The sequence below is a fragment of the Pseudoalteromonas umbrosa genome (assembly GCF_030125375.1).
Classification (GTDB): domain Bacteria; phylum Pseudomonadota; class Gammaproteobacteria; order Enterobacterales; family Alteromonadaceae; genus Pseudoalteromonas; species Pseudoalteromonas umbrosa.
This window is the reverse complement of record NZ_JASJUU010000001.1, coordinates 1616314-1673984: the sequence shown is the minus strand read 5'-3', so window position 1 is coordinate 1673984 and position 57671 is coordinate 1616314. Positions and strand designations below refer to the sequence as shown.

The window sequence follows — 57671 nt, the reverse complement described above, 5'->3', positions numbered from 1 at the left end:
TTCAGTTTTGGCGTATATAACAAATACATCGGCATCAGGACCATTGGTGATCCACATTTTGTTGCCGTTCAATACGTATTTATCGCCTTTTTTCTCGGCTTTGAGTTTCATTGAAACCACATCAGAACCTGAGTTGGGCTCACTCATTGCCAATGCGCCTATGTGCTCGCCGCTGATTAGCTTAGGTAAATACTTTTCTTTCTGTGCTTGGTTACCGTTGCGGTTGATTTGGTTTACACACAGGTTAGAGTGTGCACCATAGCTTAAACCAATAGACGCGCTTGCACGGCTAATTTCTTCCATCGCGATTACGTGTTCCAAATAGCCCATATTCGCACCGCCAAATTCCTCTGGCACAGTGATGCCGAGTAAGCCCATTTCGCCAAACTTTGGCCATAGCTCATTTGGAAAGTTATTTTCTTGGTCGGTCTTTTCTGCCAATGATGCGATTTCGCTGGTGGCAAAGTTATTGACATGATCACGGATCATATCTGCGGTTTCACCAAGTCCAAAATTGAGTTCTTTATATAGTGATACTGTGCTCATCTTGTTGTCATCCTGTGTGAGAATTTGTGTTATACCCTAGCGGGCGGCTGAGGTTGCTTTTGGTATACGCCTCAGCGAACAAATACTGTGTACTGATTAGTCTTGTAATTCTTTTAATGTATCGAGACAGCGTCTTTCTGCTGTCACCAGCTCCATCAGCACGACTTTTATGTCATCCATTTGCTGACTTAAATCTGCTTTTTTTTCTTCTATTAATTGCAGCATAGTATGGAGCTGTTTTTCGCTGGATTTGTCTGCATCATAAAGCTCAAACAATCTGCCAGTTTCGGCAAGCGTAAAACCAAGTCGCTTTCCGCGCAGAATAAGTTTAAGACGCACTTTGTCTCGTTTTGAATAAATACGGGTCTGACCATTACGTTCTGGCGAAAGTAATCCTTGATCTTCATAAAAACGAATACTTCGTGTGGTAATGTCAAATTCCTTAGCGAGTTCGCTTATTGAGTAGGTTGGTTCTTTATTGGTGTCTTGCATTATTTACACACTTACTTCGAAACTGATTAGACCAATATAAGTGAAGTTTACGTAAAGGTAAAGTGTCGTTTTTGCATCATGCTTTAGTCGCATATGCAAAATCTGGATCTTGAACTACTTTTAGCTCGCATAAGGCACTATATGCTTTGTTAATTTGCTCTTAAACATGGGATATAGCAAGGGAATGTGCAGTAAAATGCCAACTTGGCAAGACAGCTGTGCAAGTAAACTTTACATTTTTGAAAATCGCAAAGCGCTTGTTTTTAGATTTACGTTGGCGTAAACGTAAATTTTAGGTATGCTCGACGTAAGAGATTACTAAAAGCAAGCAATTTGCTTGTTAACAGGAGTTTTAAATGAGTAACGAAGCCGTAGTCATCGTAGCAGCAAAACGTACCCCTATGGGTGGTTTTATGGGAAGCCTATCTGGTGCAGCTGCAACAGATTTAGGTGCAACTGCAATTAAAGCTGTCATGAATGATACTGGTTTATCGGATGCCAGCATCGATGAAGTTATTATGGGATGTGTACTGCCTGCGGGCCTTGGCCAAGCGCCAGCGCGCCAAGCAGTTTTGCATGCCGGCCTTGCACGTTCAACTGGTGCAACAACTATCAATAAAGTATGTGGATCAGGTCTTAAAGCAGCCATGTTCGCTCATGATTTAATTAAATCAGGAAGCATCAAAACTGCGATTGCAGGTGGTATGGAAAGCATGACAAATGCACCATATTTCATGCCAAATGCGCGTGGTGGTATGCGTATGGGTCACAATCAAGTTATCGATCACATGATGGCTGATGGCCTTGAAGATGCGTATGATAAAAAAGCAATGGGCTGTTTTGCTCAAGATACTGCAGATCAATATGGCATTACTCGCGAAAATATGGATGAGTTTGCACTTAATTCACTAAGTAAAGCAAACGCAGCAATTGAAAGCGGCAACTTCGACAATGAAGTTATCCCGCATGTTATTTCTACTCGCAAAGGCGACATTGAAGTAACGACAGACGAGCAGCCAGGTAACGCACGTCCAGATAAAATTCCTTCACTACGTCCAGCTTTCAAAAAAGACGGCACCATCACAGCGGCTAACTCGTCATCTATTTCAGATGGTGCAGCAGCACTTATTCTGATGAGTGAGTCAGAAGCAAAGGCACATGGCTTAACACCACTATGTAAAATTGTGGCGCACGCCACACATTCTCAAGCGCCAGCTGAGTTTACAATTGCGCCTGTCGGTGCAATGAATTCACTGCTTGATAAAGCGGGTTGGTCAAAAGAAGACGTGGACCTTTGGGAAATCAATGAAGCATTTGCCATGGTAACTATGCTTGCTATCAGTGAAATGCAACTTGATAGTGCAAAAGTTAACGTCAATGGCGGTGCATGTGCTCTAGGTCATCCAATTGGCGCAAGTGGTGCGCGCATTTTGGTGACACTTATCCATGCACTTCGCAATCGTGGCCTGTCAAAAGGCATCGCATCACTGTGTATCGGTGGTGGTGAGGCGGTTGCGCTAGCAGTAGAAGTTTAAAATCGTCAAAGCGCCGCACTTATACTAATTTCTAACGCGGCGCTACTTTCAGTTTTTTTGGGGAGGAGTGCAAAATGCACCAGGTACCATTATACATCAACGGTGAATTCACACAGTCGCAGTCTGACAAATGGTTAGACGTTGTTAATCCAGCAAATCAAGAAGTCCTTGCACAGGTACCTTGCGCTACGTCACAAGAAGTACAAGCAGCTATTAATTCAGCACAAGAGGCGTTCCAAACTTGGAAGAATGTCCCTGTACCTGAGCGTGCACGTATCATGATGCGCTACGCTGCATTATTAAAAGAGCACCAAGAAGAAATCGCAACCATCATTTGTCATGAACTTGGCAAAACATTCGAAGATGCAAAGGGCGATGTTTGGCGCGGTATTGAAGTTGTTGAGCAAGCAGCTAATGCGCCAGCTATGATGATGGGTGAAACTGTCGAAAACGTAGCTCGTAACATTGATACATACTCATACATTCAACCGCTTGGTGTATGTGCGGGTATCACGCCATTTAACTTTCCTGCAATGATCCCACTTTGGATGTTCCCAATGGCGATTGTATGCGGAAATACATTTGTACTAAAACCATCAGAGCAAGATCCACTCACACCAATGCGCCTAGTAGAGCTATTCGAAGAAGCCGGTGCGCCAAAAGGGGTGTTACAGGTTGTGCACGGTGGCAAAGATCAAGTTGACCAGATTTTAGAAGCTCCAGAGATCCGCGCGGTCTCATTTGTTGGTTCGTGTGGTGTTGGTCAATACATTTATAGTAAAGGCACGGAAAACCTTAAACGCGTCCAAGCTTGTGTAGGTGCTAAGAATCACATGGTAATTATGCCTGATGCGAGCAAAGAGCAAACAATTAATAACCTTGTTGGTGCATCAGTGGGTGCTGCTGGCCAGCGTTGTATGGGTATTTCAGTTGCTGTATTTGTCGGCAAATCACAAGAATGGGTTGATGACTTAAAAGCGGGCCTTGAAAAAGTGCGTCCGGGTGTGTGGAATGACCCTGAAGCTGCGTATGGCCCACAAACGTCAGCAGCAGCAAAAGCGCGCATTCTGTCTTTGATTGAATCGGGCAAAGAGCAAGGTGCAACTTGTTTACTTGATGGCTCTAACTTTACCGTTGAAGGTTATGAAAACGGTAACTGGGTAGGCCCAACATTATTTACCAATGTGACAACAGACATGGACATTTACAAAGAAGAGATCTTTGGTCCAGTATTAAATTGTGTATTTGTTGATACGCTTGAAGAAGCAATCACGCTGGTTAATAACAGCCCATATGGTAACGGTGTATCGTTATTCACAGCAAGCGGCGCTGCTGCTCGTAAATTCCAACAAGAAATTCAAGTAGGTCAGGTTGGTATTAATATCCCTATCCCTGTGCCACTTCCTTTCTTCTCGTTCACGGGTTGGAAAAACTCTTTCTACGGTGATGTGCACACGTATGGTAAACAAGGTGTTCGTTTCTACACAGAGACGAAGACTATCACATCTCGCTGGTTTGCTGATGAGGCGGTAACCGGCCCTAATATGAGCATTAACTTACGTTAATCCAATATATTTCCAAAGCCCAGTACCTATGCTGGGCTTTTAGTAGTACCGCCTGACGCAGATCAGGTGCAACAAGAATAAAAACAAGTGATGAAAATCGCTTGATACGACAACAAGAGAGGTCTTTTATGGACTTTAATCTGAATGAAGATCAACAGGCATTCGCCGAAACCGCTTACCAATTTGCTATGACTGAACTTGCGCCAAATGCTGCGCGCTGGGATCAGGAGCATATTTTTCCTAAAGATGTAATTAAACAGGCCGGTGAATTGGGTTTTTGCGGCTTATACACACCAGAAGAAGCGGGTGGTTTAGGGCTATCTCGCCTAGATTCAAGCATCATCTTCGAGCAGCTTTCTATGGGTTGTACTGCGACGACAGCGATGTTGACTATCCATAACATGGCAACTTGGATGATCGCCAGTTTTGGTACCGATGCGGTAAAGAGCCAATATATGGACCAGCTGGTAATGGGTGAATTATTAGCATCTTACTGCTTAACTGAGCCAGGTTCAGGTTCTGATGCGGCGTCACTAAAAACCAAAGCTGTGCTTGAAGGTGATGAATATGTCTTAAATGGCTCAAAAATGTTTATCTCTGGTGCAGGTGAGACGGACGTGTTAGTTGTTATGGCACGTACTGGCGAAGAAGGTCCTAAAGGGATCTCTGCATTTGTTGTCCCAGCGGATGCGGCTGGCGTTATTTATGGTAAAGCTGAAGAGAAAATGGGCTGGAATGCGCAGCCAACACGTTTAATTACCTTTGAAGATGTAAGAATTCCAGCTGCCAACCTGATGGGTAAAGAGGGCGAAGGCTTTAAATTTGCAATGCAAGGCCTTGATGGTGGTCGTATCAATATTGCGACGTGCTCTATTGGTACTGCTCAGCAAGCACTGAATACAGCAAAAGAGTATATGCAAGAACGTCAGCAGTTTGGAAAACCTTTGGCTGCATTCCAAGCACTGCAGTTTAAAATTGCTGACATGAACACTGAACTGGTTGCTGCGCGCCAAATGGTTCGCTTGGCAGCGTTTAAATTAGATAGCAATGACCCTGAAAAAACCACTTACTGTGCGATGGCAAAACGTTTTGCGACAGATGTAGGCACAAAGGTATGTGATGATGCACTGCAGATCCATGGTGGTTATGGTTATATCAAAGAATACCCACTTGAGCGCCATTTACGTGATGTGCGTGTTCACCAAATCTTAGAGGGCACAAACGAGATCATGCGTGTGATCATTGCCCGTCGAATTTTAGCCGAAGGCGCTGCAAGCGTTTTATAAGGAGCAAATAAATGTCTGCACAATTAAAACTTGAAAAACGTGGTCACATTGCAATTGTTACTATGTCTAATCCACCTGCAAACACGTGGACACGTGACACGCTGGTTGGCTTAAAAGAGCTGGTAAACGAATTAAACGCGGATAAAGAAATCTACTCGTTGGTCATTACCGGCGAAGGTGAGAAGTTCTTCTCAGCGGGTGCTGATTTAAATGTATTCGCAGATGGTGACAAAGGCGTTGCTGCTGATATGTCACGTGTCTTTGGTGAAGCATTCGAAACGCTGAGCAACTTCTGTGGTGTATCAATTGCGGCCATCAATGGCTTTGCAATGGGCGGTGGTTTAGAGGTGGCGTTGGCGTGTGATATTCGTATTGCTGAAGCACAAGCTCAAATGGCCCTACCTGAAGCCAAGGTTGGTCTGCTTCCTTGTGCGGGTGGCACACAAAACCTATCTTGGCTGGTTGGTGAAGGCTGGGCGAAGCGTATGATTTTATGCGGTGAGCGTCTTAAAGCTGACAAAGCAGAGAAGATTGGCTTAGTTGAAGAAGTGGTAGAGCAGGGTCAAGCTTTAGAAGCTGCGCTGGCACTTGCTACAAAAGTGGAAGATCAAAGCCCTGTTGCTGTAACAGCATGTAAGTCACTTATTCAAAAAGGCCGTACAGGCACAATTGACAGCGCCCTGCCGCTTGAGCGTGAATTGTTCGTGACACTATTTGATACACAAGATCAAAAAGAAGGCGTAAACGCATTCTTAGAAAAACGAAAAGCAAATTGGGTGAATGGCTAATGGTTGAATTACAGTTACTAAACCAAGAAGACGCGCCAGTCGTGTTCGAATTGGCGCACTGTAATAACGATATGAAGGTCGCAGTTGCGACCTTAAATGCGCCAAAAGCGTTGAATGCGCTTAACTTAGATATGATTCGTTTACTTGCGCCGCAGTTAAGCGAGTGGTCGGCAGATGACAGCATCGCCATGGTCGTGCTTAAAGGCGCTGGCGAGAAGGCGTTTTGTGCAGGTGGTGACGTTGTAAGTCTGTACAAAGCGATGGCTGCTGACGACGATAATAATTACTTGGAAACCTTCTTTAGCGAAGAGTACCGCCTAGATTATCAAATCCATAATTATGACAAACCTATCCTTTTATGGGGTAACGGTATCATTATGGGTGGCGGCCTTGGTCTAATGGCAGGTGCAAGTCACCGTGTGGTTACTGAGACATCTCGTATTGCGATGCCTGAAATTACCATAGGTTTATATCCTGATGTAGGTGGCTCGTATTTCCTCAATAAAATGCCAGAAGGCGTTGGTCTATTTTTAGGTTTAACAGGCGCCTCTGTGAATGCCAATGATGCAAAGTTTGTCGGATTAGCTGATCATTTCATCAATGCGGACCATTTTGATATTTTGCTTCATAACTTAAGTGAAGTGAACTGGGGCAAAACCAATGTGCTCAACCATGACAAGTTGACACAGCTTCTATTATCGATAGAAGAAGGCGCACATTCATTGCCTAATAGTGCAATCAAGCCACTTGCAAAAGACATTAAGAAGTTAGTGGAGCATGCTGATTTAGCCGCACAGGTTGACCATATATTGTCAATGGATAGCAGCGATAATAAATGGCTAAGTAAAGCACAAGCGGGTTTAAAACATGGCTCACCTTTAAGTGCTGTGCTAGTCAGTGAGCAACTTAAACGCCTTGCTGGTCAATCGTTAAAAGCCTGTTTTTCACATGAGCTTAGCATGTCCGTTCACTGTGGTGAGGTTGGTGAATTTCAAGAAGGTGTACGTGCACTGTTAATTGATAAAGACGGCAAGCCAAATTGGCGCTTCAAATCAATTGCTGAGGTTGATAGCAATGTGGTTGATGGCTTTTTTGTACCAAAGTGGGATGATGAAAACCACCCATTAGCAAGTATGTAAGGAAATAAAAATGGCAAAAGTTGGATTTATTGGCCTAGGCAATATGGGTGGCCCAATGGCCGCAAATTTAGTCAAGGCAGGTCACGATGTCACTGTATTTGATTTAAATGAACAAGTGGTAAATCAATTAGTTGAGCAAGGCGCAAGCGCTGCTAAGAAAGTATCTGATACCTGCACAGGTGCAGATTTTGTGATCAGTATGCTGCCTGCCGGCAAACATGTTCGCTCAATTTATACTGGCGAAGATGGATTAATCAACTACCTTAGTAAGTCGGCACTGGTTATTGACTGTTCGACAATAGATGCAGAGTCTGCTCAGTTTGTTGGTAAAACACTGGCAAATGCGGGCGTATCTTTTGTTGATGCACCAGTGTCTGGGGGTGTGGCAGGAGCCGCTGCTGGGACGTTGACTTTCATTGTTGGTGGACGCGACGAAGAATTTGCCAAAGCGCACACAGTGTTGAAAGATATGGGTAAAAATATCTACCACGCTGGGGACATAGGTGCCGGGCAGGTCGCAAAAATTTGTAATAATATGCTGCTGTCAATTTTAATGGCAGGGACCAGCGAAGCACTCCAAATGGGTGTAGATCACGGCTTAGATCCCAAAGTATTGAGTGAAATCATGCTCAATAGCTCTGGGCGCAATTGGACACTTGAAGTGTATAACCCATGCCCGAATGTACTGGACAATGTGCCTTCTTCAAATGAGTACAAACCGGGTTTCATGGTGGATTTGATGGCAAAAGACTTAGGACTTGCAATGCAGGCCGCTCAGCAGACAAATTCAGCCACCCCAATGGGCGCACTGGCGAAAAATCTGTATAACCTGATGCAAAATCAAGGCAAAGGGTCGGAAGATTTTAGTGCGATATTTAAACTTTTCTCTGAAAAGTCTTGAAACGTAAAGGTTTAAAATTTAATTATGAATGTAGAAAATAAAACGGTTGTTATTACTGGGGGCGCGCAAGGTTTAGGTCTTGCTATGGCACACAAAATGGCGAGCTTAGGCGCAAATCTTGCGCTTGTAGACATGCAAGAAGAAGTGTTGCATGCTGCAGTTGAGGAGCTTAGCCAATTTGATGTAACCGTTAGAACTTACGTTGCAAATGTCAGCATTGAAAGCAATGTAGAAGAAGTATTTGATAAAATTGTACAAGACTTTGGCTCGCTATCTGTGCTTATCAACAATGCGGGTATTTTACGTGATGGCTTATTTGTTAAAGTCAAAGAAGGTGAAGTGATTAATAAAATGTCGCTTGATCAGTTCCAATCACTAATGGATGTCAATCTTACAGGTGTGTTCCTATGTGGTCGTGAAGCGGCTGTAAAAATGATTGAGGCAGATCAAGGTGGCGTGATTATTAACATGTCTAGTGTGGCACGTGCTGGTAACATTGGCCAAACTAATTACTCAGCTGCAAAAGCAGGTGTTGTGGCAATGACGACAACATGGGCAAAAGAGCTAGGTCGTTATGGCATTCGTGTCGGCGCGATTGCGCCAGGTGTTATCCGCACTAAGATGACGGATGCGATGAAGCCTGAGGCAAAAGACCGCTTGGTTAAAATGAAGCCAGTTGGTCGTTTGGGTGAAGCGCAAGAAATTGCTCATACTGCACAATATATTATTGAAAATGAGTTCTTTACCGGTCGTGTCGTCGAAATTGACGGTGGTATTCGACTTTAAAATAATATCGGATATTTTCGTTGTTTTGTAATAAAATATCGTTAATATTCAAAGTATTCGCATACTTATGTTCCTTTATCTTCGAAAGAAGAGAGTGTGTTGAATAAAGCGGTGGGGGTGTGTCCCGCCGCTTTTTTAGTTTAAACCCCCTCAATTTTACAGCTTATTCCCTTTTGCGATTCCTAATCGCAGCAAGTTATCCTGCTTAAATTGTAAGTTTTATGGCCAAAGTTAGCTGAGTATTTATCATGATTCATAAGTTACTTCTTCTTGCTGTATTGATCTCGCTACTCCTTGCGTGTCAATCTAATCGAGCCATCATTAAAGACATTGATGCGATCCACAAGCAAGAGAAAAAGGGCATTAAACTCTATCATCAAAAAGCATATCCCGAGGCATTTGAGGCCCTTGGCGAACTCGCTACATGGGGCTACAAAGATGCCCAGTATTATTTGGCATTTATGTTTTTAAAAGGCCAACATGTTGAGCAGTCAACATTAATTGGTATGGGTTGGTTAGGTGTGGCCACCGAGTCAGGTATTAAAGAGTGGGTCAATTTTTATGATGCTCTTTATGCGAAAGCAACCCCTCAGATGCAACAGCAAATAGACAAAGTGGTTGCTGATTATAAACGTAAGTTTGGTATGAAGGCGCAATTCGTTACTTGTCGAAATTCCACGACTGTCGGGTCAAATAAGGTCGCTGTAAAATGTACCAAAGAAGATAAAATATCTACAGTTTATCCGATAGATTGGTATGAAGCACAACTTAACCTGGACTAAATAATTATAGCTTTGTACTGACCTCTGATTTTTATCCTATGTTTCCAAAGTATTGGTTTAATGGTAAGCCGTGGGAGAACACAGAGCATTATCTTAAGCACTCGCCCATTACGTATATGAATAACATCAAAACACCGAGCTTATTGATTACCGGAGAGGCAGACTATCGTACGCCCACCTCTGAAACAGAGCAGTTTTATCAAGCATTAAAGTTACAGAATGTTGATACTGCCATGGTGCGAATGCCACATATGAGCCACGCGCTAACAGCAAGACCTTCGTATCTGCAGCAAAAGTTAGAATATATCTTATGGTGGTTCGATAAGTACAAAGATAGGCTTGAAGATAAATAAATTGCCGCAATATTCACTTGGCGATGTACATTGCATCGCCAGTGTGAGTGTCCAAATCTATTAGGCATCATTGACTAACTGTGTTTTGACCTCGATGTGATTATGCAGCGTTTTATGCACGGGACATTTATCGGCAATGGCCAGCAGCTTTTGCTCTTGCTCTGGTGTTAAATTACCTTCAATCTCAACTTTGCGAGTGATAAGTTCCGCGAAACTGTCTTTTTGCTCACAGGTGTCACAATCTTGATGATGGTTTTTTTGATGCTGTAACGTCACTTTAATGTGTTTTAGTGGCAAGTTTTTATGGGTCGCATACATGCGCATTGTCATCACTGTGCACGCACCCAAAGCCGCAAGTAAATGCTCATAAGGATCGGGGCCGAGGTTTTTTCCGCCGACTTGGGTTGGTTCATCAGCAAGCCAGCTGTGACTGTCACTGATAACATTCAAGGTAAATTTATGGTCTTTTTCGCTGACAACAAGGTGGCCATTTTTAACTGCTTCAGTCGCGGTTTCTGGGTGTGGCTCAATGTATTTACTGGCCCAGCCAGAAATTGCCGTGGCAGCGTATTCAGCATCTTGTGCTTTGCTCAATAGATGATCTGCATTGTCTAAAGAAATAAAGCTTTTAGGGTGCTTAGCTGCCATATAAATCGCTTCTGCTTGCTTAATGCTAACTACATCATCAATTGGGCTGTGCATAACAAGGAGTGCCTTATTCTTTAACGTGTGTTGTGTCTCACTATGCGCCTCTAAATCGTCTAAAAACTGTTTTTTGATATTAAAAGTACGTCTACCGAGTTGAACCTGTGCTTCTCCAGTTTGCTTTATCTGCTCAATTTGAGCTGAAAAGTTGTGTGCGACATGTTTGGCGTTCGTAGGTGCGCCAATGGTAACGACCGCTTTAACCTCTTCAACTTGATCCGCCACCGCTAATACCGCAGCGCCGCCCAAGCTGTGCCCAATAACCAGTTGCGGTGCATGCAGGTTTTGGCGCAAATAGTCTGCTGCTGCATATAAATCCTCTAGATTTGATGAAAAATTACTATTGGCAAAATCCCCATCACTATTGCCAAGTCCTGTAAAATCAAAGCGCAGCACGGCGTAGCCATGTTTTACCAAGGCTCTTGAAATACGGGAAGCTGCAGCAATGTCTTTACCGCAAGTAAAGCAATGTGCAAATAGCGCGACTGCTTTGATATGCTGAGTCGGGCGCTCCAATAGCCCTGCAAGTGTGTTTCCATTACTGACGAATTCAATTTTTTCTCGCATTACTTTTCCTCAAATTAATCAAAGTTAAATTGTTAGCGCTGTGGCTGAGCTTTTGGTTTGTCCGTAGGTAGCGGAACATACTCCCGGTCATCATCGGGTATGGACGGAAAGTTGCCTTCACGCCAATCTTGCTTGGCTAGCTCTATACGCTCTTTACTAAAGGAGACAAAATTCCAGTGTATATAAGGCACATTTTCCCATTTATTGCCGCCTAATAAGATCATGCGCGTATCTCTGGTAGTCGTTATATATGTATCTTCATGATCTAAGAGTGCTAATTGTCCCGGCGAGTAGGAGGACCCAGAGATGGTTACTTCACCAAAGATCACATATAAAGCAGTCTCTTGGTCTGGGTTGGGCACTGTGATGGTACGTTGAATTGGTGCTATGATATCGACATAAAACATCTCTGAATAGGTTGTTATTGGGGAGTTAAGGCCATAAGCCTCGCCAGCTATAACTCGCGTCATGACGCCATTATGTGTGATCTGTGGCAGATCATGCCGGCCTATGTGTTCAAAGCTTGGGTCGATGTCAGAGTATTGTTTTGGCAGTGCAACCCATGATTGCAAGCCATTGATGGTATGCTCTCCCCCTCGTACTTCAAAACTCTCTCTTTCGGAGTGCACAATGCCGCTTCCTGCGGTCATCCAATTTATGTCACCTGGGGCTATCTCTAATTTATTACCTAGAGAGTCACGATGCAGAATACGTCCCTCAAATAAGTAAGTTAATGTGGATAATCCGATATGAGGGTGCGGTTGAACTTCAATCCCTTGGCCAGCTGGAAAGTGGGTCGGACCCATACGATCGAAAAAGATAAACGGGCCGACCATACGCTTTTTCATATGTGGCAGTAGTCGCTTGACTGTCAATCCGCCAATGTCGTGCGTGGTTGCTTTGAGTAATTGCGCCACAGAATGGAACTCCAATCATATTACATGCTTAGTTTGATACTAGTTTCAAAGCTCCATGACGTAAAACTTAAAAATTGGGATGAGTCATTCGGTTTTTTAGAGTGTTTTATTCAATAGTCTTTTAGGGCTTGCTGTACCTACTTGTGATACTTCTGCTAGAGCTTTGTTTGGGCAAGGTTTGCAATAAAGAATGCTGTACGGATATTTTATATGTCATTAATATGGCAGTGCCCTCAGGTGTGAATTTGGTGTGCAGGTTTATAATGCATGCATTGTGACTGAGATATTACTCAACTGATGCAGTCTATGTGCTTTTTGTCTGATTATTGAACGTAAATTGCTATGCCTGAAATAATTAGTGAAGAACCATTAAGAGAATATTCTGTTTTTTTTGTACGTCATTAAAACTTAATTGTTGATAAAAACGGCACTTTAGACGGAGTTTTCTTATTAGTACCCAATTTGGTTACTTGTAAAAATATAAATGTTTGCACAAAAAAGTACCAATTCATAAAAATATAAAATTATGTTTTGCCTTGTTTTCCACTCTTTTAATATTCAAGAGTATGTATTCATATAAATAACATAATAAATTAACCATTATAGGTACGGTGGTAGGGTTTTAATCTTGATTATATTTGAGTATATATTCTAAACGCCCCTTTATGAGTTTATTTATATGGCTCAATGAAATGTCAATCTTAATTTTATTAAATTGTTATTATCTAGTCGCTGACCTTTATTTTAAACTTTATTGTAATAATTAATCCATATAAGAAGTTTTTCGGACTTACTCGTTTTGGGAAACTACAGCTTAACCTTCCACTTTCATTCTTATTCTTAGTAAATCATTCCTTATTTTTCGTTGTATGTTTTTTGTTAAATGTGGCTGTTTTATCCACTATTTTGTAAAAGTTTATAGCAATAAATGTATTCGGTGTAATTCTTGTGGGTACTATTGATTGATTAAATGTAATGGTGTAAAAAATGACACACACACTTTTGGGTGGGTGGTTCAATCACTGAGTAACTTATTTTCTAGCTTAGTAGAGCCAGTGATGAACGATGTGAGTGATTGAAGTTTCGCATAAGCATTTTTTTAAATGCTAAGTGTTGCACGCGATGTTTATATTTATCTTGATTATAAGTTTTAAATATAAATTAAAAATGACCGTTTTTTTAATTGTTAAAGGAAGCAAGAAAAATGAGTAATGATCTCTCTTTTTCAGAATCAAAAGTTGAGTCTGAAAGTAAAGCAGTATCGACATTAGATATCGACTTAATAAGCCAGCTAACACTTGAGGATATTAAAAAGTTTATCAAGGATAATTATCCAAAAGTGCAGTTGAATGGAGAGGTTCACAAATCACTCATTGAGAATAATCGCAGATATATAGATCAGCGTATTTCTGATAGGGATGACATATATGGTGTAACAACAGGGTTCGGAAATTCGGCAAGTAATCGCATTTCGCCTGTTATGTCACAAGAATTACAAAAGAATCTAATGGCCTATCATGGTTGCGGTGTGGGTGAATATTTGAGTGAGCGCGATTGTGCAGTCACACTCTTGATCCGATTAAATTGTAATGCGAGAGGCTACTCAGGTGTGAGTTGGGAGCTGCTCAAGCAAATGGAATTGTTTTTACAACACAATATATTCCCAGCTATTCCAGCTAAAGGTTCTGTTGGAGCTAGTGGCGATTTAACACCACTTTCATATATTGGTGCTGCATTAAATGGCCAAAGAAATGTGTATTACCAAGGCGTAATTAGACCCACCTCTGAGGTTTTAGCAGAGCTTAATATCGAACCGTATGAATTAAAAGCCAAAGAAGGCTTAGCAATAATGAACGGCACTTCAGTTATGAGTGCTATCGCTGCGAATACCATCAATGAGATAGACACTGCGATAGATATTTCATGTAAGTTAATCGCGCTGTTTGTAGAGCTTATCGATGGCAGAGCATCACCATTCCACCCTAAAGTGCACGAATTAAAGCCACATCAAGGTCAAAGGTATTGTGCTGATTTAATCTACAAGCGTTTATCCAACCCTGAGCAAAGACTTGGGCGTCGACAAAGAACGGATGACCAAGTGATTGAGCATGGTCTAAAAGAGAAGTTCCGCTTGCAAGATAGCTACTCAATTCGTTGTTCTCCACAGGTGTTAGGTTCTTTGGTAGACACGCTTAATTGGGCAAAGTCAGTGCTTCAGGTAGAAATCAACTCAGTTAATGACAACCCATTAATTGACCATGAAAGTGATTTAATTCTCAACGCAGGTCACTTCTATGGTGGTCATGTTGCTGCAATTTGTGATGCGCTTAAGCCGCAAGTAGCCAACATGGGCGCACTGTTAGAAAGAGAGTTGGGCATTCTTGTGGATGATAGGTTAAACGGTGGCATTCCAAATAACCTCGTGGCTGTTGACGATTTGGGTGACAAAGCATGGATCAACCACGGCTTTAAAGCGATGCAGATAAGTGCGTCAGCATTGGTTGCAGAAGCGCTTAAGCAATCTGGTCCTATGTCGGTTTTCTCCCGTACAACTGAAGCCCTTAACCAAGACATTGTGAGTATGGGTACCATCGCAGCACGAGATTTGAAAACCATTTTATCACTTGTGAAATCAGTGATTGCAATTCAAGCGATGGCAATTCGTCAGGCGTACTATGTGCTTGATAAAGACCAATCTGCAGAGAAACTTAACGCTTTGTCTCGCCCATTCTTTGATTCACTTGTAGAAACCTTCTCTCCGGTTATTCAGGATAGAGCATTGGATGGCGAAATCGAAGAAATGGTTGCCTTTTTATTCGATTAAACACTGATTAAATTCACTTTTTATAAGCTAAGGAAGAACAATGAATAGTACACAAGACATCATTACCTTTATTAAAACTGACATCTTAATTGAAGAGCTTGAAGTAGCTGACTCACTGGAAGAAATTGATGAGCATGCGGAGCTAGTTGGTGCCGGTTTAGACTTAGATAGTATCGAACTTTTAGACTTGGTTTCAGCGGTCGAGAAAAAATATGGACTGAAGTTTAAAGAATTTCCAAGTGAACTGGTACAGCAAAAAATGTCTTCAATTCATACGCTAAGCGAATTTATTTCTGAGCAATTAGCAGCATAGAAATTGAGGTGATTATGACTCTTTACACGGCTGGAAAAACGTATAGGGAAATCAACGAAGGAGACAGTGCTGTACATTCTAAAACTATCTCCGAGGCAGATGTATATAGCTTTGCAGGGATCACTGGGGATTTTAACCCACTGCATGTCGACACCGTATTTGCCGAGCAAATGGGGTTAGAAGGTAGAATTGCCCATGCAGGGATAGCGCCAGCCATGATTGCGCAAGTTATTGGCATGAAGTTGCCTGGTGTAGGCTCTATGGTGACGAATATGACCGTAAGCCATCATGCACCTTTGTATATCGGTGACACCATTTATGCGCAGGTCAAAGTGTCTGAAAAATTGCCAAATCGGCATGTACGCTTGGCTATAACCATTGTAAATCAGAACAAAGCTCTGATTTGCAGTGGTGAGGTCGAGGTAGTACCACCTAAAGCATCGTTCAAAAAACGCGTTGCAGCAATTGAATTACAGGAATTGGTAACTGAATGAAGGATTTTGAGGACTTAGTCAATCAGGTACGCAAACAAATTGTGATCTCGGTTGAACTTGAAGAGTCAGAAATAGCGCAGCTATCAAATGATGATGATTTATTGGGCAATCCTTTATTTCTAGATTCAGTCGACTTATTACAAATTTACGCTGACTGCCAGCGTAAATTTGGTGTTGTGTTTAATAACGCGGACTATGAAGGTGCGCATACAGTGAACAGTATTGTTACTCGGGCTGTAAGGGGAAAAGAGACAAAAAGCGCAAACGCGGGCGATGCACTGTTTTACTCCTCAGATGGGAGTCGTTATAGCAATGCAGAGTTTAAGCAGCATATTACTCAGTTAATCGCGGTGCTTCAAAGTGAAGGCTTAGATAAAGCAAAGCCATTGAGAGTATTAGATACAGATCCCGTTAAGATGATGATGGTTGCTATTGCGGCGGTATTAAGTGGTTATAAACCGCTGATGAGTGCGCAGCCTCAAGGCGAAAATGCGGTGAGTTTTGCACATTTGATACCTAAGCAAGGTGAGGCACCGTCATTGTTGGACTCAAAGTCCATTTATCAGCAGTTAGCATCTTTGCAGCAAGAGGCTGTGATTTTCTTTGAAACCTCGGGTAGCACAGGTATCCCCGTACGGATTGAAAAGTCGCTAGCGAGCATGGTGCAAGAAGTTGAGGAGCTGACAGCATTATTTGATTTTGGTGCGCTTGATTTAATAGATGCATATGTGTCACCCGTACACATGTATGGGTTTATTTGGAGCTTTTTGCTGCCACTTAAGCTTGATGCACCTGTGATGTATCAATCAAATACATTTCTAAAGCCAGTGCCTGAGACAATGAGTCATGTCATGGCTGTGAGTGTACCTAGTATATGGCACAGTTTGTCAGGTGCTTTAACGGCTCAATATCGCTATATCGTTAACTCGGGTGGTAAGTTTGGTGAGCAAAGGGATACACAGTTTGCCGAACTAGTTCAAAACAAGCTACCTGATTTGCTAGGTATTGACGTGCTAGGCAGCACTGAAACAGGTGCTATTGCTTATCGCATGATAGGTCAAGACCACCTTCGAACATATCAGTTACTGCCTACTGTCCGTTTGCACCCATCGGATGGTGAGCATCTGATTTATTCTGACTTCCTGCCTTTGGGAGTCGAGAGTGCGCCGCTGGATGACAAGGTTGAGATACTCGCCAACAATAAGATTTTACATCTGGGCCGAAAGGACAGCGTATTTAAGTTCAAGGGCAAACGCTACTCGTTGAAGGAAATCGAAGACAAGTTATTTCAGTTGTTTGCAGGGCATGCCTTGCGGGTGTATTTCATCGAGCAAGAGCACAATGTGCGCGGCGGAGAGCTGATAGCTTTCGTTGTCAAAGAACTCTCACACTTTGACATCACAAGTGAAGTCAGAGCGATATTCCAAGATTTACCCATCCCCAAAATAGAATTCATTGATGAGTTACCTACCAATGCAATGGGCAAAGTGACATTGCAGGGTTTACAGGAGAAAGTAAGAAATGCCAGAGTGTAAATCACAAGTTGTGATAACCGGATACGGTGTAATTTCGTCGTGTGGAGACAATGCACAAGAGTTATATGACTCAATGCAATCACAGCGATCGGGAGTTGCGCCACTAAGCTGTTTTGACGTGACTGGCTTGCCTAGCGATATTGCTGGTATTGTTCGCTCAGTACGAGAAAAACATCAAGATAAAAAAGCCGATTTACCTGACTTTTCAACTTTATTTGCCATTACAGCGATAGAAGAAGCACTGAATGCAGCAAATATCTCACTTCAGACTTTGGCAAATAAACGTGTTGCATTGTGTGTCGGCAATGCAAATACGGGCATGGAAAAGCTTGAAAAAGGCATCATAGACAATCAGCATGATGGTCTTTTGGAATACCCTGCACACAAGCAAAGTGACAATATTGCCAAACACTTTGGTGTGCTAGGCCCTGTATTAACTTTTACCAGTGCATGTACATCGAGTAGTAGTGCGCTGGGCTTTGCAAAACAGCTGTTAGACAATGATATGGTTGATATTGTCATAGCTGGTGGCACCGACGCTTTGGCGAAAACGATATATGCTGGCTTTCATTCTTTACAGTCGGTTGCGCCGCAGGTTTGCTCTCCTTATGACGTAAAAATGGGCTTAAGCCTAGGTGAAGGCGCAGGCTTCCTCGTGCTAGAAAATCACAATCATGCAGAGGCTCGGAATCAACCGACTATCATGCAGTTAGCGGGCACAGCGTCAAGCCTAGATGCATATCATGCAACCGCACCCGAGCCGGAGGGGGCAGGTGTACGGCGCTCATTTGAAAGTGCTTTGCGCTCAAGTGATGTAAACCCAGAAGACCTAGATTACGTCAATACCCATGGAACTGGTACACCCGCCAATGATGGCGCTGAACTAAAGGGTATTTTTGCTGCGCTAAACCTACAAGATAAAGCATCTATCTCGGTATCAAGTTCAAAATCGTATTTTGGTCATACGCTGGGCGCAGCGGGAGCCATTGAGTTTATTTCTGCACTGGTTGCTATCGACAAAGGGCAGCTGCCTTCAACCTTAAATGGTGATGAAATTCGCGAAGACTGCCAAGGTCACCATATCGTTGTCAATGGACTGATAGATCACAAGGTTGAGTGCATCGGCGCAACCAATTCAGCGTTTGGCGGCCACAATACCACCATGCTGGCACGTAAATCTGTTTCAGCCATTCCTAAAGCTGAGGGTAAGAAGGTTTATATCCTTGGCCATGGCAGCATTGCTGAGCAAGTTGGTTTTAGCAATGGTGCGGATCAATCTTTGCTTAGCTATGAGGGAGAATTTGCTTTAAAGCCTTTTCAAGCAAAGCTGTATCGTCGTCGCATGAGTACCATAGGTCAATATGCCATTGGCGCGTCATACCTTGCGTTTAGTGGTGCGGATGTGGATTACAGTGATGCTGAAAAGCTGCCGATAGGGGCATATTTCGGCACGACTTTGGGAGCATCTCAAGTACAGCAACGTAATTTGTCCGATTTACAAGAGTATGGTCCAACAGGGGTTAAGAGTACTTTGTTCCCAGATACCGTGCTTAATGCTCCGCTTGGAAACCTTGCTTTGGCATTTGACTTAAAAGGCTGCTCTGCCAATTTTAGCGACTTGGGTAATGAAGGAATGCACGCACTATGGCATGCATTCATGGATTTAAGTGAAGACAAAATTGCCTGTGCTTTGGTGTGCAGTGCCGAAGACAAGAGCGATACATCCGATTTAGTTTGGCAGCAAATGCAAGTGGACGAGCACAGGTTGGCAAGTTCAGCGAATGCGCTGATCGCGGTCAATGAGAAAGACCCTCGCGCGAGCCGAGCACTTGCGCAAGTGAGTGAATTCAATGCAGCTCGTTGGGTATTTAATGAAGAAAACCAACAGTGGGACTGTGCAGCGCTTACACAACTTGCAGCAAAACCAGATTTGATAGTCCTTTCTATGGTTAACGCTGAACAATTTGAGGCGATTTCAAATGCGCTACAAACGCAGTTTTCAACTACTCAAGTGATTAATGGCAGAACGTATAAAGAATCGGGCATTGCGTGCCAAAGTCTTGATGCAATCAGCCTTGCCACCTGTGCACTAAACGGACGCAGGTTTATGGGCCGTGAAGTGACACTGCAAAATACCAGTAAACCAGAGTCCATATTGGTAATGAGCGTAAATACACAGCTCAGTGCGACGACATGTTTGGTGTCGAAAGTAAAAGGGAAATAGAGATGTCAGCGGTCATTGATGTAGCAGACTTAAAGAAGTCTTATAACAAGAATAATACGCTTGTTTTAAAGGGGTTGTCTTTCCAAGTTAAAAAGGGGCAATGCTTTGGTTTACTCGGTCCAAACGGGGCTGGTAAGTCAACCACATTGGAAATATTACAAGGTCTGAAAAAACCAACGTCTGGCAAAGTCAGCTTGTTTGGCATGGATTGGAAGGACAATGAAAAGCAGATCCGCATGAAAATCGGCGGACTGTTGCAGTCCAATAATTTGTACGGCAGAACCAAAGTGAAAGAAGCCGTCCGCTTATTTGCCAGCTTTTACAAAGATCCGATGGATGTCGATGAGCTGATAGAACGCTTTGGCTTAACTGACAAAGCCAATGCATGGCTAGACAGCCTCAGTGGTGGTCAAAAGCAGCGTGTTTTTTTAGCGATGACCATAGTTGGTAAACCTGAGCTGATTTTTTTAGATGAGCCCACCACGGGGCTTGATCCAACCAGCCGCCAGAGCTTTTGGGAGATCATCAAATCGCTCAAAGAAGAGGGCATGACGGTCATTCTCACCACGCATTATATGGATGAAGCGGATTACCTGTGTGATGAGCTTCTTATCATCGAGCAGGGCAAAATTATTGAGTCAGGTACGCCTGATGCCATTATCCACCGCACGTTTACCGATCCGGTTATCAGAGAGCCGCGCAAAGCCACGCTCAATGATGTGTTTTTAAAACTCACTGGCCACGATATTCTCAAGCAGGAAACAAGTCATGCCTAGTAATGTACTGACAAGAAAGCCATTTTGGCAGCTCATGCTGCTTAATATCCGACCGTTTTTCCGCGAGCCTGCCACCTTGTTTTGGACTTTTGGCTTCCCCATTTTTATGGCGTTGCTATTAGTACAAGCCTTCTCAGGTGAGAAGCCGATGGCAGAAGTGAATGTGGTTGTCATTGAACAGGAAAAAATAGATGCCGATTGGTATCAAGCCATCGAGAAAGATAACAAGGTCAGCATACTCAACATTGAAGATGCCGCGTTGATCGCGCGGATCAATGCGCATTTTGCTGAGCCAAATTCGGAAGTATCTCCGGGTGAGGGGTTATCTTCGATTCTTTCAAATCATGGTGATGTGCTGATTTTGACGCCTAGCGGTTTGTTTTCAACACGCAATAGTCATGAGCAAGCGATTGCCTTTAGCCATGTCATGGCACTTCAGGACCAAGCCCGCAAGCCTTATCTGGATGGGGTGATTGACCTTCAAGGGTTTAGGTACATCGACTGGCTGATCCCCGGCATCATCGTGCTGCAGATCATCGGTATTGGCATCACCTCTATCTCAAATGGATTGGTTTCAGACCGTCAGCAGGGCTTTTTTAAACGCTTGAAGTTATCTCCGTTTAGCCGCTTAGACTATGTGATTGGGATTGTCTTCGCCAGAGTGTTTTTATTGATATTCCAGCTAGTTGCCCTGTTTGCGACTTTCTATTTTTTGTTTGGCTATCAGCCCCTTGGCAATTGGTTGAGCATCTTAACCGTGCTGTTATTAGGCTCAATTGTCTTATGTTTAATCGGTGTGCTGGTTGGGGCGCGTAGCCAAAAAGTGGAAGTGGCAACGGGTATCTCTAACTTACTGTATTTCCCACTGATGTTTTTATCTGGGATTTATTTTGACACCTCTAACTTTCCGCAGACGATTCAAAACATTGTTCAGTGGTTACCTTCTACGGCATTTTTAGATGCATTTCGTTTAACTGCCAATCAAGGCGCGTCGCTTGCAGACGTCTCTGTGCAAGTGCAAACCCTAGCAGGGTTCACCGTGGTGCTTTTAGTGATGATTTACTTTTTATTCGACTGGGGAGATGAAAAATGATTTCACCGGATAATTTACCGCATAAACCGCCATTTAAGTTTGTTGATAAGGTCATCGAGGTACAGCCAAACGAGTCTATTATCGCGCAAAAGTTTATTGGCTATAACGAACCTTGTTTAGAAGGGCACTTCCCAGATGAACCTGTGTTTCCTGGTGTATTGATTGTCGAGGCGATGGCTCAAGCCAGTGGCTTATGCATTACCGGCAAATCTAAAGGCGTGATTGCAGGGATAGACAAGGTTAAGTTTTTAACACCTGTGTTACCAGGTCAGGTTTTAGAAATCCGAGCCATGGTAGAGATTGCTTTGGGTGAGCTGGTGAAGTTTAAGGTTGCGGCTTGGGTAAATGATCAAGAAGTTGCGAGTGCACGCATAGCCATCCGATATTTAGAGCAAATAGGAGAAAAGGATGTTTAAAGGGAAAGTCGCCATTGTGAGTGGCTGCTCCAAAGGTATCGGGTTGGAAATTTGCCGCCAGTATCTCATAGAGGGCGCAAAAGTCTACGGCATTGCCCGTTCGAGTGTACCTGAAGAGCTGCAATCTAACCCTAATTTTACGTGGTTACAGGGGTCAATATCTGACAGTGGTTTTGTGCTAGATAGCATTGAGACTATTAAAGCGCGAGATGAACGTATTGATATTTTGGTTAATAACGCAGGGATTAATCACGATAGCCTGATACAGCTGATGGCCCTAAAAGATTGGCAAAAAGTACTGACGACGAATTTAACAGGCACTTTTAATTTATGCCAACAGGTGCTGCCAATTTTTAAAGCGCAGCAATTTGGTCGCATTATCAATATGGTCTCAAAAAGTGGTGTAGTGGGGCGCGAAGGTCAAATTAACTATGCCACGTCTAAAGGCGCCATCATCGGTATGACCAGAACCATCGCGCGTGAGTATGGAAAAGACAATATTTTGTGTAATGCCGTCGCGCCGGGTTTGATCGAAACACAAATGGTTGACAGTGCAGAGCAGTCTATTGTTGCGCCTATTATCGACTGTACCAGTGTCAGACGCATGGGGCAGTGTAGTGAAGTTGCACGCACGGTATTGCACCTCACATCAGATGCGCCAAATTATCAAAATGGAGAAGTTATCCATTTGGACGGAGGGTTTTTAATATGAGTGCGGCGCAAACTTTATTATTGGTACAAGCAGAAAGTGAGTTTGATCAGGCGGTGGTTGATCACTACCTCAGTGCAAACGTCAATGTGATTTTGATAGCGCCCTCAGCGCAATTTCAATCGCAAAATGTGTCACTTCCGAGTTTGTCACTGGCTGAAATCAAAGCGCAAGATGAGCCTGATATTCAGTTGCTATTGACCGAAAAAGGCATGCTTGATAGTGGAAAGCCACTGGTTGTTATCCAAGGTGTGCAGTGTGCAAATGAGCAGGCACTGTTCACAGACGGGAGTTGCTTGGCGAAAATAACAACCTACTTAGATAATACTTTTTTAATTTATCAAAGTCTGGCGACGTTTGTGAAAGAAGTGGGAGCGAACATTGTTTTCCCTCTCTATTCAGACAGTTTGAGTTATCTCGGGCAAGAGGTGAATTCAGTGGCCAACCACGCTTTGAATGCATTTATGAAAACCTTAGCCAGAGAGCTAACGAGCGATACCGTATTCATCAACAGTGCCGTGATCCCTTATTTAGCAAAGGATGAAGCTGAGCGAAAGAAAATGCGCCGCGCACTAAAGCGTTCAGTATTCGGTATGCGACCAACTGTGTTTTTGCAGCAGGAGTTTATCGAGTTTATCGCGCACTTTTCACATTACAACAACATGATGACAGGGCAGTGTATGACCATGCGCCCAAGCACAGAAATATCCGTTTAACAATTCAACATTGAGTATACGCATATGAGCCAAAAGCACAGTCGTGCTTTTGGCGTGACGTGGCCTTTAAAGAGAAGAAGCATAGTAATGGAAACAATGAATATTGATGGGGCTCCATTAAGAGTTTTGGTGCTTGGTGCAACCTCAGATCTTGGGCAGAGAACCTGCCTTGATTTAGCAAATAAAGGTTACGAACTCCTATTGATAGGGCGAAATGAAAAAACCTTAGGCGAATTGGCCGAGTCTTTACCCGGACAGCATAAAACGGCGGTGGCTGATTTGAATATGCCAGACGAATTGACACCACTCATTATCGACAATGCCAAGCAATATGGTGCATTTAAGGGGGCTGTATTTTGTGCAGGTGTACACGCGATGACCACGCTACGCCAATCCAGTTATGCCGACTTTGAGCAGATTTACCGTGTTAACTGCGGCGGTGCGCTGGCAATGATTAAGGCATTTACCCGCAAAAGCGTGAGAAATACAGCGGGTACAACTTCTCTTGTTTTGCTGTCTTCAGTAAGTCAGTCAGCTGGTGAGGCGGGCATCTCCGGCTACGCGGCCAGTAAAGGGGCGCTAGGTAGTTTAAGCCGCTGTGCAGCGCTGGAATTGGCTAAAGATCGCGTACTGGTCAATTGCATTGCCGCAGGCATGATCCAAACCAAGCTCAATGATGGCTATCAAGGTATGGCGCAACCGGGTCACTTTGAAAAGCTAGCTAGCATGCACCCGCTAGGATTTGGTTCACCAGAGCATGTTTCAAAAGAAATCATTAATTTATTAGAAAGTGAATGGACTACAGGTAGCACTGTGTATGTCGATGGAGGCTATACATGTGCCTAATCACTGACAGCAATCAACTAAATCATGACGCTCGCGGCGTTGAACGCCTTTTTATGCCATCACAAAAATAATAATGGAAGTATAAACCCAATGCGTAACGAACATTCTCAATCACTGTCCCAGCGCCAACTACAAGTTTGGCAAGGGCAAGAAATTGCACCAACTAGCCCTGTTTTTAACGTCTCTAGTGCACTTAAGATTACCATGGAAGATTGTTTTGAACAGTTGCAAAAAGCGCTTGTTCAATTACAACAACGCCACCCAGTGATCCACAGTAAAGTAGAGCTGACAGCGGATACCCCTGAACTCACTTTCAATTCGGGCACAGTACAGTGGCAAGTGATGGCGGACACCGCTTTGAGCGCCTCCGAATTATGCGATCAGTATAATGCGCAATTCATTGATACCAGCATACGTAATTTTGAATTTTACTATCAAGTACTGAAAGACTCTGAGGTGATAGTGTTGATCAAAGGTCATCACATAGTGTGCGATCAGTGGTCTTTACAGATTTTAGTGAATGATTTACTGAGACTCTTATCGAGTGAGGATGACAGCTCAACACTCACACCAGATATTGAATATTACGCTGCCAAAGATCAAGACTTTGCCGATGTGCAAGTGAGCCCAGTAGACTTCATCATGAAAAAGTCACACAGCGCGGCTAGCAGTGATGACGTGGCTGTACTATTGGACAATACCACCGAGTGCATTGAGCCAATCAAGCAAGTGGCTGCTGAGCACGGTATCAGCCCTTACTGCGTTATTCTGGCAAGCACCATTTTAATGGTGAGCCGTTTAACTAACGATGAAGACGTCACCATAGGTGTACCGATCGCCAGAAGAACGCGCAAAAACCGTTACCTGTTAGGCCATTATGTCGATTTAGAAGCGCTGTCTATCACGGCGGTTCATCAAAAGTCACTGATTGAATTATTACAGACCATCAGTGAGCAGCTGACTGCACTACTTTTGAATAAAGCTCCATCAGGCTTGAGCAGCAAGAACATTAACGTGGTGTGTAACTATCTTGCACAGCTAAAAACGTCTCATATTATTCCGGGCTTGATGCAGGTGCTAGCGGGGTTACCTGAACAGCAGATCCGTTTAGGTGAAGATAATACGGTCACAGTGGAAGGCGTGCTGTTAACCCCGGTTGTTGCACAGTTTGAGTTAGACTTTACGTTATTCGAAACAGGTTCACAGTTGCTGCGAAAAATTGTCGCAGCAGACGCACAGTTTAATCCCCAGGCTTTACAAGAAATTGGTGAAATACAAAAACGTTTTATTACGCATTTGGAGCAAGATGATGCCCATCAAATATGTGGCTGCATCAGCACGCTGACTGAAGCACAAACACATTTGATTGAACACCAGTGGAATGACTTCCCTGCAAAATACCCAGAGCATAATTTAATTGATGGCTTTGACTTACAAGTTGCGCAGTACCCTGAACGCGTCTCTGTGATCACGGCAAGCCGTCAAATTGATTATCATACCCTGAGCGAATACCGCTACGGCATTGCTTACCAAGTGGCCTCAAAAGCTACTAATCGCGGTGAGCTGGTCGCTGTCATGTGCGAAAAGAGTGAGTATCAAGTTGCTGCACTGCTGGCCATTAATACCGCAGGGTGTGCTTATTTGCCAATCAACGTGGCTTGGCCAAATTCTCGTATTCATCAGGTTTTATTGGCAGGCGGTGTGCAGCAGGTATTAATTTCGAAAGCGTTATTCGAGCGCATTCAAAATGAGCCATGGTTGAGCGAATTCCAATTCACTTTAGTTGAAGAGGCCGCAACAAACAGTGCGCAGGCAGATAGCCTATGGCGAGAAAGCTTAGCTTTGCCTCTGCCGCATGAGATTGCGTATGTGATCTTCACATCGGGCAGTACTGGCCAGCCAAAAGGGGTGGTGATCACCCACGAAAGTGCCATGAATACCATTTTTGCTATTAATGCGCGTTTCGAGGTCATGCCAGAAGACCGTATTTTTGGTATTTCGGATTTGAGTTTTGATTTATCTGTATACGATGTGTTTGGCGCTTTGGCTGTGGGGGCCGCCATTGTGCTTCCTGAGCAAGACAAAGTGCAAGACACAGACCATTGGTTAGACATGGTCGAAGCGCACCAAGTGACAATTTGGAATACAGTACCACAGCTTGCGCAACTGCTTGCGAATGAGCAAGCATTACAAGCGCGCAATGTTGACAGTTTGCGTGTTTATATGATGAGTGGAGATTGGATCCCACTGCGCCTACCCACGCAGCTAAGCAATATGACACCACATGCCACAGTGATGAGTTTGGGTGGTGCCACTGAAGGCAGTATCTGGTCTATTTGGCATGAAATAAAAACGGTTGAGCCGGATTGGCAGAGCATTCCTTATGGTTTGGCAATGCCGAACCAAGCTATGTGGGTGCTGGATCAATATGGCAATCATTGTCCTGCTGGTATTTTAGGTGAAATTCACATCGGCGGCATTGGAGTCGCTCAGGGCTATTTTAATGACCCAGAGCGTACTCACCTTGCATATTTTGAACACCCTACACTTGGTAGACTATATCGTACAGGCGACAACGGTTGTTGGAATGAAAAAGGTTATATTGAATTCAAAGGCCGTAAAGATTTTCAGGTAAAAGTACGTGGCTACCGTATCGAAATGGGTGAAATTGAACACTGCTTATTAAAGCGCCCAGAAATAAAACACGTTGCGGTGATTGATAAAGAGCACAATCAACAAAAAGCGCTGGTTGCTTATCTAGTTGGAGAGCTTAATGCATCGATTGATTTAGATGATGTGAGACAGTTTGTAGCAAAACAGCTTCCAGAGTATATGGTGCCAGCCGCTTTTGTGGTGATTGATGCATTACCTTTGACACTCAATGGCAAATTAGACAGAAAAGCATTACCAGAGCCTGAGTTTATTGCCAGCACTGAATATCAAGCACCGCGCAATGATTTAGAAACAGAACTCTGTGGCATCTGGCAAGGTGTACTCGGCCTTGAAAAAGTGGGTATAAACGATAACTTTTTCCAAATTGGTGGCGACTCAATCGTGAGCATCAGTTTGGTATCAGCCCTAAGACGCGCGGGCTACACCCTTAAAGTGAAAGATATTTTTGTCGCGCCAAGCGTGGCGGAATTGGCAGAATTTATCACCGATAATGATGATGTCGCGAAAGTAGAGGTGCTGTCAGAGCAAGGGGTTTTATTAGGTGATTTTGACCTGCACCCAACGCAAAATTGGTTCTTTGCACAAAACTTTGCCAATGTGCACCACTTCAACCAAGCATTTAGTGCCTATTGTCCGAATGACTTATCCCATGATGACTTAAATGAGGCGCTAACCACACTGAGCTATCAGCATGATATGTTGCGTAGCCGAAGTATTGTTGAGCGGAAAAACCGCTATTGTGAAGAAGTGCTGTTTGAGTTAACTGAGCTGGATATCTCTTTGTTGGATGAGGCACAAGTCAGTGACACCTTAAGCACTTTACAAGCCAGCTTGGATATTTTTGCAGGCCCAACATGGCGTGTGGTTAGGCTAAAAGGGCATAGCGATGGCCGCGATAGATTGTGTTTTATTTTCCATCACTTGATCATAGATACTGTCTCTTGGGGCATTTTGCTTAACGACCTTGAGCAAATTCTTGCTGGACAAAGCCTGTTGGCAAAGCAAACCAGTTATCGTCAGTGGGTTGACGGACTGGCGCAATACGCAGCGCGTAACCAAGCGCAAACGGCTTATTGGTCTGAGGTGATGGCAGAACAGCCAAGTCCACAGCCTTTACATGCAATGCAGAAATTATCCTTGTCTTTATCGGTCGAGCAAACAGAGGTTTTGCTACAGCAAGCAGCTCAAGGATACAACACGCAAACGCAAGAGTTGTTACTCAGTGCGCTTGCCATTGCCATGGAAACTGTATTTGGGTCTAAGTCTCATCATATTATGCTCGAAGGCCACGGTCGAGAAGCCATTGAGGATGCACTAGAAGTGAACCAAACAGTGGGGTGGTTCACCAGTTTATACCCAGTTAAGCTCGAATGCGCACAATCTGTAGAGCAAACCATTGCTGCAAACAAAGACATGCTGCGCGCTATTCCTGATAAGGGCATCGGTTTCGGTGCGCTGTATCAATTCGACCCTGAAAAGTTACCTGCACCTCTGCCAAATGTATGTTTTAACTACCTTGGGCAGTATAAAACGGCTGAACCTGCTCATTGGCAAATTACCGGAGAGCCTGTTGGCGCAGCGGTTAGCGCTGACAATGACAGTGACTTAATGCTCAATGTGTTGGGATTAATTAAACAGGATGCGTTGAGCATTGAGATTGAATCCAGACTTTCGCCAGCGCAAGGTGCGCAATTTGTCCGTGCTTTTGAGCGTGCACTTGAGCAGGTGATTGCTCAAGGTGTGAGGGCGATGCAAGCTGGAGGGGTGAGCACGCCAAGTGACTTCCCGCAGGCGCAGATTAGTTTTGAGCTGCTGCAAGACCTCCAGTCACAGGCTTCTGTAGAGGCTTTATATCCTGCCAATAGTTTGCAACAAGGTTTTATTTATCATGCCTTAAATCAGCCAGATGATGATGCATATCGAGTACAGTTGTTAGTGGACTATCATACTCAGCTAGACCTTGAACTGTATCGAGCAGCTTGGCAGTTAGCGACTGATAAACACCCAGCGCTGCGTATGGCATTTAATTGGCAAGCGCAGATGCTGCAAGTGATCAGCCAAAATCTGGTGCTGAATGACGCGCATTTCAAAGTAGTAGATCTAACTACTTTGCCTGATGGTGAAAGTGCGCAAAAAATGAATGAACTACTCACTCAAGATAGGCTCACAGCGTTTGATTTGGCAAAGCCTGGGCTCTTTAGAGTGGTAGTGTTCAAGCACAGCGACAACCATTATAGCGTCCTAAAAACGGAGCATCACAGCATTGGCGATGGCTGGAGTGTGGGTAATCTACTGGAGACCGTCAACGGTTTTTACAACCAGCTGAAAGCCGGTGAACAGCCCGTTATCCAACATGACCATGCTTATCAAGCCGCGCAGGTATACCTGCATGAAAACAAAGACAAAACGGATGCATTTTGGCAGCAAAAAATGCCTGAATTTGAGCATGCCAATGACGTTAATTACCTGCTGAGCCAGTCATTTGATTTAGCTAATGAGCGCGTCGTCACTGAACCTGCACGCAGTCAGTTTGTGATTGCAGGTGATGAGTTTAGTGCGTTAAATAAAGTGTGTAAGCATGCCGGTGTGACACTCAATGCTGCCATGCAATTTGCTTGGCACAAGTTACTGCAAAGCTATTGCCAAGATCAGCAAACAATCGTTGGGACCACAGTATCTGGTCGAGATATGCCTGTTGCGGATATTCATTCAAGTGTAGGTCTGTTCATCAATACCTTACCTTTGGCGGTAAATTGGCAAACGGATGCAACGATCACACAGATGATGTCGCAAATTCAGCTGGAAATCGCCGATATTAATACCCACAGTGGTGCAGAATTATCTCGTGTGCAAAGCCAAGGGGATGCGTTATTCCATACCTTATTTGTGTTTGAGAATTATCCAATTCCAGAAGCGCAAGAAAGTGACGGTGAGCGCGTAGAGCAGGCAATGCAGTATCGTGAGACGCGTGAGAAAAGTGATTACCCGATCACCGTTATTGTCACTGCCACACCGGAGCAGGTTGAGTTTTCTTTGAATTATTGTGCACGGCAAATTGATGCGTCTCAGGCTGAGCAATTAATCGCGCAGCTACAAATTATCGTTAACGCCATCGTTACTGAAGTTGAGCAGCCACACAGTCAAATTAGCTTGCTGTCAAAGCAACAAAGCCATGAGCTGCTGATGCAAATTCAGCCGCAAGTTGCGCCACTCCCTGAGCGTGGCAGCTTGAGAGAGATTTTTGCCGAACAAGTGCAAAAGTACCCAAATAACACAGCGCTTAAGTTCCAAGACAAAGCGCTTAGCTATCAAGCGTTAGATACTCAGTCGACGGCGCTGGCTAAGGCGATTTTAGCGCGAGACCCTAGCATTGCCTCAGCCACAAGCCAAGCACCGGTTTACATTGGTCTTTATTTTGCTCCCAGCCTTGAGCTGTTAGTGAGCATGATCGCGATATTAAAGCTTGGGGCCACGTATGTGCCATTGACGCCAGAGTATCCAAAATCGCGCAGCCAGTTTATTTTGAGTGACACACAAACGCCAATATTGCTCTGTGAAGCAGGGTTAGAGGCGAACCTTTCAGAAGTACTCGATGGCTTAGATACATCTGTGCAAGTACTCAGTTATGACGAACTCAATCAGGAAGAAGTGGACATCGACTTGTCTGTGGTGAATACCACAGCAGATGATTTGGCATACGTGATTTACACATCAGGCACCACAGGACAGCCAAAAGGTGTGATGCAACCGCATCACAACGTGGTACGACTGTTTGATTCTTGCGAGCAAGAGTATCAGTTCACAGCGCAAGATGTGTGGGTGATGTACCATGCCTGTACTTTTGACTTTAGTGTGTGGGAAATTTGGGGCGCGCTATTACACGGTGGCTGTCTTGTGATCCCTGACAAAGCCTGCACCCGTGATCCGCGTGAGTTTATTGCCTTGTGTCAAAACCAAGGCGTCACGGTATTAAACCAAACACCGAGTGCTTTCTATTCATTTACCGATACCGCTGTGTCGCAAGGTGCTCAGCTACCAGCGCTGCGTTATGTTATTTTTGGAGGAGACAAACTTAATATGGCACGCCTTGCGCCTTGGTGGCAGGCCTATGGTAATACGCAAACCAAGTTAATCAATATGTACGGCATCACAGAAACCACCGTGCATGTGACATATCAGGAACTCTCACCGGATAACAATCAGCACCAATCACTCATTGGCCGACCATTAAGTGACATGTCAGCTTATGTGCTTGATGCCAACCAAAACCTAGTGCCAGTTGGAGTTGTAGGTGAATTGTATGTCGGTGGCGCTGGTCTTGCTCGCGGCTATTTAAACCGCAAAGAGCTGACCCGTGAGCGCTTTATTGAAAATCCATTTGCCGCGCAATTACCTGCTTCTCAAGAATCCCGCTTGTACCGCAGTGGTGACTTGGTGCGCCGACTTGCTGATGGCCAGTTAGAGTACATTGGCCGAAATGATGAGCAGGTTAAGATCCGAGGCTTTAGAATCGAGCTGGGAGAAATTGAAAATATTCTCATTGCACATCAAGATGTGAAGCAAGCAGTTGTGATCCCGCGATTGCTGCAAGGCACACAGCAACTGATTGCGTATGTGGTATCACAAGGCGAAACCGCACTTAACCATGACGTGCTAAACACATATTTAGCTGAGCAATTGCCAGAGTACATGGTGCCCAGCGCCATTATGGCCATTGAGCAAGTCCCGCTGACTGTAAACAACAAGGTTGATCGCAAAGCCTTACCAGATCCTGTATTTGATGCACAGAGCGATTATGTTGCACCGACCACTGAACTTGAGAGCCAGCTGTGTGATATTTGGCAGGCGTTACTTGGCCTTGAAAAAGTGGGGATTGATGAGCACTTCTTCCGTATCGGTGGTGACTCAATCATTAGTATTCAATTGATGTCGCAGCTGCGCTTATTGGGCTATACGCTCAAAGTGAAAGACATCTATGAATCACCGACTGTGGCACAATTGGCGAAAAAGCTTGAGCAATTGCCGCAAGCCCAGACAGTACAAGCAGAGCAAGGAGTACTAACAGGTGAGTTTGATTTACTGCCTGTACAGTCTTGGTTCTTTGACTTAGGCCTATCGCAACCTAATCATTGGAACCAGTCATTTATGCTGACGGTACCTGAAACTCTTACTACGTCGCAAGTTGAGCTGGCATGCCATGCTTTGGTTGAGCACCACGATATGATGCGCGTCCGTTTTGCGCCGCAAGGTGATACTTATCGTCAATCTTATTTATCTCTTAACGAGTTAGATTTGGCTGCTTGGTGTGGTGTCGCTCAGATAGATGTGACAGGGCTCTCTGATACGCAAATTGGAGAGCAATTGAGCCAATGGCAGGAAAGTTTTGACCTCAAAAATGGGCCGCTATTTAAGCTGGTGCATCTGCAAGGTTATGGTGATGGTGTTGCGCGAATTTGCTTTATTTTTCACCATTTAATCATTGATGGCGTCTCGTGGCGGGTGTTGTCACAAGACATGCAAACCTTGCTCACAGATAAAACATTAGCTGCAAAAACCAGCAGTTATCGCCAGTGGGTTAATAGCATGCAAAATTACCCAACAGATCACAGCAGTGAGTTGAATTACTGGCAACATGTGGTTGAGCATAGCAATGCATTAAATGTTACTGAATCTGTCAGTGAGCATTCGTTGTCTTTGTCGGTGGAGCACACACAAATGCTACTAAGACAGTCAAATGAAGGCTACAACACGGAAATCAATGACTTATTGTTAGCTGCGTTAAGTTTAACTTTGCCGCAAGTATTATCAGGTACAGAGCATGTGATCACTTTAGAAGGTCACGGTCGAGAAGACATTGACGAGCACTTAGATGTATCGCAAACCCTAGGTTGGTTTACCAGCTTATATCCAGTGAAGTTAACAGCATATGACGACCTCTCAACAGTGGTAGTGCAAACCAAGGAAATGTTACGCGCCGTGCCGAACAAAGGGGTGGGCTATGGGGCCTTTTTCCAAGCAGGCCAAATTACTCAAAAGCTGCCACTTATTAACTTCAACTACTTAGGTCAATTTAATCGCAGCACGTCTGGTTTAGAAAGTTGGCAGATTGTCCAAGAATCTTGTGGCCAGTTAATTGGCGAGCAAAATGAAATGGCATTGATGCTTAACATTAACGGCATGATTGACTCAGACCAACTGGTGTTTTCAATTCAGTCGCGCCTAGGACAGCAGCTTAGTGCTGATTTTGAACGCTACTTTGCGACAAACTTGCAACATGTGATTGAACATACAGCTCATATTGCCGAGCAGGGCGCAGTCGCCACCCCCAGTGACTTTATTGCCAATGACTTATCCGTAGAGCACCTTGCACATTTAAACAGCGTACTTGAAGAGGCTGATTTGGATGAGCAAGACGACACTTGCGACGACAATATCATGGAGATTTAAGCAATGTTACTTATCAAGGAAATCAGTGCACATAACCTGTCTATTTGGGCGGAGCAAGGTAAGTTAAAACTGGCTTTTGGCAATGCGTCTCCAGACCCGCAGTTGGTGAATAAAATCAAAGCCAATAAGCCAGAGTTAATTGCGTTTTTGAGTGAACAGAAAATTGACTCGGCGAAAGCGTTTAAGCGTTATATCCAGAGTCAAACTGCGCCTTCGCGTGGTATTGAGTCGGTAAGTCCGGCAAACAGCTTACAACAAGGGTTTATTTATCATCATTTGAACCAGCCAGACGATGATGCGTATCGCGTGCAAATGATGTTGGATTATCAAGAGCCGCTGAACGTGCCTTTGTACCAAAAGGCTTGGGAGTTAACCTCTTTGAGATTCCCTGCGCTGCGCACTTTTTTCAACTGGGATGAAGCCCTGTTGCAAATTGTCTCACCTAAAGCGAGTATCGATAGCAATAGCTTTTACTATAAAGATATCAGCGCATTAGGTGAAGCAGATCGCGCTGTAAAGATAGATGCATTGCAGCAAGCGGAGCGCGCAAAAGGGTTTGACTTATCAAAGCCGGGCCTGATCCGCATTTCACTTATCAAGCAAGCAGATGACTTATACACCTTACTAAAAACGGAGCATCACAGCATTAGTGATGGCTGGAGTGCGCCATTGTTGTTGCGCAGCGTCCATGAGTATTATGAGCAGTTACTCGGTGGCACAGTGCCGACGGTCGAGGTGGAAACGGCCTACTTAGCAACGCAGCAGTATTATCAGCAACACCAAGTGCAGACACAGCAGTATTGGCAAGAAAAGAAACAGCAATTTGAAGGGGCAAATGACATCTCTGGTATGTTGAGTGCCCCCATTGATTTGACCAAGCCGATGCAGGTCACAGAACCTGATACGCAACAATTGATGATAACGGGTGTTGAGTTTCACGCGCTCAAAGCCATGTGCCAAAATGCCGGGGTGACACTCAACGTGGCATTACAATTTTGTTGGCACAAGCTGATCCAGGTTTATGCGGGCGATGAGCAAACTACTGTGGGAACCGTTGTCTCGGGTCGTAATTTGCCAGTTGAAGGCATCGACAACAGTGTCGGTTTGTTTATCAACACCTTACCACTGCAAGTTTTTTGGCCAGAAAATGCGTCTTGTGCGCAAATTATGGCAGATATTCAGCTATCGATTGCGTCACTCAACAGTGCCAGTAGTGTTGCACTGGCTGAGCTGCAACCGCAAGGTGAGCGGTTATTCCATACTTTATTTACTTTTGAGAATTACCCGATCAATCATCAAGGCGATACACGTAAATGGCAGCTTAAGAAGGTGGTTGAGAAAATTGATTATCCGCTGTCAATTGTTGCGACAGAGCAAGGGGATACGCTCGATATTGCCATTAATTACAGTGCGAATTGGTTAGGTGCTGACAAAGCGAGCAAGCTGGTATCACAGCTTAACGTTTTGCTTGAGCAGCTGGTTGAATCGCCAGAACAGCCGCATCAGCAATTAGGATTGTTGACACATGGTGAGTGTGAGGCAATCACGCAGCAGTGGAACAGCCAACAAACGCACTTTGAATTTGAAACTGACATTGCGGGCTTGATTGCCCAGCACGCGCAAGCTATGCCAGACAAGGTGGCTGTTAAAGCGGGGGAAACTTCTTTAAGTTATCACCAACTTAATGAGCGAGCTGAGCATTTAGCAAATAACATTTTGCAGCGCCTTACTCAGCAAGGGGAGTCGGTGCAAGCCGATACATTGATTGGGCTGTATTTGAGTCCAAGTGCTGACACTTTGGTGGCCATGCTAGCGGTATTGAAACTGGGAGCCGGATATGTCCCAATCTCCCCAGATGCCCCAGAAGATAGGGTGCAGTTTATTCTAGCGGACACAGACACGCGCTTGGTACTGACGCAATCTCAGTATGCCTATCGACTAGATGCTTGGCTGACTGGCACTCAAGTTGGCTTTATCAACTGTGATAAACCTATGTTGGTGATTGATAATTCACAAGATTTTGCTGAGCGTCGCAGCCGCATGAATAACATTGCGTATGTCATTTATACCTCGGGTACCACAGGTAAGCCAAAGGGCGTAATGGTAGAGCAAGCGCAGGTACTTAATTACTTTTTTGGGGTGCAAAGTACTTTATCAGATGCCCTTGAAGTGTGTGATTTTTCGACCAACTATTGCTTTGATTTGACCGTGACAACCACTTTATGCCCACTCATGGCAGGTGGAACTGTGTGTGTTTATCAGGATGACATTGCCAATGTGTCAGCATATCAGGCACATTTGACAGACAATCAAGTGCGTTTTGTAAAAACCACGCCAAGCCTTGCTAACCTCTTATTATCTGACAGTGAGGTAACCCTGTGCAGCTTAATGGTCGGTGGTGAAGCGCTGACTAAGCCGGTAATTGATAAGCTCTCAATGGTTACTGAGACATTGATTGATGAATATGGTCCAACAGAGGCGACAGTAGGCGCCATGAACAAGCGCGTTGACCCAAGGCAAGTGGTCAATGGTATAGGGCATGCTTATCCCAATGTGACGCTTTATGTTTTGTCATCGGCACTTAAACCTGTGCCAGTAGGCGCAATCGGTGAGTTATATATCGGCGGGGTTGGTGTGGCCAGAGGTTACTTAAATCGCGATGATTTAACGCAATCGCGCTTTATTCAAAATCCATTTGCAAGTAGCGATGATGTGTACAATCAGCGGATCTACAAAACGGGTGATTTAGTTCGTTGGCTCGACAATGGTGAAATTGAATATCTTGGGCGTAACGACAACCAAGTTAAAATTCGCGGTTATCGAATTGAGCTTGGTGAGGTTGAGCACGCCATATGTGATGTTGAGGGTGTTCAAAGTGCGGCCGTCATTTCGGATAAAAGCCAAGCTGATGGTGCATTGCATGCTTATTGGATTGCCAGTGCAAACAGTACTGCCTGTGAGGAAAGCATTAACGCATATTTAGCGTCAACATTACCAAAATACATGGTCCCAGCTAGCTTTACACAATTAGAGATATTCCCTTTAACGGGCAATGGTAAGTTGGATGAAAAGGCACTGCCTATTCCTAATCAAAGCGTTAAACAGAGTTACAAAGCACCAAGCAGTGAGCTTGAGTCGACCTTATGTGAGCTTTGGCAACAGGTGCTCAATGTTGATACTGTAGGTGTGGATGATAATTTTTACGAGTTAGGGGGTAATTCAATCACGGCAATTCGTTTATCTGCGGCCAGCCGCAAAGCACTCAAGCGTGATATCCCTCTCGAAATGCTGTTCACCCATAATACCGTCGCCAAACTGGCTAACGTCATTGATGCGTCACAGGCCATTGTGATCCCTCGCAGTGACGCTGAATCTTTACCGCTTTCATTTGCACAGGAGCGATTACTCTTTATCGACAGCTATGAAAAAGGCAGTAGCGCGTATCATATTCCAGCTTTGTTTGAAGTTGGTGAGTCACTAAATCTTGATGCTTTTCAAAAAGCACTTAACCAAGTTGTGGCCCGCCATGAAGTATTAAATTCGGTATTTAACACTCAAGATAATGGCATTTTAAGTCAGCACGCATTACCGTCAGATATCGCTATTGTACAGCACTCGGTGGCGGATGAAGTAGTCCTAGAGACACTGGTCAGTGAACTGGCATCAAAACCATTTGAGCTATCACAAGATAGCCCAATGCGGGTATATCACATTAGTCGTGCAACTACCCAGTATTTGCTCTTTGTGTGGCACCACATCGCATTTGATGGTTGGTCGACGTTTGTATTCACTGAAGAGCTAACGAAAGCGTATCTAGCGGCGTTGGATGGTAAAACAGCACAACTGCCAGAGCTGAGTATCCGTTATGCTGACTACGCAAAATGGCAAAGAGATTATCTGCAAGGTGAGACACTAAGCAAGTTACAAAGCTATTGGAAAGGTGCACTTGAAGGGGTTGAAACACTGGAGTTACCTTATGACAAGGCAAGGCCAAGTCAAGTGATCTACGCAGGTGATAACCTTGAATTAGTCCTAGATAAACCGCTATCCAAGCAGGTTATGGACAGTGCTAAGGCACAGCAAACCAGTGTGTATACTGTGATGCTGAGTGCCTTGTATGTCACTTTGAGCAGTGTATCTGGGCAGCAAGATATTGTGGTTGGTACGCCTTCTGATAATCGACATCATAGCCAAGTGCAGGCGCTTATCGGATTTTTTGTCAACTCGATGGCGCTGCGTAGTCAAGTTGATAAAAACAGGAGTGCGAGCGAGTTTATTCAGCACACGCATCAGCTGGTTACCCAAGCGAAAGTGCATCAGGATTTACCATTTGAGCAAATAGTGGAGCTGTTGGCGTTAGAAAGAGACAGCTCACGCCATCCTATTTTTCAGGTGATGTTTAGTGTGCAGAGCATGAATGCCGAGCAAATCGTGCAGGGTGATTTGCAGTTAAAGCCAGTGCTAAGCGATAAGCTCAGTGGCAAGAGTGCTAAATATGATTTGACCTTAGTCGTTGATGACAGCACAGAGCAGCTGAGTTTGCAGTTTAACTATGCGACCAGTTTATTTGAGCAAGCGACCATCGATGCATTTGCACAGCGCTACGTTCGAATACTTAAAGGCATGCTGGCGGTGCCTTCTGACGCGTTACATCACATTAATGTACTGAGTGACGCTGAGCGCACACAAGTACTAGAACAATTTAATCAAAAGCCCGAGCATACTCCAAGCTCACTATCGATCCATCGTATTTTCGAGCGTGTAGCCAACAGACGTGGCAGTGACATTGCTGTGGTGTGTGGCGATGAGCAACTGACATACCAGCAGCTCAATCAAAAAGCCAATAAGCTTGCTCGATTTATCCGACAGGCATATGAGATAGACCAAAAATCCACGATTAAACCGGATACATTAATTGCGCTTTATTACCCACAAAATACCGATATGGTGGTGGCCATTTTAGCGGTGCTCAAAGCAGGCGCTGCTTATGTTCCGCTGTCGATGGATAACCCTGATGAGCGCACGCGATTTATTGCCAGCGATGCAAATGTCTCTTTGGTACTCACTCAAGCGGACTATCATGCTGAGTTATCGAGTATTTTTAATACCGACTCGGGGCCGAGTGTCTTAGTTGCCGAACATGTCGGTGGTGAGAGCATCGAGAATTTGGACGTGGATACGGATTTAACGAGCTTGGCGTATGTCATTTATACCTCAGGGACCACGGGGCAACCTAAAGGGGTTGAGATTGAACACCATGCGGTGAATTCTTTTGCACTGGGTAACAACTACTTGGATGCGACTAAGGTGCGCCGTATTGCCAGTATGTCGTCATATGCATTTGATGGATTTATTTTTGATGCCATGTTCAGTTTGCTCAATGGCTTGTGTGTGCATTTAGTGGATAAATATACGCGACTCTCACCAGAGCTATTTGCTCAGTATGTTGAAGCGCATAAAATCGATGCGAGCTTTATGACCACCGCATTATTTAATGCACTGGCAGCTAGTGGACAGCTTAAAAATAGCCCGCTTAAGCACATCTTGTTTGGCGGCGAGCAGGTTAATTTAAATGTGGTGAATGCCTTTAAGCAAAGTACACCGCAGGTGAAGTTAAGTCATGTATATGGTCCGACAGAAACCACAGTGTTTGCCTCTGTTTGCCATCTTGATGATAGTCGAACTAATGCGCCCATTGGTCACGCTTTAACAGGCAAAACCTTGTATGTATTAGATCCGATGGGGGAACCAGTCCCTGTGGGTACACCGGGTGAGCTTTACATTGGTGGTGAAGGGCTTGCTAGAGGGTATTTAAACCGTCCAGATCTCACGGCAGAGAAATTTGTCGAAAATCCATTTGTAGACGCCGCAGCAAATAGCAACATCGAACCTCGCATGTATCGCACCGGAGACATTGTGAAGTGGCAAGCTGATGGCAACATAGAATACGTTGGTCGAAACGATAAGCAAGTGAAGATACGCGGCTTTAGAATTGAACTGGGTGAAATCGAAAGCGCCATTTGTAGCATTGCAGGGGTGAAGCAAGCTGCGGTAATTGCAAAGCAAAACGGGACTGAAAAGTATCTTGCAGCGTATGTTGTGAGCGACGATCCCTGTGCTGATAAAGCAGAGCAGATCATGGGATATTTGCAGACTGCGCTGCCTGACTTTATGGTGCCTTCAGCAATGACGTTACTTGATAAAATTCCACTCAATGTCAACGGCAAACTGGATGTAAAGTCTTTGCCAGAACCTAATTTTATTAAAAGTGATGAATATGTAGAGCCACGCGATGCCCTTGAACTTAAGTTATGTGAGCTGTGGCAATCCGCATTAGGTCACTCGCAAATTGGGATCGGTGATGACTACTTCAAGCTCGGCGGGACTTCAATTGCGGCAATTAAACTTACACAAGTGATAAATCAAACCATTAATTGTAAGCTCTCTGTGGCTGATTTGTTTAAATCTCCTACCGTACGAGGCCTGGCAAGTTTGGTACGTAATCAAGCACGTGATGGGCAATTAGTGAAACGTTTAAATGACTTTAGCGACGGCTTACCAACCCTGGTGATGGTCCATGCTGGCAGCGGCGGCTGCGAGGTTTATCAAGGGCTTGCAGCAGAGTTAAACGGGTTGTTTAATTGCTTAGGCGTTGATAACTATAACCTCATTAATGAAGAAAAAATTAGCCAGTTAGATGTGCTTGCTAAGGTGTATTACGATGAGGTGTGCGCTCATATTGAAGCGGATAAAGTTTGTCTTTTAGGCTGGTCACTCGGTGGCAATATCGCACTAGAAATGGCAGGTTTATTTGAAAGAAACCACAGCGCTGACATAAAAGTGCTGCTTTTAGACACTATTATCAAGTCAGGGAAGCTCAAAACGCTGACGCAAGAGTTTGAGTCTGAAAATGAGCAATTATTTGTTGCCCGAATGCGAGAGCTTGGTCATGAAGCAGGCAGTATCGACGCAATGATAAAGGCGCGTAAAGCAGAAGGGCAGTTGGATTTATGTCCGCTGAGCCAACCGCTGAAAACGTCTCAGGTGCATTTATTTAAAGCAGGTCAATATGAGGCGCAGGTGTCGGATGAGCTGACACGTGAATGGTCACAAACACTGGATGCTATTGCTGATAACAACGTGGAAGCATTTATCGGTGGTAAAGTGGATTGTACTTTACTTAAACAGCGAAATCATGGTGATATCATACAAAGTCACGCTGAAATCAAGGCCGTATTGGAGCATGAGTTTGGTTTTGGCAATAAAGGTTAAAAGGTATTTTATATGAAAAAGGTATTGTTATCGTCATTGGCGCTTACGGTGTTAGCGGCTTGCTCGTCTACCTCTAATATGAGCGTGAATACAGTAAAAGGTGCGCCGACTGAGGTCCGCATTGTGGTGAATCAGGTGGCAAGTACTGAAGGGCAGTTGTTAGTGTATTTGCATGACAACGCGGATTCTTACTATAGCGATGATAATTACAGCGCATCGAGTATCAAGTACTTTCACCGTATGGTGGTTACGCCAAGGATTCCGGCAACAGAAGTGGTGCTAGAAGGTATTCCAGCAGGTAAATACGCCATCAGTGTGGTGCATGATAAAGACAGTGATGGCACTCTGGATCGTATGGTATTCCCATTTATTGGTATGCCAAGTGAGCCTTATGGTTTGTCAAATGACGCATACAGTGCGTTATCTAAAGGGAATTTTGAAGATGCGTTGGTTGATATTGCAAACCAGCCGCAGCCAATTCAAATAAACCTAGCAACGCATTTGACAAAAACTTTTGGTGGCTAAGTATGGGTAGCCGATAATTCTATCGGCTACTTTGATACTGCTTTGTAGTCCATTAACCTGACCCTCTAGGTCTCGGGCTTTACCCGAGATCTATGCCTTAGTTATAAATGATATGGATTCTGAACTAAATTAGTGTGACATAGTTATGGTCTCAAGTTTAGCTCATGCCATAATTGAATTTGACGTTCTCTTCACAAACCCTTTTGTATTGTTGTGACTTTCAAACACAAAAAGGAATGATTGATGAGACTTCTTATTCTACTTCTGGGCACTATGGTACTAAGTGGTTGTAGTGTTGCTAATTATCTCCGACTTAAATATGAAAACGATGATCTAGAGCCAAATTGGCAAGTAGGTAAAACGCACTCTCAACTAGATGCCGAAATTAGTGCCAAACCCTATGTTTATATGTCCATTAATGGTGTCAGCGGTTTTAAAATGATGATTGACACTGGGGCATCGATTTCGCTGCTGGAAGATACAAGCAAAGTTAAGGCACTTGGTTTAAAAGAAGGATATTCACTTGAGCTCGGCGGGTGGGGCGATGGTGAAAACTCTCGGGCTTATCAAACGCAAGTGAGTCAAATAAAGCTTGGTAATGTCAGCTTTGACGAAGTGAGTTTTGCATTTATGCCTCTGTCACAAACTGACTACTTTTTACGTCCTGAAGAGGCTGTTTTTGATGGAGTGCTTGGTCATGATATTTTAAAGCATTTTACGTGGTACATAGATCCTAAAAAAGGCACTGTCGCTATTTCAAAAGCACCTTATCAATCATCACAAGAAGATATAACCATCCCTATGCGTGTGTTTCTCAGTAAGCTTTATTTTGATAGTGAAATTGACCTAGGCAATAACCAGACGCTTGAACAAGAGGTCGTGCTTGATACCGGTAGTCGTCACTATTTCAAACTGAACAATTATTATGTACGTGATGCAGGTTTTGAGTTCAAAGGTAAAACGGTCACAGGTTCTGATTTTGGTTTAAATGGCCAAACTGTCCACCAGCGTGGCACCGTGCCTCAAGTTAAAGTTGGGGATTTAATTTTAAGCAATGTGAAAACCAATTTTATTGAAGGGGATGATGATGGCAAGTCTGTGCTAGGCAGCTCAGCGTTATCGCATTTTAGTTATGTCATTGACTACAATAATTTAACGCTTCACTTAAAGCCTTATCGGTCAACCAAGTTTACAGCGCGATACAATCTACTGGGTTTGGAATTGAGAAAGCTGACCAATGGTGCGTTTGTTGTAAGGTATGTGATGCCGGATATGGCAGCATTTGGTTCAGGGATAAAAGTAGGCGATGAAGTTGTGAGCTTTAATGGCCTAAATGCTAAACAGCTTTCACAAACAGACTGGATTGCCCTTTCATCAACTGTGGGCGAGCATACATTATGTATCACAAGAAACGACACCTGCTATCAGCTTAATGCACAGCATATTGCAGGCTACAGTAATGTACAAAAGTTATATTAAAATTTTAGGTTGCTCCGATTCTCTCACTAAGTTTGACAGCGCAGTTACTTGTACTCTTAAATGCTGAGCAAATCATTTGAAGCGGGTTTACTTAAGAGAGCTTTAGGGCATTTGGCAACCAAATGATGCCGACTATCAGCATGTCAAAGGCAATACTCTGATAAAAACACACAGCTTTTTTGGTCAGGCTGCCAATATACAATTAAGCAAAGCTGAGTAATTCAACTACACTACTAAAATTAGTTCTCCCAACTAATTCAAAGCGGCAAGATGGCAATCTTGCCGCTTTTTTATGTGCCGCTTTTTGGACTGTGTTCGCGCGTTAAGTCTAGTTACGAATATTTTAAGTTATGTTATATTGTATCATTTTGGCGTGGGGCGCAAAAATGGGTCAGGAAAATAAAATGAGTTTGAATCTGGACAGTATCGTTAAAAAATACCTAAACGAGTTGAAAGCATCGGGGTTTAAAGGGGAAATAGATACCAGTTATTCAACCACTTTGGTGCACTCAACGGATAACAGTATTTACCAGCAATTTCCACAAGCAGTGATATTTGCCAAATCAAATGAGGATATTCAAACTGCATTGTCGTTGGCAGATAAAGCGGAGTTTCGTCAGCTCAGCTTTGGTCCACGTGGCGGTGGCACAGGTACTAATGGGCAATCACTTACTGGGGGCATTGTATTAGATTTATCGCGACATATGCGACAAATCTTAGAGGTAAACACGGAAGAAAAGTGGGTTAGAGTACAAAGTGGCGTTATCAAAGATCAACTCAATGATTTTTTAAGGCCGCTGGGATTCTTTTTTGCGCCTGATTTATCTACCAGTAACCGCGCAACGGTGGGCGGCATGATAAATACTGATGCATCAGGGCAGGGCTCTCTGGTTTATGGTAAAACCAGCGATCACTTATTGGCTTTAAAGTGCTTTTTAGCTGATGGCTATGAGCTTGATACATGCCAAATGCCGATGAAGGCAGCACAGACAATCGCCAAGCAGGATAGCCGCCAAGGACATATCTTTCGTGATGTACTCACCAGCTGTGTAGAAAACCGCACCAAAATCTTAGACATTTTCCCAAAGTTAAATCGCTTTTTAACTGGGTATGACCTTAAAAATGTGCTCACTGACGATATGCAGTCCTTTGATCTAACCCGTATTATTGCAGGCAGTGAGGGCTCCCTTGCGGTTGTCGCCGAAGCGAAACTGAACATCCTACCGATTGAGCCATACAAAACACTGGTCAATATTAACTATGACAACTTTGACTCCGCCTTGAGGCACTCGCCTTTTTTGGTGAGTGCCCGTTCGACTTCTGTTGAAACCGTGGACAGCAAAGTTTTAAATCTGGCGCGTGAAGATATGATTTGGCGCAGTGTCGCCGATTTTTTAGAAACTCCGGCTCATATTACCTCTGATGGGTTAAATATGGTGGAGTTTAATGGCACAGCGGAATCTGACATCAATGTGAAGGTTAGGGTATTAACTGACCAATTAGATTCATTGATTGAAAGCAAAAAAGCTGGGGTTTTATCTTATTCAATAACCACCAATAAGGCTGATATTTTAAAAATTTATGCGATGCGTAAAAAAGCGGTGGGGCTATTGGGCAATACCAAAGGTGCGCAAAAGCCAGTTGCGTTTGTTGAAGACACCGCAGTGCCACCAGAAAATCTTGCTGACTTTATCACTGAATTCAGAGCGCTGCTTGATAGCTATAACTTGAGTTATGGCATGTTTGGTCATGTTGATGCAGGAGTCTTACATGTGCGCCCAGCCCTAGATTTGTGTGATGATAAGCAGCAAGCCATGTTAAAACCCATATCAGATAAAGTATCAGAGTTAACTAAAAAGTATGGTGGCTTGTTTTGGGGCGAGCATGGTAAAGGCTTTCGTAGTGAATATAGCCCTGACTTTTTTGGACCTGAGTTATTTTTAGAATTGAGGAAAATTAAAACTGCATTTGATAAACACAACAAACTTAACCCAGGGAAAATATGTACGCCGATTGATGAGGAGACTGCACTTGCAGGCGTAGAGGGGCCGCTCAGATCGCGCTATGACCAACTTATACCTATTAATATCAAAACGTCGTTTCAAGATACGCTAAACTGCAACGGCAACGGGCTGTGTTTTAACTACAATGAAAGCACTCAAATGTGTCCATCATACAAAATAACCAAAGATAGGCGAGACTCTCCTAAAGGTCGAGCTATGTTGTTTAAAGAGTGGACACGCCTACAAGCAGCCCAAGGGGTGGAGTTACCATTACAACAGTCTGCATACTTTGATGAAACTAAGTCTCAGGTACAGATCTCAGAAGCGGGAGAGCTTGCCCAGTTAAACCATGAGGTAAAGCGTGCTATGGATGCTTGCTTGGCCTGTAAAGCATGCTCAACGGCATGCCCTGTCAAAGTGGATATTCCAAATTCTCGGGCGTATTTTTTGCATTTCTATCATCAAAAGTATGGTAGAAAATTTAAAGATTATTTGGTCGGTAATATTGAAAAGTTGCTGCCTTTAATGTCACGTGGTGCATCAATACTAAACCCTGTGATTGGCTCAAAGCTTGTGAATAAGCTCAGTAAATGGGGATTAGGTTATCAAGATTTACCACTGCTCAGTACCAAGCTACCCAAGGGAGTTGAATTTGACTACGAAGCGTTAAGTAAGCTCAGTCAGTCGCAAAAAGATAAACATGTACTAGTGGTACTGGACCCGTTCACTTGGTTTTATGAAGCTGAATTAATTGCTGCAACCATTAAGTTAGCTGACAAACTTGGTAAAAAAGCCGTTCTATTGCCATATCATGAGAATGGCAAAACTCAGCATGTGAAAGGGTTTTTGCCTGAGTTTAAAGTAACGGCTAGAGCCACCAGTGCGTTTTTACAGCGCGCTTCTGGCTTGGGTATTCCTATGATTGGCTTAGATTCTGCATTGGTATTTGTGTATGACGATGAATATCGTAAAGTGCTTAGTGAAACGGAGCGAGGAGACTTTCATGTATTTACAATTCATGAGTGGCTCAAACAACAAGACCTTGGTGTTTTAACGCCAAGGTCGGTGGCTGAGTCACCGACCTTAATGCCTCATTGCACAGAAGAAACGAATGCTCGTGCAGCATCGGCTGCTTGGAAAAGCATTTTTGATACGCTCGGTATACAAATTAACTCGCCTAGTATCGGGTGCTGCGGCATGGCAGGCACTTTTGGTCACGAGAGTAAAAATCAAGTTGCATCACAGGCGCTGTATAACGCATCTTGGCAATCACATGTGCAGTCATCAATCTTAGTCGCAACAGGGTTCTCTTGCCGCAGCCAAGTAAAGCGCTTTGAGGGGAGTAAACCAAAACATCCAGTCGAGTTTATAGCGAATATTTTATAGTTACTTTGATTACCTAAAAGAAATATTAAACCCACATATTATAAAAGTGGGTTTATTCTTATTCGTAATGCATTTTTATTACTTGCATTGATTATTTACTTTCTGCGTTTTCCTCTTGCTCTAACTGGGCGGCCAGTGCATCAAATTGTTCTTGCATTCGAGCTATGTCAATATCAACTTTAACTTCCCAGCTATAACCCAAGTCTGATGTACTTACTACTTGGCCTTGTTCGCATAGGAAAAATAAGGTTGAACCTTGCGTTAGCTCAGATAACTGAGTCTGGCAATTTGGTAGCAAGTAGCCATGTGGAGTCCATTGTTTTTGATCATTTGCGGCTGAAAGATCTGCTGTTGTAATGCGGAGATTGCTTTTGCTATAAATACCTTTTTTATAGCGACTAATAGAAGCGACTTGTTTATTTGGTAGAAGAGCTGGAAGGCTTGCGTATATCTTTGGGTCTCCATTCACTTGCAAAGTTCGCTCAACGTTTTGCCAGCTTTTTCCGTAATCAACAGATATGACTTGATCACCGTATCCTGACCATTGACTAGATTCCACGGCTATTAGTTCACCGGTTTTTAGTTGAGCAAAGTTTTTATATTTTTGGTGCGGTTTAGATTGCCAAGAGTTGGATATTTGATCGTGTAAATAGATTGCTTTATCGTTGATGACTCTCAAGTTTCCCTGTTCATCAAAAAATGTGAATAACCCACCATTTTGTCTCAGGCCAGTTTTATTATCTTTTTTATCGAGATAGCCGATATTTTGCCATTCTGATAACACTTCGCTAAAGCGATAGATTGTATGTCTTTTTTCAGAGCTTGTAATAGCGTAGCCAAATTGACCTGAGCTGCCTAACCAGACAAATGCTTCTCTTGCAGAAACTGGATAGTTTTCTTGCCATTGGCCGTTGATAGATTTGCTAAATAGAATACCTCGTTCACTACCAACTAGAAATTGATTTTTAAACACTGTACTTGACGTCAATTGCGATGTTGTAGGTAAAGAGTCAGTTGTTAAGTCACCATTTTCATTAATCATGTGCAACAGCCCAAATCGTGCAGCCAATATGTTGTTTTTGCTATTTTGTAGTGAAATAGCACGTTCACCGTACGCATTGGACATAGATAGGTTACTCAGCTCTTCTCTTATTGGAGCATAGGGGTCATGCTGCCATGAATTTACGTGTGAAAAATTTAATTCATTTACCAGCTTAGGGTGGTGGTGTTTAACGAATGGCGCGAGATCTGTATTGCTCGTGATTCTAGTTACATATGCACGTTGCTTAGATTTATTATGCCAAAAAGAGGGTTCTTCGAAATTTAAAAGAGGCTGAAAAACGAGTGTGCCTAAATCTGTTAGGGCTGATGCCTCTACGTTGAACACGCCAGCTTGCCTGTATACAGGCATAGTAATCCATGATTCAACATTACCGTCAAAACGGGAGCTATAAAGGGTTGCGATAGCATATTCGCCTGCGGGTATTGCTCCAACGAACACTTGGCTTGAAAGTGTGCCTTTAGGGTTTACTTTTAAACTATAATACTCGTGCTGCCATTCAACTTCGTCAGGATCAAATGATACTTTTTTTCTTTTTGCCTCTTCACGAGCATTTGCGATTGCCGATTGTTTGCGTTGCTCTGTATTATCTAATCTGATGACAATCACTCTTTTCCAATTGAGGTGCAGTGGAGATAGGTGTGAAGTGTTGTTAATTAGTTCAACAGCAACAACACCATGGTCGGTTTTTAATGATATTTCTTCATTTAGTTGTGTATCATGTATTGTAAGTGTCGATCTACAAGCCGATATGAGGGATATAATCGCAAGTACTAAAATGACTTTTGACATTTTATAATTCATTCCTTGTTATTTTTCACTTATTAATTTTATATATTAATATTTTTAATTTATATTGATGGTTTTTTGCTCTGTCAGTATTGGTAGGGTCATGCTGTGCGTAAATTTACAGTGATTAAAAATCACGTTTTTCAATTCTTTTAAAGGTTGAAATCAATAAAAAATGAAAATTATAACTCGGCTTGGAAAAATGTCACCTAAAGACGTATTAACGGACGAGAGCATAATGAATCAGGAAAATCACTTTTAAAGTGTTATATCCAGCACAATTAGACTTTGACAAAATTTTAAAGGTAGTAGCACATTACACATTATGCCACGTCAGGTTATTTGGCAACATTAAGATTGCTTTGTAAACTCTTGGGGAACTAGATGTCCAATGAAAAACATGTGAAGTTGCTAAGCAGAATATTGGTTTATAGTAAGAAGTGATTATAATTTATATTTCAATATTGAACTGATCTATTTGTCGAAAAACATTCAAGGTGTTGAACAGCTCATAAAAGGTAAGATTAAACACTAAATTTTAAAGCGTATTTTAAAAAAGTTGACTAAGGCAGTTTTAAAGGTTTGTAAGTGTTTTTAAATTGTAAATGAGTATTTAGTTAAAGCCATTACCTGACTTTAACTATTATAAAAATCTAACGCATTAAAACTTAATTCATCTGCTAGATTAGTTTAATGCGTGACAAGATAACTGTCCTGAGTTTCTAGTGCTGTGGCCACCTGCAATTTTATGTGTTTCTGAATTAGCAAGCTGCTTTGAGTTTTTTGATAGGTTTTTAATGTTAATTTTAACTAGTTTCATTTTAAACTTTCCTTTTTTAACCTCCTCCCGCAGGAGGTTTATTAAAATTTAATCGTTACCCTTTCAGTTGTCAATGATTTATTATCAATATTGTTGTTTTTTGTATAATTTTATTAATTTTTTTCTTTGGTTTGTTTTTTTGTTTTTCATATCTAATGCTTTGTGAATTTTATGGGGTTTTTATGAAAATTTTAATTTTAAATAATGCTACTAGAAACGTTTTTAGTGTGATTCTGGACAGCACCGTATGTGCCATTCGCTCTGAACTTGTTGAGGTTATATCTTAGTAAAAAAGGATGCTTTTCTAAGTGCATGTTTAATAATATAAAGACTCTTAATTTATATATGCTAGGGTTTTCTACTCTCTAAAGTTTACTGTAATTTCCCAAAAGTTAGCAGGTCGTTAGTTTTAATCTCGAACCTAGTTTTTATGTGTAAATTTCTTATGTGGCGGCCTGAAACGTTGGTAGGTAAGATGATTTAAGTTATATTTTCAAACTTCAACTTTTACCTGTAGAGAAAACATGCAATTTTTATATGTCGCTGATCCTATGTGTGCTTGGTGTTACGCATTTCAACCTGAGTTAGACTCATTTTTAAGCCAATATCCGAGTATCCGAGTTGATTGGGTAATGGGCGGATTGGCTCCGGATAATACAGAGCCGATGGAGCAAAGTTTAAGAGACACAATCGCTTCATATTGGTACCAAATAGAACAAAGAACGCAAGTATCGTTTAATCATGATTATTGGCACCAAAACACGCCTTATCGTTCTACTTATCAAGCTTGTCGCGCTGTGATTGTGGCGCAAACTTTGAAAGAAAATGGTGCAGAAGCAATGTCAAAGGCGATTCAATCGGCCTATTATCAACAAGCATCAAACCCGTCATTAGATGCGACTTTGGCAGCATGCGCGGTGTCTATTGGACTAGACGAAGCGCAGTTTTTATCTTCACTTAATGCACAAGATACACAAGCGCAGCTGCAGCAACATTTGGCGCTAACCCGCCAGTTACAAGTAGGCGGGTTTCCTGCATTGTTTTATGTGACTGATGAAAACCATGCCTATGCACTGACTTTAGGGTATTGCCAAGCAAGTGAGCTTTCTGAGCGGTTTACTAAAATACACCAAGCATAATCACAATGAGCGTGTTAGACATGTATTCAGACTTCAGGTGCCGTTTTGCTGAAGTTACCCAAAAGGCAGATCAAGCACACTTAAAGTTATGGGGTGATCTTGACCCTGAATATGCGTATTCTTGGTTTGAAAGTGTCGCTAAAGCAATTAACATTGAGATGAACAAGGGGACACCCTCAGCGCATTATATAGATGTTTTTAAGTACTTTGAGACACAATATAAATGTGGAATTGATGAGGTAAAAGACTGTATTGATGTATCTTTTACAGAAAATCTATTTTGGCAAGTCAGTGTGGTAAACGCACAAGGTTACTGGCATGTGTTACCGGAATTATTGAAAACGCTTTATATCGATTTTCATGATAATTTTCCTATTTATAATAGTTAGTGACAGCCACTTAATTTTCAGCTTTTATCTTGTTACTTTCTTGCTTATAACATTACTTTAACTTTTGTTCATTAAGTTGGAGTGTCTCTAAAATGGAGACTAATAATTAAAATTTAAGGACAAAAAATGAAAAACTATATTAAGGTATTATCGGTAAGTGCGTTAATGTTTGCAGCTCAGTCTCAAGCTGCAACTATTTTAACTGTTCTGGTTATTTAAAAAACGTTTTTTCAATTGGCAATAACGCGTATGAAGTACGTTATTCACGCTATTCTGATGGCGGTTTTGAGCTAGAGCCTTTGATCATTTATCCAGAGCAAACTTATTTGCTAGGCCCTGTGCTAGAAGCAATTCGTCAATCAAAAAACAATCAAGTAAAATATACACTAGTTATAGAAAACCGCGATAGCGGCGACAGAAGATGTCACGATGGTGAGAGCAATAACGCATTATTGGCGATCACTAAATATTAATTCTGTTTTGTAAAAAGGCGCATTGAGCGCCTTTATCGGTGTCGTGTTAGATCTTTTGCAAAATAAACATGTGGTAGCCAAATTCATTGGCATACTCAGTACACACATCGACTTCTTTTTGAATATCTTGCAGTGCGGTGGAATCTGCCATTGTGTCTTTGAGTTCAATGACGCGTTCATGCAAAGGTCCGTAATAGTTTTGCCACGCTTGAGCACTTTGTGGGAAATGCGCTAGGACTTTGTACCCAAGTGTGGATATTTGCGCCAATCTCGATTCAACTGGTTGCATATCAGGATACTCTTTAGCCCAAAAGTCTTGCGGCTGATCACTTGGCTTTGCTGTGTGCCATACCATGTCACTAAAAACTAACACACCGTCACGGTTGAGCATCGCGCTCCATTGCTTTAAAGCATTTTGTACGCCCATGATATAGGCGCTGCCTTCTGACCAAATAAGGTCAATGCTTTGCGTGTTGAAACTCAGTTCAGTCATACTTGCGCATTTAGTTTGTAACCTGTGGCTCAGCCCTTGCTGAGTAAAGCTTTGGGTCAGTGCATCAAGTGCGCTTTGTTCGTTGTCTACGGCAATAATATTGGCTTTAGTATGTGCTGCTAGTAACTGAGTCGCATAGCCTTTTCCACAGCCTATGTCAGCAATTAATTGTGGAGAAAAGGGAACAAATGACAGCGCTTTAAGTGTATCTTCCTCGCTACCCGGTGCCCAGCGCACAAGAGGAGAAAAAACGCGCATAAAATCAGCCATATATTTTTCATGTTCATTCATATCTTTTGATAACCATTTTAATCTGAGGGCTTCTTTTTCATTAAAGCCTTGTTGTATTAACCAATTTAAGTGTGCATCGGGCGCAATTGCATTGAGCTCTTCATGCCAAGAGTGCTGCGGCACATCACCTAACATTGCTGATAGCAAATCACGAGCTTGCTGTTTTTGTGAAATTTCCTCGTCTAATACAGACAGCCGCTTACGTAGAAGTTGAGGATCGATTTTGCTATCAAGGCATGCCTTACATTCTTTTATGGTAAGCCCGCCTGCGAGCAACTTTTGTATGAGTCGTACCCGTTGCACATCCTTCTCAAGATAGACTCGGTAGCCATTGCTTTGGCGCTTTCCTGTAATGAGCTGCTGCTTTTCATAGTAGAGTAGTGCCGTGCGAGACAGCCCAACGCGCTTTGCGAGTTCTGATATTTTGTACATGAACGTCACTCAATAAAATTAATGAGTACAGACTTTAAAGTATAAAGAGATAGACAGGTCAAGCTCGATTATAAAAGTGAAGGAAAAAGGTGAGAGGCAAGAAAAAGGGGCGAGTGCCCCTTGGTTTTTACGCTATCAATTAGGACGCTAAAGTCCTAAGCCCGGTACCTCTTTGCTCTATGGTAAAGAAATCCATTGTGCTATTCATACTATTAGCTTGATCTGCCATAGACTGGCCAGCGGCTGTTGCTTGCTCAACCAATGCTGCGTTCTGCTGCGTCATTTCATCCATTTGAGTCACAGCACTGTTCACTTGCACTATGCCCTCAGATTGTTGTCGTGAAGATTCCGCGAGATCTTGCATCATGACACGCACTTTCGAGGTCGCCTCGACGATTTCCAACAGTGTTTCACCAGACTTGTTGACTAATGAGGTACCTTCTTCGACTTTAGTTTGGCTATCACGAATTAGATCTTTGATTTCTTTTGCCGCTTCAGAGGAGCGCTGTGCTAGGTTTCTAACTTCCCCTGCGACGACGGCAAATCCACGCCCTTGTTCGCCCGCTCTGGCTGCTTCAACCGCAGCATTTAAGGCCAATAAATTAGTTTGGAAGGCAATCTCGTCTATCACCCCGATGATCTCAGAGATCTCTTTACTTGAATCACTGATCTCTTTCATGGCGGTAACGGCCATATTGACGATTTGGCCGCCTTGCTCTGCACGACGCTCTGCATCAAGTGACAACTCATTGGCATTTTCAGCGCGTTTACTACTTTGTTTCACACTGTCTGTCATAGCATCCATACTGGCTGAGGTTTCTTCGAGGCTAGACGCTTGTTCTTCCGTGCGTTGACTCAAGTCCATATTGCCTTGCGCGATTTCATTGGCGCTTTGGGAAATACTGCCTGCAGATGAGCGAATGCTAGAAATAATTTCCGTTAGTCTATCTGCGGTTGCATTCGTATCTTCTTTGAGTTTGCCAAACTTACCTTGGTATTCATTGGTGATGCGGGTTGTGAGATCGCCATGGGCCAGCGCGCCTAGCGTTTGCATCACATCATCGAGTGCGACTTCAACGGTACCTAGTAAGTCATTTAGACCTTGGCTTAAGTTGCCAAAGAAACCTGACTTTCCTGTTGGGTCAATTTTCTTACTTAAGTCACCTTGAGAAGCTGCTTGAACAATGTCGTCAATTTCCTTCTCTATGTTCACCTCAGCAGTACGGTCTACCCATTCCAACACGGTACCAATGCGCTTGCCATCCACTTCAATCGGGTTGGCTGTGAGGGCAAACACTTTATTGCCTATGTGCTCTACACTGCGGTGGGTATCATCTAAGTTTTCAAATACCAGCTTTTGTTGCTCTGGTTCTAAATAAAAGTTATGAATTGCAAAACCCATTAAGTTCGTGCTTTCAAAAGCACCGACATGCTGTTTGATATCTTGCTCGGACTCAAACATCATATTTTGTAGGGCATTATTGGCATAAATAACATTTAGATCAGGGTCGGCTATCATCACATTTCCAGATACGCTGTCGAGTGCATATTTCACCCGTGCGTTTTCAGAAGCAACTCGTGATTTTTCCCGCTCAAGTGCGAGCCACTGGGTTTTATCTTGCCACTCAAGCACGGTCCCCACGCGCTCACCATCTACCTTGACGGGGCTGGCAACAACATTAAATGTACGTCCTGCAATCACAAATTCACTTTGATGGCTGGTTGTAAGGCCGTCAAATTCAGCAAGTAGGTTGGTAAAATGAGAGAAGTAATAATCTAACGCGTTGTGTTTAATATTTGCTGAGTTAAAGTCTGTGAGCTCCCGCGTTACGTCAGCTGATGCTTCTTTAAACATTTGCTCTAATGCGCCATTAAGATAAATCACTTTGTAGTTATCATCGGTGATCATCACTTGACCAGATGAGCCATCCAGCGCGTATTTTACGCGGGCATTTTCCGATGCGACCCGCGCTTTTTCTGCTTCATTGGCTAACCATTGTGTTTTGTCTTCCCACTCGTAAACTAAGCCAACCGTTTTTCCTTCTACAACAACGGGGCTTGCAACCACTGCAAACGTTCGACCTGCAATTTTTAGCTCATTAGCGTAGCTGTCACTAAGACCCTTTGCTTTTTGTTCGAATTCAGCGAAATCAGGAAGTGATTGGCTAAGCGACTGGTTTAGTAAACCTTTGCTATCGAAGTGGGCATGCACAGTACAGATATCACTGCTTGCATTATCGAACATGGCGTAAATGGCATCATTTAGGTAAATAACTTGGTTTTGGATATTGGTGATCATCACACACGCACTGGCGTTATCCAGTGCACTTTTGATACGCGCATTGGTACTGGCGATACGTTTTTCTTCTTTTTCCTTTTCTCGTATTTGGCGAAGACTATCACGCATACCCATCATAGATTTAAACACGCCTTTTGGCGCACGTTCATCATATTGCTCATCTAAGTCGCCACGGGCAATTGCCCGAGCAACATTTTCTAGCTCGCTTGGGTCTTTACCAAGCTGAGCCATTACATTTCGAGTCAGAATAAAGACGATACAGCCACTGAGCAGCAGGGCAACTGCAAATGTCATCATAATATTGGTCACTGCTGACTCATTGGCTTCTTTGAGCATTGGCCCTAGCTTGTCTTGGTCTGTTTTAACAGAGAGTTTTAAATCATCAACCAGTTTGGCAAATCGAGGTCCAAGCACATCAAGGGTATTTGTTACTTTATCATTGCGATCTACGATGATGTCATGCACGCTGAGGTAAGCTTGTTTATAGTCTGCTTCAAGTGCGCGGACTTGTGCGATCAATTCACGATTTGCCGCGGTGTTGGTGAGCTGTTCAATTAAATCCATTTGCTGCTCAAACGCACTGAATTCTTGTTTGACTCTCTGGTCTGCGCTTTCGTCATTACTTTCTAAGTATTTAATGACATAAAGGCGGCCAAGTAACAGGTTACGCATCGCAACCCCCGTCAAATAAGCAAGTTGTGTGTCGTTACTTTCTGATGCACTGAACATCAGCTTGGTAAGCTCCCGCTCCATTTGTGGGCCAATGACGTTGAGTTTATTAAACACCAAGTCGTTGCGTTGGACCCGATAGTCTTTTATCAGGTCAAACGTCTCATTGTAAGTTGCTATTTTTGTGGTGAGTTGTTTCACCATTTCTGCACGTTCGGGTTTGTTAATTTCTCGCGTTGCATCTTTGAGTAAGGTCTCGACCTGCGTGAAATACTCATTATATTGGCGAATGTCTTTATCACTGCCAGTCAACAAAAAGTCTTTCACATTCATACGCACCATTAGCATATTGGACTGCAAAATGCCTGCTAGGTTACTATCACGAGCTAACTCTCGATAATCTTTAAATCCATCTGAGGCCATTTTTAAGGCAAAGTAAGAAATAAAACCAATCACGGCAAGCGTGATCATCACAGCCGAAAACGCAGCAATCAGCTTTGCGCGCAATGTAGAAAAAAGAGTAAGTTGCTTGGATTTAGTCATATTCAAATTCCCTTAGTCCGCAGGTGATGCGAGAAATAGAAAAAGTCCTGAGAACAAGTATAGAAGCTAAATCGCAATGCGTTTTATTATTAGCAATTGAAGTTGAATAGCATCTCAAATGTGGTGTCAAAACTTGGCTATGGATAGTCAAATTACGTATTTAATAACAATTGGTTGAGTTTAAATTTGGTAGACTTTACTACTCTGTGAGAGGTGAGGTTTTACGTGTAAATAAATGCACTTTTATACTCTTAGAAAGCGGAATTTAAGTACAAAAGCACATTAACAGTAATGATGTTACGACAGAATACTGGTATTTAAGTAAGGTGTATGATATTCAATCATGGAGATGTTTTTGTTTTAGGAGCAAACATACTGTGGACATCAATATAACGATAAGAAAAGCACATGATGAAGAGATCCACTGGGTTAATGAGCAGTATCAACGCGTGGGGTTTAAACTATCAAGCTTCGAAACGGATCTAGTCGCCATAGCCTTAATTGACGGGCAAAAAGTTGGATTAGGCCGTATTCAAAAAATCACCGACTATGATGCAGAGCTTGGTGGCATCTATGTCAGCTCCGATTTTAGAGGAGTAGGGATTGCAGCTAAGTTAGTCACCTTTTTAGTAGAAAACACGGCACAATATCGACAGGTATATTGCTTGCCATTTGAACATCTTGCTGCGTTTTATGAAAAGTTTGGTTTTGAACCCGTCTCAGATAATATGAGTGAGGTGCCAGATCTGGTGCTCAGCAAGCATCATTGGTGTAATGAGATTTATGACCAGACGACATTGCTATTTGTAAAACATAACACTGACTTTATTAAGCGAAGTGCTTCATGAGTAATAAAGACAGCTCTGAAAATAAAGCGCGTTTATTACATTTTCTAAGGGAGGTAGCCCCTTTTGATGAAAGAGAAATCACAGCTTATATTGATGTATTTGAGTTTAAAAACTATCAGCCAAAATCGCATATTTTTGTAAGTCAGGACATTGTCAAAGACGTGCATTTTTTGCTTTCTGGCTTTGGACGTTATTACTATATCGATATTGATGGCAAAGAGTTTAATAAGTCTTTGGTTAAACCCGGTGGCGCTTTTACCAGTATTGGTTCATTGATAACGTACTCTCCGAGTCCTTTTTATGCTCAAGCATTAAGTGAGTGTGAAATTGCATCCATTTCTTATCAAGATTTGATTAGATTTTCTGAGCAAAACAGCCAATGGAGTACCTTTGTTCGAAAGCTGTATGAACGATTAGCATTGAAAAAAGAAAGGCGAGAGGCCAGCTTGTTACTGCTTGATGCACAGCAACGATATGAGCAGTTTTTAGATGAGTTTGGTAAAGACAGTGAGCTAATCGCGCTGAATCAAATCGCCATGTATTTGGGTATCACCGATGTGAGCTTATCTCGCATACGCAAAAAAATGGGCTTAACATAAGTTAAGGTAAAGATATCACGCACTCAGTAAAGTCATGTTTTATTTGAGGAGCGAATATATGCAAAAACTCTTGCCACCCTTTTTATATCTTATCACCCTGATCAGCATGGCGTTATTGTGTTGGTCCTTAGATGTGAACCATCTTATAGTTTACCCCTATAACTTGGTTGGTTTGCCCTTTGTGTTAGCTGGATTGCTACTGGCAGCAGGTGCTAAAAAAACCTTTGTCCATGTCGGGACTAACGTGATGACTTTTTCTGAACCGGGAAAGCTAGTTACTCACGGCGCGTTTAAATTCTCCCGCAACCCTATGTATTTGGGTTTTGCGGTCTCTTTGCTCGGGGCTGCGTTATTATTTGGAGCTGGAATTGTCAGTTTAGTATGCTGGCTCGGATTTATTGCCATCACTGATCGTTGGTATATCCGTTTTGAAGAGCGGGCAATGCGAGAGAAGTTTGGTTCAGAGTATGCGCAATACTGTTGCCAAGTGAGACGCTGGATATAATGAATAAATAGAGGAAAGGGAGCTAAGTAGTGCTCCTAAATATCATGAATCAAGATGTAACATTGAGAACACTTAAGCCATCAGACGATGTGTATCTAGTTAACTATTTAAATGACTCCGAGGTGACTCGATATTTGTCTGATAGACTGCCTGCGCCTTATACTTTGCAAGATGCAAAGTGGTGGTTGGGTATTGGGAGTCGTCAAAATGCACTGAATTATGCGATTGA

39 protein-coding genes and 1 pseudogene (2 of these 40 only partly in view) are annotated in these 57671 nt (G+C 43.1%); 32 read left to right on the top strand and 8 right to left on the bottom strand.

Features of this window, described 5'->3' with window-relative positions; translation table 11 throughout:
- Window positions 1–546: the start of an isovaleryl-CoA dehydrogenase gene (locus QNM16_RS07110; protein ID WP_284019849.1), read on the bottom strand. It extends 630 nt beyond the left edge of the window; only the first 546 of its 1176 coding nucleotides appear in the window; its start codon is at window positions 544–546; its stop codon lies beyond the left edge, outside the window.
- A 96-nt stretch (window positions 547–642) separates the two neighbouring features.
- Window positions 643–1038, bottom strand: a complete 396-nt coding sequence (locus tag QNM16_RS07105; protein ID WP_023400459.1) for a MerR family transcriptional regulator — start codon at window positions 1036–1038, stop codon at window positions 643–645.
- Window positions 1039–1394: 356 nt separating this feature from the next.
- On the opposite strand from QNM16_RS07105, the gene QNM16_RS07100 reads away from it, so the two are divergent.
- The 9 genes and pseudogenes from QNM16_RS07100 to QNM16_RS07060 all read left to right on the top strand — a co-directional run.
- On the top strand, window positions 1395–2573 hold the full coding sequence (locus QNM16_RS07100) for a thiolase family protein (RefSeq protein WP_284019848.1): 1179 nt from the start codon (window positions 1395–1397) through the stop codon (window positions 2571–2573).
- Between the two features lie 74 nt (window positions 2574–2647).
- A complete protein-coding gene (locus QNM16_RS07095) occupies window positions 2648–4138 on the top strand; it encodes a CoA-acylating methylmalonate-semialdehyde dehydrogenase (protein ID WP_039607936.1) in 1491 nt (496 codons plus the stop codon).
- 128 nt (window positions 4139–4266) lie between these two features.
- Window positions 4267–5424 (top strand): acyl-CoA dehydrogenase family protein, encoded by a 1158-nt coding sequence (locus QNM16_RS07090; protein WP_046357796.1) that lies wholly within the window; start codon window positions 4267–4269, stop codon window positions 5422–5424.
- A gap of 11 nt (window positions 5425–5435) precedes the next feature.
- A complete protein-coding gene (locus QNM16_RS07085) occupies window positions 5436–6212 on the top strand; it encodes an enoyl-CoA hydratase (protein WP_284019847.1) in 777 nt (258 codons plus the stop codon).
- The gene (locus QNM16_RS07080) at window positions 6212–7351 is read left to right on the top strand and encodes an enoyl-CoA hydratase/isomerase family protein (RefSeq protein WP_284019846.1); all 1140 of its coding nucleotides are present in this window, start codon (window positions 6212–6214) and stop codon (window positions 7349–7351) included. The genes QNM16_RS07085 and QNM16_RS07080 overlap by 1 nt, the downstream gene beginning before the upstream one ends.
- A 10-nt stretch (window positions 7352–7361) precedes the next feature.
- A complete protein-coding gene (gene mmsB / locus QNM16_RS07075) occupies window positions 7362–8252 on the top strand; it encodes a 3-hydroxyisobutyrate dehydrogenase (protein WP_284019845.1) in 891 nt (296 codons plus the stop codon).
- 24 nt (window positions 8253–8276) lie between these two features.
- The gene (locus tag QNM16_RS07070; protein ID WP_063362427.1) at window positions 8277–9038 is read left to right on the top strand and encodes an SDR family oxidoreductase; all 762 of its coding nucleotides are present in this window, start codon (window positions 8277–8279) and stop codon (window positions 9036–9038) included.
- 248 nt (window positions 9039–9286) lie between these two features.
- Window positions 9287–9820: a sel1 repeat family protein gene (locus tag QNM16_RS07065; RefSeq protein ID WP_284019844.1), complete on the top strand. Its 534-nt coding sequence runs from the start codon at window positions 9287–9289 to the stop codon at window positions 9818–9820.
- Window positions 9811–10173 (top strand): annotated as a pseudogene (locus tag QNM16_RS07060) (alpha/beta hydrolase family protein); the annotation flags it as partial. The gene QNM16_RS07065 and the pseudogene QNM16_RS07060, both read left to right, overlap by 10 nt.
- Window positions 10174–10233: 60 nt before the next feature.
- On the opposite strand, the gene QNM16_RS07055 reads toward QNM16_RS07060, so the two are convergent.
- Entirely contained in the window at window positions 10234–11445 is a 1212-nt protein-coding gene (locus QNM16_RS07055) for a bifunctional alpha/beta hydrolase/OsmC family protein (RefSeq protein ID WP_284019843.1), read from the bottom strand.
- Window positions 11446–11477: 32 nt separating this feature from the next.
- Complete coding sequence (locus tag QNM16_RS07050; RefSeq protein WP_284019842.1) at window positions 11478–12362, bottom strand: pirin family protein; 885 nt, start codon at window positions 12360–12362, stop codon at window positions 11478–11480.
- Window positions 12363–13566: 1204 nt separating this feature from the next.
- Here QNM16_RS07050 and QNM16_RS07045 point away from each other — a divergent pair.
- From QNM16_RS07045 to ydiJ, 16 genes are all read left to right on the top strand, one after another.
- The gene (locus tag QNM16_RS07045) at window positions 13567–15186 is read left to right on the top strand and encodes an HAL/PAL/TAL family ammonia-lyase (protein WP_284019840.1); all 1620 of its coding nucleotides are present in this window, start codon (window positions 13567–13569) and stop codon (window positions 15184–15186) included.
- Between the two features lie 40 nt (window positions 15187–15226).
- Window positions 15227–15499 carry a phosphopantetheine-binding protein gene (locus QNM16_RS07040; protein WP_039607946.1) on the top strand — a complete coding sequence of 91 codons (273 nt, stop codon included), beginning with the start codon at window positions 15227–15229 and terminating at the stop codon, window positions 15497–15499.
- A 14-nt stretch (window positions 15500–15513) separates the two neighbouring features.
- Complete coding sequence (locus QNM16_RS07035) at window positions 15514–15993, top strand: MaoC family dehydratase (protein WP_284019838.1); 480 nt, start codon at window positions 15514–15516, stop codon at window positions 15991–15993.
- Window positions 15990–17528 (top strand): hypothetical protein, encoded by a 1539-nt coding sequence (locus tag QNM16_RS07030; RefSeq protein ID WP_284019834.1) that lies wholly within the window; start codon window positions 15990–15992, stop codon window positions 17526–17528. The genes QNM16_RS07035 and QNM16_RS07030 overlap by 4 nt, the downstream gene beginning before the upstream one ends.
- A complete protein-coding gene (locus QNM16_RS07025) occupies window positions 17515–19752 on the top strand; it encodes a beta-ketoacyl-[acyl-carrier-protein] synthase family protein (protein ID WP_284019833.1) in 2238 nt (745 codons plus the stop codon). The genes QNM16_RS07030 and QNM16_RS07025 overlap by 14 nt, the downstream gene beginning before the upstream one ends.
- Window positions 19753–19754: 2 nt before the next feature.
- A complete protein-coding gene (locus QNM16_RS07020; RefSeq protein ID WP_237135799.1) occupies window positions 19755–20528 on the top strand; it encodes an ABC transporter ATP-binding protein in 774 nt (257 codons plus the stop codon).
- Complete coding sequence (locus QNM16_RS07015) at window positions 20521–21621, top strand: ABC transporter permease (protein WP_284019832.1); 1101 nt, start codon at window positions 20521–20523, stop codon at window positions 21619–21621. The genes QNM16_RS07020 and QNM16_RS07015 overlap by 8 nt, the downstream gene beginning before the upstream one ends.
- Window positions 21618–22037, top strand: coding sequence for a 3-hydroxyacyl-ACP dehydratase FabZ (gene fabZ, locus QNM16_RS07010; RefSeq protein WP_284019831.1), 420 nt, complete (start codon window positions 21618–21620; stop codon window positions 22035–22037). Before QNM16_RS07015 ends, fabZ begins: the two co-directional genes overlap by 4 nt.
- A complete protein-coding gene (locus QNM16_RS07005; RefSeq protein ID WP_284019830.1) occupies window positions 22030–22749 on the top strand; it encodes an SDR family NAD(P)-dependent oxidoreductase in 720 nt (239 codons plus the stop codon). The genes fabZ and QNM16_RS07005 overlap by 8 nt, the downstream gene beginning before the upstream one ends.
- The gene (locus tag QNM16_RS07000) at window positions 22746–23462 is read left to right on the top strand and encodes a hypothetical protein (RefSeq protein WP_284019828.1); all 717 of its coding nucleotides are present in this window, start codon (window positions 22746–22748) and stop codon (window positions 23460–23462) included. Before QNM16_RS07005 ends, QNM16_RS07000 begins: the two co-directional genes overlap by 4 nt.
- An 87-nt stretch (window positions 23463–23549) precedes the next feature.
- Window positions 23550–24308, top strand: coding sequence for an SDR family NAD(P)-dependent oxidoreductase (locus QNM16_RS06995; RefSeq protein ID WP_284019827.1), 759 nt, complete (start codon window positions 23550–23552; stop codon window positions 24306–24308).
- 90 nt (window positions 24309–24398) lie between these two features.
- Window positions 24399–33428, top strand: coding sequence for a non-ribosomal peptide synthetase (locus QNM16_RS06990; RefSeq protein WP_284019826.1), 9030 nt, complete (start codon window positions 24399–24401; stop codon window positions 33426–33428).
- A 3-nt stretch (window positions 33429–33431) separates the two neighbouring features.
- A complete protein-coding gene (locus QNM16_RS06985) occupies window positions 33432–40700 on the top strand; it encodes a non-ribosomal peptide synthetase (RefSeq protein ID WP_284019825.1) in 7269 nt (2422 codons plus the stop codon).
- A gap of 12 nt (window positions 40701–40712) precedes the next feature.
- Window positions 40713–41225, top strand: coding sequence for a DUF2141 domain-containing protein (locus tag QNM16_RS06980; protein ID WP_284019824.1), 513 nt, complete (start codon window positions 40713–40715; stop codon window positions 41223–41225).
- A gap of 243 nt (window positions 41226–41468) precedes the next feature.
- Entirely contained in the window at window positions 41469–42704 is a 1236-nt protein-coding gene (locus QNM16_RS06975; RefSeq protein ID WP_284019823.1) for an aspartyl protease family protein, read from the top strand.
- A gap of 404 nt (window positions 42705–43108) precedes the next feature.
- On the top strand, window positions 43109–46093 hold the full coding sequence (gene ydiJ, locus QNM16_RS06970) for a D-2-hydroxyglutarate dehydrogenase YdiJ (RefSeq protein ID WP_284019821.1): 2985 nt from the start codon (window positions 43109–43111) through the stop codon (window positions 46091–46093).
- Window positions 46094–46184: 91 nt separating this feature from the next.
- On the opposite strand, the gene QNM16_RS06965 is transcribed toward ydiJ, so the two are convergent.
- Both QNM16_RS06965 and QNM16_RS06960 read right to left on the bottom strand, forming a co-directional pair.
- Complete coding sequence (locus QNM16_RS06965; RefSeq protein WP_284019820.1) at window positions 46185–47945, bottom strand: hypothetical protein; 1761 nt, start codon at window positions 47943–47945, stop codon at window positions 46185–46187.
- A 682-nt stretch (window positions 47946–48627) separates the two neighbouring features.
- A complete protein-coding gene (locus QNM16_RS06960; RefSeq protein ID WP_284019819.1) occupies window positions 48628–48762 on the bottom strand; it encodes a hypothetical protein in 135 nt (44 codons plus the stop codon).
- A gap of 524 nt (window positions 48763–49286) precedes the next feature.
- On the opposite strand from QNM16_RS06960, the gene QNM16_RS06955 reads away from it, so the two are divergent.
- The 3 genes from QNM16_RS06955 to QNM16_RS06945 all read left to right on the top strand — a co-directional run bounded on the left by QNM16_RS06955 (window position 49287) and on the right by QNM16_RS06945 (window position 50763).
- The gene (locus QNM16_RS06955) at window positions 49287–49901 is read left to right on the top strand and encodes a DsbA family protein (protein ID WP_284019818.1); all 615 of its coding nucleotides are present in this window, start codon (window positions 49287–49289) and stop codon (window positions 49899–49901) included.
- A 5-nt stretch (window positions 49902–49906) separates the two neighbouring features.
- On the top strand, window positions 49907–50290 hold the full coding sequence (locus QNM16_RS06950; protein WP_284019817.1) for a DUF7674 family protein: 384 nt from the start codon (window positions 49907–49909) through the stop codon (window positions 50288–50290).
- A 299-nt stretch (window positions 50291–50589) separates the two neighbouring features.
- Window positions 50590–50763, top strand: a complete 174-nt coding sequence (locus QNM16_RS06945; RefSeq protein WP_284019816.1) for a hypothetical protein — start codon at window positions 50590–50592, stop codon at window positions 50761–50763.
- A 46-nt stretch (window positions 50764–50809) separates the two neighbouring features.
- Here the strand turns inward: QNM16_RS06945 and QNM16_RS06940 are convergent, their stop codons facing one another.
- Window positions 50810–51979 (bottom strand): MerR family transcriptional regulator, encoded by a 1170-nt coding sequence (locus QNM16_RS06940; RefSeq protein WP_284019815.1) that lies wholly within the window; start codon window positions 51977–51979, stop codon window positions 50810–50812.
- Between the two features lie 139 nt (window positions 51980–52118).
- Window positions 52119–55490 carry a methyl-accepting chemotaxis protein gene (locus QNM16_RS06935; RefSeq protein WP_284019814.1) on the bottom strand — a complete coding sequence of 1124 codons (3372 nt, stop codon included), beginning with the start codon at window positions 55488–55490 and terminating at the stop codon, window positions 52119–52121.
- 377 nt (window positions 55491–55867) lie between these two features.
- Here QNM16_RS06935 and QNM16_RS06930 point away from each other — a divergent pair, with 377 nt between their 5' ends.
- The 4 genes in view from QNM16_RS06930 to QNM16_RS06915 are tightly spaced (at most 58 nt apart) and all read left to right on the top strand, a layout consistent with a single transcriptional unit that may run on beyond the window.
- Window positions 55868–56338, top strand: a complete 471-nt coding sequence (locus QNM16_RS06930; protein WP_284019813.1) for a GNAT family N-acetyltransferase — start codon at window positions 55868–55870, stop codon at window positions 56336–56338.
- Window positions 56335–56937 (top strand): Crp/Fnr family transcriptional regulator, encoded by a 603-nt coding sequence (locus QNM16_RS06925; protein WP_284019812.1) that lies wholly within the window; start codon window positions 56335–56337, stop codon window positions 56935–56937. The genes QNM16_RS06930 and QNM16_RS06925 overlap by 4 nt, the downstream gene beginning before the upstream one ends.
- A gap of 58 nt (window positions 56938–56995) precedes the next feature.
- Window positions 56996–57442 carry a methyltransferase family protein gene (locus tag QNM16_RS06920; RefSeq protein WP_284019811.1) on the top strand — a complete coding sequence of 149 codons (447 nt, stop codon included), beginning with the start codon at window positions 56996–56998 and terminating at the stop codon, window positions 57440–57442.
- Window positions 57443–57471: 29 nt separating this feature from the next.
- On the top strand, window positions 57472–57671 hold the beginning of the coding sequence (locus QNM16_RS06915; RefSeq protein WP_284019810.1) for a GNAT family N-acetyltransferase. 319 nt of this gene lie beyond the right edge of the window; only the first 200 of its 519 coding nucleotides appear in the window; it begins with the start codon at window positions 57472–57474; its stop codon lies off the right edge, out of view.

What these genes read in the sequence shown, in the direction of transcription:
- QNM16_RS07105 (WP_023400459.1), bottom strand. Translation starts at nt 1,038, where the DNA reads ATGCAAGACACCAATAAAGAACCAACCTACTCAATAAGCGAACTCGCT.
- QNM16_RS07100 (WP_284019848.1), top strand. Translation starts at nt 1,395, where the DNA reads ATGAGTAACGAAGCCGTAGTCATCGTAGCAGCAAAACGTACCCCTATG.
- QNM16_RS07095 (WP_039607936.1), top strand. Translation starts at nt 2,648, where the DNA reads ATGCACCAGGTACCATTATACATCAACGGTGAATTCACACAGTCGCAG.
- QNM16_RS07090 (WP_046357796.1), top strand. Translation starts at nt 4,267, where the DNA reads ATGGACTTTAATCTGAATGAAGATCAACAGGCATTCGCCGAAACCGCT.
- QNM16_RS07085 (WP_284019847.1), top strand. Translation starts at nt 5,436, where the DNA reads ATGTCTGCACAATTAAAACTTGAAAAACGTGGTCACATTGCAATTGTT.
- QNM16_RS07080 (WP_284019846.1), top strand. Translation starts at nt 6,212, where the DNA reads ATGGTTGAATTACAGTTACTAAACCAAGAAGACGCGCCAGTCGTGTTC.
- mmsB (WP_284019845.1), top strand. Translation starts at nt 7,362, where the DNA reads ATGGCAAAAGTTGGATTTATTGGCCTAGGCAATATGGGTGGCCCAATG.
- QNM16_RS07070 (WP_063362427.1), top strand. Translation starts at nt 8,277, where the DNA reads ATGAATGTAGAAAATAAAACGGTTGTTATTACTGGGGGCGCGCAAGGT.
- QNM16_RS07065 (WP_284019844.1), top strand. Translation starts at nt 9,287, where the DNA reads ATGATTCATAAGTTACTTCTTCTTGCTGTATTGATCTCGCTACTCCTT.
- QNM16_RS07055 (WP_284019843.1), bottom strand. Translation starts at nt 11,445, where the DNA reads ATGCGAGAAAAAATTGAATTCGTCAGTAATGGAAACACACTTGCAGGG.
- QNM16_RS07045 (WP_284019840.1), top strand. Translation starts at nt 13,567, where the DNA reads ATGAGTAATGATCTCTCTTTTTCAGAATCAAAAGTTGAGTCTGAAAGT.
- QNM16_RS07040 (WP_039607946.1), top strand. Translation starts at nt 15,227, where the DNA reads ATGAATAGTACACAAGACATCATTACCTTTATTAAAACTGACATCTTA.
- QNM16_RS07035 (WP_284019838.1), top strand. Translation starts at nt 15,514, where the DNA reads ATGACTCTTTACACGGCTGGAAAAACGTATAGGGAAATCAACGAAGGA.
- QNM16_RS07030 (WP_284019834.1), top strand. Translation starts at nt 15,990, where the DNA reads ATGAAGGATTTTGAGGACTTAGTCAATCAGGTACGCAAACAAATTGTG.
- QNM16_RS07025 (WP_284019833.1), top strand. Translation starts at nt 17,515, where the DNA reads ATGCCAGAGTGTAAATCACAAGTTGTGATAACCGGATACGGTGTAATT.
- QNM16_RS07020 (WP_237135799.1), top strand. Translation starts at nt 19,755, where the DNA reads ATGTCAGCGGTCATTGATGTAGCAGACTTAAAGAAGTCTTATAACAAG.
- QNM16_RS07015 (WP_284019832.1), top strand. Translation starts at nt 20,521, where the DNA reads ATGCCTAGTAATGTACTGACAAGAAAGCCATTTTGGCAGCTCATGCTG.
- fabZ (WP_284019831.1), top strand. Translation starts at nt 21,618, where the DNA reads ATGATTTCACCGGATAATTTACCGCATAAACCGCCATTTAAGTTTGTT.
- QNM16_RS07005 (WP_284019830.1), top strand. Translation starts at nt 22,030, where the DNA reads ATGTTTAAAGGGAAAGTCGCCATTGTGAGTGGCTGCTCCAAAGGTATC.
- QNM16_RS07000 (WP_284019828.1), top strand. Translation starts at nt 22,746, where the DNA reads ATGAGTGCGGCGCAAACTTTATTATTGGTACAAGCAGAAAGTGAGTTT.
- QNM16_RS06995 (WP_284019827.1), top strand. Translation starts at nt 23,550, where the DNA reads ATGGAAACAATGAATATTGATGGGGCTCCATTAAGAGTTTTGGTGCTT.
- QNM16_RS06990 (WP_284019826.1), top strand. Translation starts at nt 24,399, where the DNA reads ATGCGTAACGAACATTCTCAATCACTGTCCCAGCGCCAACTACAAGTT.
- QNM16_RS06985 (WP_284019825.1), top strand. Translation starts at nt 33,432, where the DNA reads ATGTTACTTATCAAGGAAATCAGTGCACATAACCTGTCTATTTGGGCG.
- QNM16_RS06980 (WP_284019824.1), top strand. Translation starts at nt 40,713, where the DNA reads ATGAAAAAGGTATTGTTATCGTCATTGGCGCTTACGGTGTTAGCGGCT.
- QNM16_RS06975 (WP_284019823.1), top strand. Translation starts at nt 41,469, where the DNA reads ATGAGACTTCTTATTCTACTTCTGGGCACTATGGTACTAAGTGGTTGT.
- ydiJ (WP_284019821.1), top strand. Translation starts at nt 43,109, where the DNA reads ATGAGTTTGAATCTGGACAGTATCGTTAAAAAATACCTAAACGAGTTG.
- QNM16_RS06965 (WP_284019820.1), bottom strand. Translation starts at nt 47,945, where the DNA reads ATGTCAAAAGTCATTTTAGTACTTGCGATTATATCCCTCATATCGGCT.
- QNM16_RS06960 (WP_284019819.1), bottom strand. Translation starts at nt 48,762, where the DNA reads ATGAAACTAGTTAAAATTAACATTAAAAACCTATCAAAAAACTCAAAG.
- QNM16_RS06955 (WP_284019818.1), top strand. Translation starts at nt 49,287, where the DNA reads ATGCAATTTTTATATGTCGCTGATCCTATGTGTGCTTGGTGTTACGCA.
- QNM16_RS06950 (WP_284019817.1), top strand. Translation starts at nt 49,907, where the DNA reads ATGAGCGTGTTAGACATGTATTCAGACTTCAGGTGCCGTTTTGCTGAA.
- QNM16_RS06940 (WP_284019815.1), bottom strand. Translation starts at nt 51,979, where the DNA reads ATGTACAAAATATCAGAACTCGCAAAGCGCGTTGGGCTGTCTCGCACG.
- QNM16_RS06935 (WP_284019814.1), bottom strand. Translation starts at nt 55,490, where the DNA reads ATGACTAAATCCAAGCAACTTACTCTTTTTTCTACATTGCGCGCAAAG.
- QNM16_RS06925 (WP_284019812.1), top strand. Translation starts at nt 56,335, where the DNA reads ATGAGTAATAAAGACAGCTCTGAAAATAAAGCGCGTTTATTACATTTT.
- QNM16_RS06920 (WP_284019811.1), top strand. Translation starts at nt 56,996, where the DNA reads ATGCAAAAACTCTTGCCACCCTTTTTATATCTTATCACCCTGATCAGC.